The organism is Pantoea sp. sgz302252, assembly GCF_047713085.1.
Taxonomy (GTDB): Bacteria; Pseudomonadota; Gammaproteobacteria; order Enterobacterales; family Enterobacteriaceae; genus Scandinavium.
The window spans coordinates 228477-284940 of the sequence record NZ_JBLFJW010000001.1; the positions used below are offsets into that span (position 1 = coordinate 228477).

Below are 56464 nucleotides of genomic sequence, written 5' to 3' on the forward strand. Positions count from 1 at the left end.
GGCACCGCTGGCAAAAGTTATCAACGACAACTTCGGCATCATCGAAGGTCTGATGACCACTGTTCACGCGACCACCGCAACTCAGAAAACCGTTGATGGCCCGTCTCACAAAGACTGGCGCGGCGGCCGCGGCGCAGCTCAGAACATCATCCCATCTTCTACCGGTGCTGCTAAAGCAGTAGGTAAAGTGCTGCCAGAACTGAATGGCAAACTGACGGGTATGGCGTTCCGCGTTCCAACTCCAAACGTTTCTGTTGTTGACCTGACCGTTCGTCTGGAAAAAGCAGCGTCTTACGAAACCATCAAGAAAGCTATCAAAGCGGCTTCCGAAGGCCCAATGAAAGGCGTTCTGGGTTACACCGAAGACGACGTTGTTTCTACCGATTTCAACGGTGAAGTTTGCACTTCCGTGTTCGATGCTAAAGCAGGTATCGCGCTGAACGACAACTTCGTGAAACTGGTTTCCTGGTACGACAACGAAACCGGTTACTCCAACAAAGTTCTGGACCTGATCGCTCACATCTCCAAATAAGTTGAGATGAGAACCTGATCCAAAAAGGCGACTTCGGTCGCCTTTTTTTATGCTTCTCGATTACGGTTGAATCAAGGATTGCATCATGATGACTAAAATTTTCGCTCTCCCTGTTGTTGAACAACTTACCCCTGTTCTCTCCCGCCGTCAGTTGGACGACCTGGAACTGATCGTTGTTGACCACCCACAAGCTAAAGCGTCTTTCGCTTTGCAAGGCGCACATCTGCTTTCGTGGAAACCCGCTGGTGAAGAAGAAGTCTTGTGGCTCAGCAACAACACGCCGTTCAAAACTGGTGTAGCGCTGCGTGGCGGCGTGCCAATCTGCTGGCCATGGTTTGGCCCGGCGGCACAACAAGGCCTGCCAGCGCATGGCTTTGCGCGTAATCAAGCGTGGACGTTGAAAGCACACAATGAAGACGACAACGGTGTGGTGCTGACGTTTGAACTGCAGAGCAACGAAGAAACCAAAGCGCTGTGGTCACACGATTTCACGCTGTACGCTCGCTTTAAAGTCGGCAAAACCTGCGAAATCGAACTGGAAGCCCACGGTGAATTTGAAACCACTTCCGCCCTGCACACCTACTTCAACGTGGGTGACATCAGCAAGGTGAAAGTCAGCGGCTTTGGCGATCGCTTCATTGATAAAGTGAAAAATGCCGAAGAAGGCGTTCTGAGCGATGGCGTACAAACCTTCCCGGATCGTACTGACCGCGTTTACCTGAATGCTGAAGCCTGCAGCGTGATCCACGACGACGCGTTAGCGCGTAATATCGATGTGATTCACGGGCATCACAGCAACGTGGTTGGCTGGAACCCAGGCCCCGCGCTGTCTGTCAGCATGGGCGACATGCCGGACGACGGATACAAAACCTTCGTCTGCGTTGAGACAGCTTGTGTGACCAAACCGCAGAAAGCGTCTGAAGAGAAACCGTCCCGTCTTTCTCAGTCCATCCGTGTGGCTAAGCGTTAAGTCAGACCATATCCAGCGGCGTTTTCCGGCCCGGTGCCGGGAACGCCCTGTTCAGCTCTGCCCTTTCCTCTTCACTCAGTTTGATTTCCAGCGCCTGCGCATTTTGCTTCACATGCTCAACAGAAGACGCTTTCGGAATGGCCAGCACACCAGGCTGGGAGAGCAACCACGCCAGCATAATTTGTGCCGGAGTCGCACTGTGCGCGTGGGCAATCTGCTGAATAACAGGCTGAGTGAACACGCCGTTACGCAAACGGCCAGCTTGCGCAAGCGGTGAATAAGCCATCACCGGCATCTGTTGCTGCTGACACCATGGCAGCAAATCATACTCAATACCGCGTGACGCCAGATGGTAAAGCACCTGATTGGTAGCGCAGGCTTGTCCTCCTGAGAGCGAATGGAGTTCCCTCATGTCGTCCAGATCCAGGTTTGAGACACCCCACTGGCGAATCTTGCCTTCTCGCTGCAGCGACTCCATGGCATCGACGGTTTCAGACAGCGCAAATTCCCCACGCCAGTGCAGCAAATAGAGATCCAGCGTGTCGGTGCCTAACCGGCGCAAGCTGGCTTCACACGCAGCCTTAGCGCGTTGCCCTCCTGCATTCCAGGGATAGACTTTTGATACCAGATAGACCCTATCACGCTGGCCGTGAATGGCTTCGCAGACGACCTCTTCCGCGCCGCCCTCGGCGTACATTTCTGCCGTGTCGATAAGCGTAAGTCCGTGATCGATGCCCGCTCGCAGTGCAGTGATTTCTTCGGTTCGGTGGGATGCTTTTTCGCCCATAAACCAGGTGCCCTGGCCAATGCGTGGCACGCTAATCAATTCATGGGTGTGATGTGTGCTCTGAGACATAACAACCTCCGTTTGCATGAGTGCCCTACCATAATGCAAAACAGGGCATTGCTGCCCTGTGAAATTGCACGGATTGCACTCATCTGGTGCAAATCAGAAAGTATAGGTAATACCGGTAGAAAGCAGCCCTGTCCAGGTCTTATCGACCATTGGGCTGTCGGTGATTTCATCCGACAGACGCAGATAGCGACCGGTTCCGTAGACACTCCAGCTGTCCGTCAGTTTGTAGCTCATCGACAGTTCGATATACGGGTTGAAGCCGTTGTCCGCATCATAGCTGCGCAGGCCACTCTTCGAGGATTCTTTCTTCGACACACCGTAGTAGTACTCGTTCTGGTTGTCGCTATCCCAGCGCACACCGATGCCAGGCGTGACCGTCAGTGCACCGTTGGTGTAGCGATAAAGCCATGCGGCATCCCAGACGATACCGTTGCTCTTGTCGAGCGTATCGCCCGCAAGCGTGGTGCGCAGGAAACCGTACTGGGTAAAGTGCATATAAGACAGGCCCGCCATCATCGTCGACTGGCGACGATCGAGCTTACGTAGCTGATTGTTGTCACTGTCGCCCGGCTTAAAATACTGCGGCGACCAGTAAGCGGTGATGGAGAGCTTATCGGCCGTATCATTCCAGAGGTAGTAACCGCCCCCGAGGCCATGGAACCAGAAGTTATTGCTTTCAAAATCAATAGCCGGCACCGGATAGACGTCAGTGTGATACTGTTTGTACGGATGTCCTATCACGCCAACACCGGCGCCCAACGTTAATTTGCTGTCTTCAGCATGGACAACGGACGCTGCTGTTGCGAGGAGCAGGCCCGTTGTCAGAAGTTTCAATGAGTTCACGTTGCATATCCCTTAAAAAATACAAGCGGTTGAAGTTTACCCGCCCGTACCGCTTACCTCAAATTCTTTACTTCCACTGACAGTAATTAACCGACCAGGCTGCCATTAGCCGATGACACTCCGCTTGCAGTGAGATGACAGCCCGATGAAGTCTTGAAATTTCTTCATCTTTAAGTGGCGGTATTTTTTGATGAGTTATTGATATGTCATTGAAATTGATATTTGCCAGCATGCAAGTTTTGAAAATGCCATCTACGCTTAAATTCAGAAGGTGCAAACGCGGGGCACGTTATGCCTTTCACCCAGGCAACCTGGCACAAGGGTTGCTGAATCAGAGGTGAGAATGTCGGTGAGCGTCGTTCAGCTTACGCCTTCCGGGAGCCTCCATTATTCATACGAACGGCTCTCATCCTGTGCTAAAAAACGAAAGGACGGCATGCCATGAATATATTCGATCACTATCGCCAGCGTTATGAAGCTGCCAAGGACGAAGAGTTCACACTGCAGGAATTTCTTGCGACCTGTAAACAAGATCGCAGTGCCTATGCCAACGCGGCAGAACGACTGTTAATGGCTATTGGTGAGCCAGTGATGGTTGATACTGCCCATGAGCCACGGCTGTCCCGTCTGTTTTCGAACCGCGTAGTCGCACGCTACCCGGCGTTTGAAGAGTTCTATGGTATGGAAGATGCTATCGAACAGATCGTCGCCTACCTGAAACATGCCGCTCAGGGTCTGGAAGAGAAGAAACAGATCCTCTATCTGCTGGGGCCCGTCGGCGGCGGTAAATCTTCTCTGGCTGAACGACTGAAAGCCCTGATGCAGCGCGTACCGATTTACGTGCTCAGTGCGAACGGTGAACGTAGCCCGGTTAACGATCACCCGCTGTGCCTTTTCAACCCTCAGGAAGATGCACAGATTCTGGAAAAAGAGTACGGCATTCCTAACCGCTACCTCGGCACCATTATGTCGCCGTGGGCGGCGAAACGCCTGAACGAGTTTGGTGGCGATATCACCAAATTCCGCGTGGTGAAAGTGTGGCCGTCCATTCTGGCGCAGATTGCTATCGCCAAAACCGAACCGGGCGATGAGAACAACCAGGACATCTCGGCGCTGGTTGGTAAAGTGGATATCCGTAAGCTGGAAAACCACGCGCAGAACGATCCGGATGCTTATGGTTACTCCGGCGCGCTGTGCCGTGCTAACCAGGGGGTCATGGAATTCGTTGAGATGTTTAAAGCACCGATTAAAGTGCTGCATCCTCTGCTGACTGCGACCCAGGAAGGTAACTACAACGGGACAGAAGGTATCTCTGCCCTGCCGTTCAACGGGATTATCCTCGCGCACTCGAACGAATCTGAGTGGGTGACGTTCCGTAATAACAAAAACAATGAGGCGTTCCTTGACCGTGTGTACATCGTCAAAGTGCCTTATTGCCTGCGGATCTCCGAAGAGATCAAGATTTACGAAAAACTGCTTAATCACAGTGAGCTGACCCATGCGCCATGCGCCCCGGGCACCCTGGAAACGCTGGCTCGGTTCTCGATTCTGTCGCGTCTGAAAGAGCCGGAAAACTCCAGCATCTACTCCAAAATGCGCGTGTATGACGGTGAAAGCCTGAAAGACACCGACCCGAAAGCGAAATCCTATCAGGAGTATCGCGACTACTCGGGCGTGGACGAAGGCATGAACGGTCTGTCGACTCGCTTTGCGTTCAAAATTCTCTCTCGCGTCTTCAACTTTGACCATATCGAAGTCGCGGCGAACCCGGTGCATTTGTTCTATGTGCTGGAACAGCAGATTGAACGTGAGCAGTTCCCACAGGAGCAGGCTGAGCGCTACCTTGAGTTCCTCAAAGGCTATCTGATCCCGAAATACGCTGAATTCATCGGCAAAGAGATCCAGACCGCCTATCTGGAATCCTACTCCGAGTACGGGCAGAACATTTTCGACCGTTATGTTACCTACGCGGACTTCTGGATTCAGGATCAGGAATACCGCGACCCGGATACTGGCCAGCTGTTTGACCGTGAATCCCTGAACGCGGAGCTGGAAAAAATTGAGAAGCCTGCCGGGATCAGTAACCCGAAAGACTTCCGTAACGAAATCGTCAACTTCGTGCTGCGCGCCAGAGCGAACAACAGCGGACGTAATCCGAACTGGACCAGCTACGAAAAACTGCGCACGGTTATCGAGAAGAAAATGTTCTCCAATACCGAAGAGCTGTTGCCGGTGATTTCGTTCAATGCCAAAACCTCAACCGACGAGCAGAAAAAGCACGACGATTTTGTCGACCGCATGATGGAGAAAGGCTATACCCGCAAACAGGTTCGCCTGCTTTGCGAATGGTATCTGCGCGTGCGTAAGTCGTCTTAACAACAGTGCCCGGCGGCGCATGCGCTTGCCGGGCCTACAACGACAAGATTCCGTAGGCCGGATAAGCGGCAGCGCCATCCGGCACTTACTGGCACTGAAGTTGGCAGTACGGGAGGGGCATATGACCTGGTTCATAGACCGACGCCTGAACGGTAAGAATAAAAGCGCGGTAAACCGCCAGCGCTTTTTGCGCCGCTATAAGGCGCAGATAAAACAGTCGATCTCCGAGGCCATCAATAAACGCTCGGTCACGGATATCGACAGCGGCGAATCTGTTTCCATACCCACGGACGACATCAGCGAACCGATGTTCCACCAGGGGCGCGGCGGCCTGCGCCATCGCGTCCATCCCGGTAATGACCATTTCGTCCAGAACGATCGCATCGAGCGTCCACAAGGCGGCGGTGGCGGCGGCGGAAGTGGTCAGGGCCAGGCAAGCCCTGACGGAGAAGGTCAGGATGAGTTTGTGTTTAACATCTCCAAAGACGAATATCTCGATCTGCTGTTTGAAGATTTGGCCCTGCCAAATCTGAAAAAGAATCAGCATCGTCAGTTGACGGAATACAAAACGCACCGCGCGGGCTTCACCGCCAACGGTGTTCCGGCCAATATCAGCGTGGTGCGCTCGTTGCAAAATTCACTGGCGCGACGCACCGCAATGACAGCAGGAAAACGGCGAGAACTGCGTGAACTGGAGGCGAGCCTGGATACTGTCGCCAAAAGCGAACCGGCGCAATTGCTGGAAGAGGAACGCCTGCGCCGTGAAATCGCGGAACTGCGGGCGAAAATCGAGAAGGTGCCGTTTATCGACACCTTCGACCTGCGTTACAAAAACTACGAGAAGCGCCCTGAGCCCTCCAGCCAGGCAGTGATGTTCTGCCTGATGGACGTGTCGGGTTCGATGGATCAGGCCACTAAGGATATGGCGAAACGCTTTTACATCCTGCTCTATCTGTTCCTGAGCCGCACCTATAAAAACGTGGAAGTGGTGTATATCCGCCACCATACGCAGGCGAAAGAAGTGGATGAGCATGAGTTCTTCTACTCGCAGGAAACGGGCGGCACCATTGTGTCGAGCGCGCTGAAACTGATGGATGAAGTGGTGAAAGAACGCTACGACCCTGCACAGTGGAATATCTATGCCGCGCAGGCCTCCGATGGCGATAACTGGGCCGATGACTCACCGCTGTGTCATGAAATTCTGGCGAAGAAAATTCTGCCCGTAGTGCGTTATTACAGCTATATCGAGATTACTCGCCGCGCACATCAAACCCTGTGGCGTGAGTATGAGCATTTGCAATCGATGTTTGAGAACTTTGCCATGCAGCATATTCGCGACCAGGAAGATATCTACCCTGTCTTCCGCGAACTGTTCCATAAGCAAGGTTCATCGGTCAGTTAATCGCTCCCCGGCCAGTCTTTCTCTGGCCGGATTTTCATTGAATCCTAAGCCCGACGGTGCATAGCGCTTGCCTGTAAAGTGAAAGGCAACATCGTTTCACTCATCAGGATGATCGTGCATTTTCTGGTCCTCGAAACCCACGCTCATTTTGTCCTACAGTTCCCTTTCTAAGTGATCGGATAATGACGCCTGCGCTGAGCGCGATCATTTTTCCCCTCGCCGGTAAAAAAAGCCTGTTTACTCACGACGATATGCGTAAAGTAAACGGGTTTACTTTTTTTACCTTTTGGCAAGGACTCCCTATGATTGATCCGACTCTGCTTATCCTGCTCGGGCTGGCGGCACTCGGCATTATTAGTCATAACACCGCCGTGACCGTCTCCATTCTGGTTTTGATTATCGTGCGCGTCACCCCGCTTAACGGATTGTTCCCCTGGATTGAAAAACAGGGGCTGAGCATCGGGATTATCATCCTGACTATCGGCGTGATGGCCCCTATCGCCAGCGGCACGCTGCCTGCTTCGACGCTGCTGCACTCATTTGTTAACTGGAAATCTCTGGTGGCGATTGCCGTCGGCGTTTTTGTGTCATGGCTGGGTGGGCGTGGCGTGCAGTTGATGGGCATTCAACCGCAGCTGGTTGCCGGTTTGCTGGTGGGAACGGTTCTGGGTGTCGCACTCTTTCGCGGCGTGCCTGTCGGGCCACTTATCGCCGCCGGTATTGTCTCGCTGTTTATTGGGAAGGCGTAGTCAGCGCGTTGAGATACCGCCCCGGCGTTTGGCCTAACCCTTTGCGGAACATGGTGATAAACGCCGTGGTGGATTCATAGCCTAACGACAGCGCCGTCTGTTGCACCGTTTGCCCCCCAATCAGCATTTGCAACGCCAGAATCAGCTGCAACTGGTGCCGCCAGCGACGAAAACTCAGCCCTGTTTCCTTCACCACCAGCCGCGCCAGGTTGCGTTCGCTCATCGCAAACCGACTCGCCCACTGCCCCAGCGTTTGCCACTCGGCAGGCTCAGCCGCCATCGTTTCCACCATCATACGAATTTTGGGGTGTAACGAGACAGGGAGCTGTAACTGCTCCTGCGGCTGTTGCGGAAGTTCATCAAAAAGCACCCGCGTCAGGCGCTGCGTGGCCTCTGTCTTTAGTTCATTTCCGAGGCGTGCCGAAAGCGAAAGGATCAGTTCGCGAACCAACGGAGATATCTTCAGCGTACAGCAATGCTCAGGCATTGCCGCCGCGCCGGGTTCGATAAATAAAAAGCAAAGCTGCGCCCCCGGCGTGGCGCGATTGCTGTGCGGCACAAGCCCTGGGATCCACACGGCAAACTGCGGCGGCACCATCCACATCGCATTCTCGACTTCACAGGTGATAGCCCCGTGCAGCGCCAGGATCAGCTGCCCTTTACGGTGCCGATGGCTGGGAATGAACTGCTCATCTTCAGCAACCTGAATACGAAACGCCACCGCGAGGTCACGCTGGCTGTCAGGTTCATAGCCGCCAAGTCCTAACCCTTTCATCTTCAGTTTGTCCGATATTAGCGATTATTTGTCATTCTGGCTTGATTCTATCATGAACAGAAAAGCGTATCGTAGCCCCTCCTGTGGATGACCGAGAAAGCCATGAGTATGACGACCCTCTCTTCACGTCGGCAAAATCTGTTACTGATTGCCGGCATTCTGCTGATTGCCACCTCGTTGCGTGTGACGTTTACCGGCGCCGCCCCTCTGCTTGACAGCATTCGTGCCGATTATGGCCTGACGACTGCCCAAACCGGGCTGCTGACCACGTTACCGCTGCTGGCTTTTGGCTTAGTTTCCCCTCTGGCCGCAGGTTTTGCGCGCCGATTTGGTATGGAGCGCAGCCTGACGGGCGCGCTTCTCCTGATTTGCGCCGGTATCGCCGTGCGTTCTCTGCCTTCGCCAACGCTGTTGTACGTCGGCACCGCCATTATTGGCTGCGGTATCGCCCTCGGAAACGTGCTGTTGCCGGGGCTTATCAAGCGTGATTTTTCCGGGCATGTGGCAAAAATGGTCGGCGCATATTCATTGACCATGGGCGGTGCTGCGGCATTAGGATCGGCGCTGGTCGTGCCTTTGGCGTTAAGTGGATTAGGCTGGCAGGGTGCGTTACTGGCATTGATGGCTTTCCCTCTACTGGGATTCCTGGTGTGGTTGCCACAATGGCGTAATCACACGCCTGCCGCCGTGACAACGTCGCGTAGCCTGCACGATAAAGGCATCTGGCGTTCCGCTCTCGCCTGGCAGGTGACGCTGTTTCTGGGCATCAACTCGCTGGTTTACTATGTCATCATCGGCTGGCTGCCCGCCATTCTGATTAGCCATGGTTACAGTGAAGCGCAAGCCGGTTCCCTGCACGGGCTTCTTCAGCTTGCGACAGCAGCGCCAGGCCTGCTTATCCCGCTGGTGTTACACAAACTCAAAGATCAGAAAGGCATCGCAATTGGCGTGGCGCTGATGTGTGCTGTTAGCGCCGTCGGTTACTGGCTGATGCCGCAACAGGCGGTGCTGTGGACGCTGATTTTCGGCTTCGGTTCCGGTGCCACGATGATCCTCGGCCTGACGTTTATCGGTTTACGCGCAGGCTCTGCACATCAGGCGGCTGCCCTTTCTGGCATGGCGCAATCGGTGGGTTATCTGCTGGCCGCTTGTGGGCCTCCGGTGATGGGGAAAATTCACGATGCGAGCGGCGACTGGCATATTCCGCTGATCGCTGTCGCTGTGATTTCACTGATTATGGCGGTGTTTGGCGGTCTCGCCGGGCGTGATAAAGAAATCACAAAACCATAATGAACGTGTAGGTCGGGTAAGGCACCAGCCGCCACCCGACAACATTCCTCGATATTGCCCGGCGGCACGTTGTTTGCCGGGCCTACGACATCCAATCAAGCTTAGTTAGCCGCAGCACGTAAAAACGCATGAACCAGCGGAGCAGGACGCCCGGCCAGCGCGTTACGTTCATGCTGGAACAGCGTCGCAACAAAGAACGGATGCGTGATGAGCTCGACTGCGCGAATCTCCCCTTCTTCATCCCAGCCCGTCACCCGTAATGCGCCCTCTTCCAGTTCAGAAGCAAAGTCCGGGGAAATACCGTAGTTGCAGTGGTAACCCTCTTCGATGCTCAGACGACCGTACGCTTTAGCAATCAGGGTATTCGCACGCAGCTCGATCACATCTGACTTTTCCACCAGCGAACAACTTAGCGGGGCAATAACCATGCGCCCTTCGCTGTCGGTTTCGGCGTGCGCCGCGTCGCGCCAGCCCAATACGTTACGGGCATATTCGATGATCGCGTGCTGAAAACCACCGCAGGTGCCAAGGAAAGGAATACTGTTTTCACGCGCATAGCGAATAGCCGTCAATGCGCCTTCTGCGTTCTTATAAGGACTTGCCGGAACAACCCAGATTGCATCATAGCCAACCAGGTCTTCTGCACTGCCTACCTCAGTGGTGGCAATCCAGTCGTAATCAGCCGTCAGTTCCTGTACGGCGGCGGCATCATCAATGGCCAGCGGGATCGCCTGATGGGCAATCACATCCGGATTGAAGTCGCCCACAAGGGCAATGCGCAACGTTTTTTTAGCGGGAGTGTGTTCCATGAGGGGTTCCTTATGAGCAGCAGTTTTTGGACTTCATAAGGAACCTCAGATTACCGGGATTTTGCTCAGGCCACAATCCCCTTAAAGGGCAGGTGGCGAGAGTTTCTTCTTCCCGCGCAACGTATTACCCTTGGGTAAAGCAGCAGGAGGAGGAAAAGGAATGATCCAGTGTAAGCGTGTCTATGACCCTGTTTCTACGGATGACGGCTATCGGGTTCTCGTCGACCGACTTTGGCCTCGCGGCATCAAGAAAGAGGCATTGGTTCACGACGAATGGTGTAAAACACTGACGCCCTCAAATGAGCTTCGTAAAGCCTTCCACAGCGAGGTGATTGACTTCCCGACGTTCTGCCAGCATTACCGGGCTGAACTGGATAAAAACGTGGAGGACGGCAAACGACTTGCCGCCCTTGCACAGAAACAAACGGTGACGTTGCTGTACGCTGCCACCAACACCCAGCGTAACCATGCGCGAGTGCTGGCAGACTGGCTATCCAGCCTTACTCCATAATTTTTGCGAGTTCGTCCGCAGGCAGTGCGTCCGGCGTTAACGGCATCAAATGCTCCGGGCGCACAAACGCAAAACCGGCCTGACCATCGACAGAAAGAATATCGCCCGTCACCAGCCATAACGCCCGCTGTGATTCTCTCGGCAATTCTGTCACGACACCGTTGATAGGATTAAGCAGACGCTCGCCAGGCTGGCACAGCGCGAACAAAGAAACGGATTTGCCGATGTTAACTCGGCCAGCGGAAGTACGAGCCCCGATAATCATTGCCACGGTGCCCGGTTTAAGCTGAATCATGTTGCTCTCGTCAGGATTGATATTAGGATAAATCTTAATACGAATTGTACCCTGGAGAGCAACGCAATGTCACGATTGCGGATGGTCGCGGCGGTAAAGCGTCCATTCATCGATCACATCGCCATTCGGCAGTTTACAGTCGCTGCGAACGCCTTGTGGAGTTTCCACCGGCACGCTTGTCCCGCCTTTCTGTTGGCAATAAACGGCAGCAGGATTTGCCATACCCATGGCGGGCGGTGGGGGCGCATCGTTCTGCTGACTGGCGCATCCCGCCAGCAGCAGGGGCAACATCATTCCGGCGTATTTGTTCACGGTGAATTCCTTACAATGGGTTGATTTCGCTTTAATCTTCACTATTTCTTCATTTTAACTGCACTTTTGCAAATTAAATTAGGACTGTTCTCGCACTGACCAGAGAACAGATCATTCCATAATCAATGAGTTTTCCCCGCCGCCCCCGGCGGGGCTTTTTAAGCGGAAATTTGTCGCATTCCCCTGCTTTCGATGTATAAAATTTGATGTATTCATGGTTTACTATGATGGATAGTCGATTTATTCAGCATAGCGTGCCGTCTTCGCTGTTGAAGTGCACGGGAGTTTCCAGAAAATGTCAGATATTATTCTCGCCCGCGTTTCGCAAACCCTTGCAACGGAACAATCCCTTGAGAGCCTCGTCCGGCAACTGCTGGAGATGCTTGAGATGGTGACGCATATGGAATCGACCTATCTGACACGTGTCGACAACAGCACTCGCTTGCAGCACGTGGTTTATGCGCGTAACAGCAGCGATATGCAAATCCCCGAAGGCCACTCTCTGCCCTGGGATGAGTCACTGTGCAAACGCGCAGTCGATGAAGAATGCTATTTCAGCAACGATGTCCGCCACCGCTGGAGTGACTGCGAAGCCGCCCAGGCGCTCGGTATCAACACCTTTTTCACCACGCCGGTCCATCTCGCCGACGGTTCCCTGTACGGAACACTGTGCGCCTCCAGCCGGGACCAACATAATTTCAGCATCAACAGCGAACACGTGCTACACCTGTTTGCGAGCCTGATTGCCCGTTATATCGAAAAAGAGTCGCTGGTCGAGCAACTGCGTGAAGCGAACGCCGCGTTGATTGCACACTCTTATACTGATGCGCTGACAGGTCTCTCTAACCGCCGTGCGGTGTATGAGCAACTTGATGCCCTGTTTAACAACGCGCGTAAAAATGACTCACGCGTGCTGGTGGCCTTTATCGATTTGGATGATTTCAAAGAGATAAATGATATCCACGGCCATCAGGCTGGCGATGAGTTCCTGATTCAGGTCGGACAGCGCCTCAGTTCTATGATGAGCCACGAAGATATTGTCGGCCGTCTCGGGGGCGATGAGTTCCTGGTGGCTTGCGAAATCACGACCAACGTCAAAAAAACGGCCTTTGTCGAATTATTGCGTCGACAAATTCAGGGCGGTTATCAGTTGGGCGATCACCGGATTCAGTATCCCGGCGCGAGCATTGGCACCATTGAGGTCTGCCCGCAGGAAATGGACGCAGAAAGCGCGATTCAGGCCGCAGACGCGGCGATGTATCTCGACAAGAAAGCTCGTCAGCGGGTCAGCGTCGCGTCCTGACGCGCCTGTTTCATTCGGTACATATCGGCATCCACCTGCTGGATGGTGGCGTCGAGATCGTCATGAAACTCCATCCATTCCCATGAAACCGACACCGGACAGCTCACCGCATTCGCTGGTGCCACGAATCTGCGATCAAGTTGCCGGTATGTTCGGTGGAAGGTCAGCGATCAGCAGGATTTACTCTCAGGAGGGCCCGGCTTGCTGAAAGGAAAATTATTTAGCTGAAATTCAGATACAAAAAAACCGCCCAATTGGGCGGTTAAAAGGACAATCAAACATTAGAGATATTTTTCAGCGGCTTTAAGAATTTCTTCTGCGGCTAATTCTCTGTCTGTGGCGACATGAACCACGTGATGATCACCCGTCAATGAGGCGAAACTGGCAGACATTATTTTTAAACTTGCCGTTTCGCCATTAGGATATTCACGTGATATTGACGTTTCATCCGGATTTACCGAGACAACAACGAGCGGTTCTGCGTTAAAAAACACGAGGACTTTTTTCATTTGTTCTCCGGCGCGGGATAAATGTCGGTCACCGTCCTGAAATATTTATCTGACAGCTCGTTATCTATTTTCTGTATTCAACAGAAGCCGAAGCCGGTCGATGCCAGGTATAAATATTATCGAAGGTCACCATTGCCGATTTGCAAAATATACATTTTGCACCATGCGGATTTTTTTCCGACACATCAAACGAAGAGGTACGGTATTGCGATCCGTGGCAGCAAGGACAGCGAAAGTGGATTGAATCAGTAATTTTCAGGCCCTCAACGCGGGACCACGTTGACAGCGGATGGACCTTTAGGACCGGCTTCAACGGAGAATTCGACTTCCTGATTTTCGTAGAGAGTACGGAAATCATTGCTCTGGATAGCGGAGAAGTGGACAAACACATCTTTACTACCGTCTTTAGGGGTAATAAAACCGAAACCTTTCTCGGCATTAAACCATTTAACAATACCAGTCATTTGAGAAGACATATATTTTTACCTTTAATTATATTTCGCCCGCAGGCAGTGCTGGTCTGAAGAAACTATCGGGTACTGAGAAAACTGAAGAAGAGACATCAAAGGAAGAGAAAATGATGAGAACGACTTAAGAGAACTGTTTCAGATAACGTTTTTGTTCAAACCGATGGGCCATTAACGCATGTTCAACATGACTTAGCAAGGTTTATCTCAAAAAGATTTGTCAGTGCGGTTCGGTTTCCTCTTAATCTGCGTATTTCTAAAATGAGTTAGCGCTTTTTGTTTTTGCTTAAGGTATTGTTTCGCGCCAACCAAAAAAGGAAACCACATGGCTGAACGTAAAAATCGTCAACTTCGCCCTTCCCAGCCTGCCGGATGTACCTGTCCGAAATGCGAAAAACAATCGATGCACAGTCCATCCCGAATCAAAAAAAATAGTCCCCTCCTGTGCCCTTACTGCGGAACGTTATTTTCTGCCGCTGAATTAACCACCAGATAACCGACATCGCTATGTTTCTGTCTGCTGCACCTGTTTTATTGTTCAGGCAAAGAAGAAAATATGTGACAAAAAAACGGGAACCTTTCGGCTCCCGCTTTTATTGCAATCAGCAAACAGATTACATGTTCGCGATAATCGCGTCACCAAACTCTGAACATTTCAGCAGCTTAGCGCCTTCCATCAGACGTTCGAAGTCATAAGTCACGGTCTTAGCGGCGATTGCGCCTTCCATGCCTTTAACAATCAGGTCTGCGGCTTCGAACCATTCCATGTGGCGCAGCATCATTTCTGCGGACAGGATCACGGAACCTGGGTTCACTTTGTCCTGACCAGCATACTTAGGCGCGGTACCGTGGGTGGCTTCGAACAGGGCGCACTCGTCACCGATGTTCGCGCCTGGCGCAATACCGATACCACCGACCTGTGCGGCCAGGGCATCAGAGATGTAGTCGCCGTTCAGGTTCATACAGGCGATAACGTCGTACTCTGCCGGACGCAGCAGGATCTGCTGCAGGAACGCATCGGCGATAACGTCTTTGATGATGATTTCTTTGCCGGTTTTCGGGTTCTTGATCTTCTGCCACGGGCCGCCGTCGATCAGCTCACCGCCGAATTCTTCTTTCGCCAACTGGTAACCCCAGTCTTTGAAGGCGCCTTCGGTGAATTTCATGATGTTGCCTTTGTGAACCAGCGTCACAGAGTCGCGATCGTTAGTGATAGCGTAGTCAATCGCGGCACGCACCAGACGTTTGGTGCCTTCTTCTGAACATGGCTTGATGCCGATACCGCAGTGCTCAGGGAAGCGAATTTTCTTCACGCCCATCTCTTCACGCAGGAACTTGATCACTTTTTCTGCATCAGCAGAGTCCGCTTTCCATTCGATGCCCGCATAGATGTCTTCGGAGTTTTCACGGAAGATAACCATGTCAGTCAGTTCCGGGTGTTTCACCGGGCTTGGCGTACCCTGGTAGTAACGTACCGGGCGCAGGCAGACGTAAAGGTCCAGCTCCTGACGCAGAGCAACGTTCAGAGAACGAATACCGCCGCCGACTGGCGTGGTCAGTGGGCCTTTGATGGCAACGCGATATTCACGAATCAGATCCAGCGTTTCGGCTGGCAGCCAGACATCCTGACCATAGACATGAGTCGATTTTTCGCCGGTGTAAATTTCCATCCAGGAAATTTTACGCTCGCCTTTGTAGGCTTTCTCTACGGCAGCATTCACGACTTTGATCATCGGCGGAGTCACGTCAACACCGATGCCATCCCCTTCGATGAAAGGGATGATTGGGTTGTGAGGTACGTTGAGTTTGCCGTTTTGCAGGGTGATTTTTTGGCCTTCCGCCGGAACAACTACTTTGCTTTCCATCAACTTCTCCTTCGAGCGCTTCTGGTGATTGCCCGTTCTCTTCGCGTCCTGGGTGCGAAGCTTTTTTACCGCAACGCGAACAAGTGTGAGCAATATTTTTTGTTAATGATTTGTAATGAGCTGGTTGATACTACCTGATTGTTGGGTCCCATGAAAGGTCTTCGTTATTAGGCTATAATGCGGCAATTGACCCAGCCTGAAAATACCATGACGAAAACTTCTTTTAGAAATCACCGGGTTGAGCGATTCAGCTCACGCCTTGCCACCAGACAACGTAAAGAAAGCCAACCAAAAAGGGTGATTTTGTTCAATAAACCCTACGATGTTTTGCCCCAGTTTACCGACGAGGCCGGGCGCAGCACGCTGAAGGACTATATCGACGTGCAGGGTGTGTATGCGGCAGGTCGTCTGGACCGCGACAGCGAAGGATTGTTGGTGCTGACCAACGACGGCGCGTTACAGGCCAGGCTGACTCAGCCGGGCAAGCGCACGGGGAAAATCTATTTCGTTCAGGTGGAGGGCGCGCCGGATGAAGCCGCACTGAATGCCTTACGTACCGGTGTGACGCTGAACGATGGCCCAACATTGCCTGCAGGTATTGAACGGGTCGAAGAACCTGAGTGGCTCTGGCCGCGCAATCCGCCTATTCGCGAGCGTAAAGCCATCCCGACCAGTTGGTTGAAAGTGACATTATATGAAGGGCGGAATCGTCAGGTTCGTCGTATGACAGCGCATGTCGGCTACCCTACCCTGCGCCTGATTCGCTACGCGATGGGCGATTACACCCTGGATAATCTCGCTAACGGCGAGTGGCGGGATGTGACGTCAGAGTAAAACTTTCAGGTCTGCACCGTCCTGAGTGACGTGTGAGACCCGGCTATTCAGGAAAGCATCGCCATCAGGGACCACAATCTCTAACGCCTCTTTGAATCGCGCGGAGTGCAGTAAAAAGTCGGCGCTGGTTGGATTGCTGGCGATGGGGATATTCCACACGGTTGCCAGTCGCATCAGCGCTTTGACATCGGAATGATGAGGCACGGCGCTGAGCGGGTCCCAGAAGAAAATGAGAATGTCGATTTGCCCGGTGGCAATCAAATACCCCAATTGCTGATCGCCGCCAATCGAGCCGCTCATCAGGCTGAGCACCGACAAACAGGTCTGGCTTTGTAACAATCGGCCTGTTGTTCCGGTGGCATAAATGACATGATCGCTGAGAGACTGTTGATTCGCCGTCGCCCAGTTCAGCAGCGACGCTTTGCAGGGATCGTGTGCTACCAGCGCAACACGTTTACGAACGGGCATGGTGCGAGTGGTCAGTTGCATGATTCAACCCTCTGAACGCGTGTTCGGTCGAACACCCGACTGAAGTATAGTGGTCAGATTAAAATGTGATCCATATCAAATAAATATACTCACCCACTGTTACCAGGAGCCACCATGTTTACACCCCACGTTACCGTCGCTTGCGTTGTTCACGCCAAAGGCAAGTTCCTGATTGTTGAAGAAACCGTGAACGGAAAAGTCACCTGGAATCAGCCTGCCGGGCACCTTGAAGTAGATGAAACGCTGGTGCAGGCCGCTGAACGAGAACTGTGGGAAGAAACCGGCATCCGCGCCACACCCCAGCACCTGGTTCGCATGCATCAATGGATTGCCCCTGATCAAACGCCCTTCCTGCGCTTTTTATTCTCGATAGAACTTAACGATACGTGCGCTACTGAACCCCACGACGACGACATCGATCGGTGTTTGTGGCTGAGCGCGGAAGAAATCCTTACCGCCTCTCACCTGCGTTCGCCGTTAGTGGCTGAAAGTATTCGCTGCTGGCAAAGCGGGCAGCGTCTGCCGCTGGAGATTATCGGCGAATTTAACTGGCCTTTCACAAAGGGTGATCACACCGGGGCTGCGTGATAGAATACGCCGCCTTGAAGTTCAATGTCGTGAGTATTCCAATGTCAGAAAGCCCAAAAAAAGTGATCGTCGGGATGTCCGGCGGTGTCGATTCCTCCGTTTCTGCTTACCTGCTGCAACAGCAGGGCTATAAAGTAGAAGGCCTGTTCATGAAGAACTGGGAAGAGGACGACGGCGAGGAATATTGTACTGCTGCCGCGGATCTGGCAGATGCCCAGGCCGTGTGCGACAAGCTCGGCATTGAGCTGCACACCGTTAACTTTGCCGCAGAGTACTGGGATAACGTCTTTGAGCTCTTCCTCGAAGAATACAAAGCGGGCCGTACGCCCAACCCGGATATTCTGTGCAACAAAGAAATCAAATTTAAAGCCTTCCTGGAATTTGCCGCCGAAGATTTAGGTGCCGATTATATTGCCACCGGCCACTACGTGCGCCGTGCTGACGTTAATGGCAAAAGCCAGCTACTGCGCGGCCTGGATGGCAATAAAGACCAGAGCTATTTCCTCTATACACTCGGTCACGAGCAAATCGCCCAGAGCCTGTTCCCTGTTGGCGAGCTGGAAAAGCCTGAAGTCCGCCGCATTGCCGAAGAGCTCGATCTCATCACTGCCAGGAAAAAAGATTCCACCGGTATCTGCTTCATTGGTGAGCGCAAATTCCGCGAGTTCCTTGGTCGCTATCTGCCAGCCCAGCCGGGCAAAATCGTTACCGTCGACGGTGACGTAATTGGCGAGCATCAGGGTCTGATGTATCACACTCTCGGCCAGCGTAAAGGCCTGGGCATTGGCGGCACCAAAGACGGCAGCGAAGAGCCGTGGTACACCGTTGATAAAGACATTGAGAACAATATTCTGGTAGTGGCGCAAGGTCATGACCATCCTCGCCTGATGTCTGTAGGGCTGATTGCCCAGCAGTTGCACTGGGTCGATCGCGAACCGCTGACCGGCACTGTGCATTGCACCGTGAAAACCCGCTACCGTCAGACAGACATTCCGTGCACGGTCACCGCACTGGATGAAGACAGAATTGAGGTTCGCTTTGACGAACCCGTTTCCGCCGTAACGCCAGGCCAGTCTGCTGTGTTCTACAGCGGTGAAGTGTGCCTCGGTGGCGGCATTATTGAGCAGCGCCTGCCGCTGCCCGTTTAAGACTGACACGGCACACCGAAAGGAGTTTTAGTGGCGAAGAACTATTATGACATCACGCTGGCGCTGGCCGGGATTTGCCAGTCAGCTCGTCTGGTTCAGCAACTGGCGCATCAAGGGCATTGCGATAGCGACGCCCTGCACGTCTCGCTGAACAGCGTTATCGATCTCAACCCGGATTCCACTCTGGGTGTCTTCGGTGGCAGTGAAGCCAATCTTCGCCTCGGTCTGGAAACCCTGCTCGGGGTGCTGAACGCCAGCAGTCGCCAGGGCCTGAACGCTGAACTGACGCGTTATACCTTAAGCCTGATGGTGCTGGAGCGTAAACTGGCTGCCGCCAAAGGTGCGATGGACACGCTCGGCGATCGCATCAACGGTCTGCAGCGCCAGCTGGATCATTTTGATTTACAGTCTGAAACGCTGCTGAGCGCCATGGCGGCTATTTATGTCGATGTGGTTAGTCCACTTGGACCGCGTATTCAGGTCACCGGCTCCCCTGCTGTGCTGCAAAGCCCGCAGGTGCAGGCCAAAGTTCGTGCCAGCCTGCTCGCCGGTATTCGCGCCGCCGTGCTGTGGCACCAGGTCGGCGGTGGCCGTCTGCAACTGATGTTTTCTCGTCATCGCCTGACCACTCAGGCCAAACAAATTCTTGCTCATTTAACTCCGGAGTTGTGATCTATGGAATTATCCTCACTGACCGCCGTTTCCCCTGTCGATGGACGCTACGGCGATAAAGTCAGCGCGCTGCGCGGTATTTTCAGCGAATACGGTTTGCTGAAATTCCGTGTACAAGTTGAAGTACGCTGGCTGCAAAAATTAGCCGCGCACGCAGCGATCAAGGAAGTTCCTGCTTTTGCTGCCGACGCAAACGGTTTCCTCGATAAAATCGTCGCTGACTTTAACGAAGAAGACGCTGCGCGTATTAAAACCATCGAGCGCACCACCAACCACGACGTCAAAGCGGTTGAGTACTTCCTGAAAGAGAAAGTGGCGGAAGTCCCTGCCCTGCATGCCGTGTCTGAATTCATTCACTTTGCCTGCACCTCTGAAGACATCAACAACCTTTCCCACGCGCTGATGCTGAAAACCGCGCGTGATGAAGTGGTGCTGCCTTACTGGCGCAAACTGATTGATGCGGTTAAAGATCTCGCCGTGCAGTACCGCGATATCCCTCTGCTTTCCCGTACGCACGGCCAGCCAGCCACGCCGTCCACCATGGGCAAAGAAATGGCTAACGTGGCTTATCGTCTGGAACGCCAGTATCGCCAGCTGAACCAGGTGGAGATCCTCGGCAAAATCAACGGTGCGGTGGGTAACTATAACGCCCACATCGCCGCGTACCCGGAAGTGGACTGGCACCAGTTCAGCGAAGAGTTTGTCACTTCGCTGGGTATTCAGTGGAACCCGTACACCACGCAGATTGAACCGCACGACTACATCGCCGAGCTGTTTGACTGCATGGCGCGCTTTAACACCATCATTATCGATTTCGATCGTGATGTGTGGGGTTACATCGCCCTGAACCACTTCAAACAAAAAACTATCGCCGGTGAAATTGGCTCGTCCACCATGCCGCACAAAGTGAACCCAATTGACTTCGAAAACTCCGAAGGCAACCTGGGGCTCTCTAACGCCATGCTGCAACACCTGGCGAGCAAACTGCCGGTTTCCCGCTGGCAGCGTGATCTGACCGATTCCACCGTGCTGCGTAACCTCGGCGTGGGTATTGGCTACGCACTGATTGCTTATCAGTCCACCCTGAAGGGCGTGAGCAAACTGGAAGTGAACCGCGATCGTCTGCTCGCGGAACTGGATAGCAACTGGGAAGTGCTGGCTGAGCCTATTCAGACCGTGATGCGCCGCTACGGCATCGAAAAGCCGTACGAGAAGCTGAAAGAGCTGACCCGCGGCAAACGCGTTGATGCCGAAGGTATGAAGCAGTTTATCGACAGCCTGGCCGTGCCAGAGCACGAAAAAACTCGCCTGAAAGAAATGACTCCAGCCAACTACATTGGCCGCGCGATCACCCTGGTCGACGAACTGAAGTAAGTTGTCTCGCCTCTCTTTCCTGCTCAGGTGGGAAAGAGAGGCCCTGCCTCCCCTGTTTATCTGATGTTTATCCCCGCCCCCGCATAATCGCGTTAAACTATTCAAATCGAAAATGAAAGGGAGCCCCCCTATGCGCGTACTCGTTGTGGAAGACAATGCTCTTTTGCGTCACCACTTGAAGGTTCAGCTTCAGGAACTCGGCCATCAGGTGGATGCGGCGGAAGATGCTAAGGAAGCGGATTACTATCTGGGTGAACATGTGCCGGATATCGCGATTGTCGATCTCGGTTTGCCGGACGAAGACGGTCTGACTATGATTCGCCGCTGGCGCAGTCACGACATTTCAGTGCCGGTGCTGGTGCTGACGGCTCGTGAAGGCTGGCAGGATAAAGTCGAAGTCTTAAGCGCGGGTGCAGATGATTACGTCACCAAGCCCTTCCATATTGAAGAAGTGGCGGCGCGTATGCAGGCATTGCTGCGCCGCAACAGCGGCCTGGCCTCTCAGGTTATTACGCTGCCACCGTTTCAGGTTGATCTCTCTCGCCGCGAACTGTCGGTGAATAACGAGGTTATCAAGCTGACCGCGTTTGAATACACCATCATGGAAATGCTGATTCGCAACAACGGCAAAGTCGTCAGCAAAGATTCCCTGATGCTGCAACTCTACCCGGATGCTGAATTGCGCGAGAGCCATACCATTGACGTGCTGATGGGTCGCTTACGGAAGAAAATCCAGGCGCAGTATCCTCAGGATGTGATAACCACCGTGCGAGGCCAGGGCTACCTGTTCGAACTTCGCGGATGAAAAAAATGCTCAGGCACGTGTTACCGCTCTCTCTGCGCGTCCGATTTTTGCTGGCGACAGCCGCCGTTGTGCTGGTGCTGTCACTGGCGTATGGCATGGTCGCGCTGGTGGGTTACAGCGTCAGCTTTGATAAAACCACCTTCCGCTTATTGCGCGGCGAGAGCAACCTCTTCTACACCCTCGCCCGTTGGGAGGATAACAAGCTCAGTGTCAAAATCCCGGATAACCTGAATCTGCAAAGCCCGACGATGGCGTTAATCTACGACAAAGAGGGGCATTTGATGTGGGCCCAACGCGATCTTCCCTGGCTGCAAAAACGCATCAATCCTGACTGGCTTAAAAGCAACGGTTTCCACGAAATCGAGGCCGACGTAGGCTCATCCAGCATGCTTTTGCGTAACGATCACGAAGTGATGCGCCAACTGGATGAGATTCGCCAGCAGGACGACAGTTCAGAGATGACCCACTCTGTGGCGGTCAATATCTACCCGGCCACCGCGCGAATGCCGCAGTTGACGATTGTGGTGGTGGATACCATCCCTATCGAACTTAAGCGTTCGTATATGGTGTGGAGCTGGTTTATCTACGTGCTGGCTGCCAACCTGCTGTTGGTCATTCCTTTGCTTTGGGTCGCGGCCTGGTGGAGTTTGCGGCCTATCGAGTCTCTGGCGAAAGAAGTGCGTGAGCTTGAAGAACATAACCGAGAAACGTTGAACCCTGAAACCACACGCGAGCTGACGCATCTGGTGATGAACCTCAACCGCCTGCTGAAAAGCGAGCGTGAACGTTACGATAAATACCGCACCACGCTCACCGACCTGACTCACAGCCTGAAAACGCCGCTCGCCGTGCTGCAAAGCACCCTGCGTTCACTGCGCGGCAATAAGCTGAGCGTCGAAGAGGCTGAACCGGTGATGCTGGAGCAAATTAGTCGTATTTCCCAGCAAATTGGCTATTACCTGCATCGCGCCAGCATGCGCAGCGGCAATATGCTGTTAAGCCGTGAACTGCATCCGGTCGCGCCGTTGCTTGATAACCTGACATCTGCTTTGAACAAGGTCTATCAGCGCAAAGGGGTCAATATCACGCTGGATATTTCGCCGGAGATTAGCTTCGTTGGCGAGCGCAATGACTTTATGGAAGTGCTGGGCAATGTGCTCGACAACGCCTGTAAATATTGTCTGGAATTTGTCGAAGTCTCAGCCCGCCAGACCGATGAACATCTGCACATTATCGTGGAAGACGACGGCCCGGGCATTCCCAACAGCAAACGGGATATGGTGTTTGACCGTGGACAAAGGGCTGACACGTTGCGTCCTGGTCAGGGCGTTGGGCTTTCTGTCGCCAGGGAAATAGTCGAACAATACGACGGCAAAATTCTGCCTGGAGACAGTCCTCTCGGCGGGGCGAAAATGGAAGTCCTCTTCGGTCGTCAGCATCCGGAAACCAAAGAGTCATAAGTCACTTATTTTACCGCCGCCTGCATCGCCTGGCGGCGGTATCCGTTATAATCCGAACAGAAACCTGCCTGTGGAATAAAACATCATGGATTATCACTTATCGCTTGACTGGCCTGACTTCATCGAACGCTACTGGCAAAAACGCCCGGTGGTGCTGAAGCGCGGCTTTACTAACTTCGTTGATCCGATTTCCCCGGATGAACTGGCTGGCCTTGCCATGGAAGACGAAGTGGACAGCCGACTCGTCAGCCATCACGAAGGCAAATGGCAGGTCAGCCACGGTCCTTTCCAGAGCTACGATCACCTCAACGAGAATAACTGGTCGCTGCTGGTGCAGGCCGTTAACCACTGGCATGAGCCCACCGCCGCGCTGATGCGTCCTTTCCGCGCCCTACCTGACTGGCGCATTGACGATTTGATGATTTCCTTCTCCGTCCCTGGCGGCGGCGTAGGCCCGCATCTCGATCAGTATGACGTGTTCATTATTCAGGGCACTGGCCGCCGTCGCTGGCGCGTGGGTGACAAAGTGCCAATGAAACAGCACTGCCCGCACCCGGATTTACTGCAGGTCGATCCTTTCGAGGCCATCATCGACGAAGAAATGGAACCGGGCGATATCCTCTATATTCCGCCAGGATTCCCGCATGAAGGCTACTCGCTGGAAAACTCGCTGAATTACTCCGTCGGCTTCCGCGCGCCAAGCGGCAAAGAGCTTATCAGCGGCTTCGCCGATTACGTTCTACAGCGCGAGTTGGGTACACATCGTTATACCGACCCTGATGTCGCGACACGCGTCCATCCGGCCGATATTCTGCCGCAGGAGCTGGATAAACTGCGCGAGATGATGCTTGGCCTTATCAACCAGCCGGAGCACTTCAAACAGTGGTTTGGTGAGTTTGTCAGTCAGTCTCGTCATGAGCTGGATGTCTCCCCGCCGGAGCCGCCGTATCAGGCCGATGAGATCTATGATGCGCTGCAACAAGGTGACAAACTGGTTCGCCTCGGCGGTCTGCGCGTACTGCGCATTGATGGCGAAGTGTTCGTCAATGGCGAGAAAATTGACTCTCCGCACCGCCCGGCACTGGATGCACTCGCCAGCCACATTGTGCTGACAGCAGAACAGTTTGGCGATGCGCTGGAAGATCCATCCTTCCTGGCAATGTTGGCCGCGCTGGTCAACAGCGGGTATTGGTTCTTTGAAGATTAATTTCTGCAGGATTGCCGGGCGACACTGCGTTTGCCCGGCCGACCAAAGAAAGGTTTCATAGTCCCGGCAAGCACGAGCGCCACCAGGAATACGAACGGTAGATTTGGTAGGCCCGGTAAGCGTAAGCGCCACCGGGCAACTGGGAGGATTTACTTCGCTTTCGCGGTTAATTCCGCAATTCGCACGATCACCTGAACCGCTTTTTCCATCCCTTCCAGCGTCACGAACTCATGCTTGCCGTGGTAGTTATAGCCGCCGGTGAAGATGTTCGGGCACGGTAATCCCATGAAGGACAACTGGGAACCGTCGGTGCCGCCGCGAATTGGCTTCATGTCCGGTTCGATATCGCAATCACGCATCGCCTGTTGGGCAATCTCGATAATATGCGGATGCTCCATCACCTTCTCATGCATGTTGTAGTAGCTGTCTTCAATGATGAGTTCGATGTAGCAGTCCGGGTGTAACCCCTTCCCGACTTTCTTGGCGATTTCCATCATCTTGCGCTTGCGGGCTTCGAACTGCTTGCGGTCGAAGTCACGGATGATGTAGTGCATCTGCGCGGTATCGACAGTGCCTTTAATGCTGGTGAGATGGAAGAAGCCTTCGTAGCCGTCTGTCTGTTCAGGGCTCTCTTCGGCAGGGACTTCTGCATGAATGCGGGTCGCCAGCGACAGCGCATTCACCATCACGCCTTTTGCGGTGCCAGGATGCACATTGTTGCCCACAATTTTAATGGTCACTGACGCGGCATTGAAGTTTTCATACTCCAGTTCGCCCACGCCACCGCCATCAACGGTATAAGCCCACTGAGCATCAAAAGCTGGCACATCAAAATGCTTCGCGCCTTTGCCCACTTCTTCATCCGGTGTAAAAGCCACACGAAGATCACCGTGCGGAATATTTTTCGATTTCAGCACGGCGAGCGCCGTCATAATTTCCGCCACTCCGGCTTTGTCGTCTGCGCCAAGCAGCGTTTTGCCATCCGTGGTGATAAGCGTCTGCCCAAGCAACTGATGCAACACCGGGAACATCACCGGGGAAAGCACCTCATCGCCAATCCCAAGGGCAATATCACCGCCACGGTAGTTTTCAACGATTTGCGGGTTCACGTTTTTACCGCTGAAATCCGGGGACGTGTCCACGTGCGAGATAAACCCAATGGCTGGTATGTCGCCTTGCACATTCGCTGGCAGCGTGGCCATTACGGTGCCCTTCTCGCTCAGGCTGACGTTAACCAGCCCCATGTCTTCGAGCTGTTCTTTGAGCAAACGCAGCAGCTTCCATTGCCCTTCAGTGCTCGGCACCTGACGCACGCCAGGCTTCGACTGTGTGTCCAGAGATACGTACTGCAAAAACCGCTCAAGTAATTTATCCATGTCGTCGCCCTCGTTTTTTGTGACAACATTATCAGTAAGCCCCGATCGATAACTCTTGCGTCAGATCACTTTTGTCCCGGCAAACGAGATTTTTTTTCAATCGCAGTGACGATGGGTTTAAAGGTAGCCCACAAGGGCGCAGAATGATTGGCGATTTCAGGGGATTGCCGTAGAATGCCAGCCCTTAATGATGTGTCAGACCTCTAAGGTGGTTAACCACAAACCCCGTAACGACAGCCTTTCGTTACGCCTACATGGGACAGAGTAAAAAATTGAATACACAATCGCGTTCGCTTTCACCGCTGGTAGAGTTAGCGGGGATTCGCAAAGGCTTTGAAGGTAAAACAGTCATTTCAGATCTCAACCTCACCATCAATAACGGTGAATTCCTTACCCTGCTTGGCCCCTCTGGCTGCGGTAAAACAACCGTATTGCGTCTTATCGCCGGGCTTGAGAACGTCGATACAGGCCGCATTCATCTTGAAGGCCAGGATATCACCGATGTCCCCGCCGAAAACCGCCACGTCAATACCGTTTTCCAGAGCTACGCCCTGTTCCCGCACATGAGCGTGTTCGAGAACGTCGCGTTTGGCTTACGAATGCAAAAAACCCCCGCCGACCAGATAACACCGCGCGTGACAGAAGCCTTGCGAATGGTGCAACTGGAAGCGTTCGCCCAACGCAAACCGCATCAGCTCTCTGGCGGTCAACAGCAGCGAGTCGCCATCGCGCGCGCCGTGGTGAACAAACCCCGCTTGCTCCTGCTGGATGAATCCCTCTCCGCGCTGGATTACAAACTGCGTAAGCAGATGCAAAACGAACTGAAAGCGCTGCAACGTAAGCTCGGTATCACCTTCGTTTTTGTGACACACGATCAGGAAGAAGCGCTGACGATGTCAGACCGCATTGTGGTGATGCGCGATGGCAAAATCGAGCAGGACGGCACCCCTCGTGAAATTTACGAAGAGCCTGAGAATTTGTTCGTCGCCAGTTTCATCGGTGAAATCAATCAGTTTACCGCCACGGTGATTGAACGTCTGGACGAACAGCGAGTTCGCGCTAACGTGGAAGGCCGCGAGTGCAATATCTACGTAAACTTTGCCGTCGAGCCCGGCCAGAAGCTGAACGTGCTGCTGCGCCCGGAAGATTTGCGCGTCGATGAAATCAATGACGATAACCACATCGAAGGCCTGATTGGCTATGTGCGTGAACGCAACTACAAAGGCATGACCCTGGAATCCGTGGTTGAGCTGGAAAACGGCAAAATGGTGCTGGTCAACGAATTCTTCAACGAAGACGATCCGGATTTTGACCATTCGCTGGATCAGAAAATGGCCATCAATTGGGTTGAAAGCTGGGAAGTGGTGCTGGCTGATGAAGAACACAAGTAAATTCCAGAAGGTGGTGATCGCCACCATCGTCGGTTGGCTTGTGGTGTTTGTGTTCCTGCCCAACCTGATGATTATTGCGACCAGTTTCCTGACCCGCGATGACGCCAACTTCGTCAAGCTGGTCTTTACGCTGGACAACTACTCACGCCTGCTTGACCCCCTCTATTTCGATGTCCTGCTGCATTCGCTGAACATGGCATTGCTGGCGACTCTGGCCTGCCTGATCCTCGGGTATCCCTTCGCCTGGTTCCTTGCACGGCTGCCGCAAAAAGTGCGCCCGCTGCTGCTGTTCCTGCTGATTGTGCCGTTCTGGACTAACTCGCTGATTCGTATTTACGGGCTGAAGATTTTCCTCAGCACCAAAGGCTATCTCAACGAGTTCCTGCTGTGGCTCGGGGTTATCGACACGCCGATTCGTATTATGTTCACGCCCGGCGCGGTGATCATCGGGCTGGTCTATATCCTGCTGCCGTTTATGGTGATGCCGCTGTATTCCAGCATCGAAAAGCTGGATAAACCGCTGCTGGAAGCAGCCAAAGATTTAGGCGCAGGTAAACTGCAGACCTTCATTCGCATTATTCTTCCGTTGACCATGCCGGGTATTGTCGCCGGATGTTTGCTGGTGATGCTCCCTGCGATGGGCTTGTTCTATGTGTCGGATCTGATGGGCGGCGCGAAGAACTTGCTTATCGGTAACGTCATCAAGAGTCAGTTCCTGAATATTCGTGACTGGCCGTTTGGCGCAGCCACCAGCATCACCCTGACGGTGGTGATGGGCCTGATGCTACTCGTTTACTGGCGTGCTTCGCGTTTGCTGAACAAGAAGGTGGAACTCGAATGATCGGTCGACTGCTTCGCGGCGGTTTTATGACTGCCATTTATGCTTACCTTTATATCCCGATCATTATTTTGATCGTGAACTCATTCAACAGCTCTCGCTTTGGCATTAACTGGCAAGGCTTTACCACCAAATGGTATGGGCTGCTGATGAACAACGACAGCCTGCTTCAAGCCGCGCAACACTCGCTGACCATGGCAGTGCTGTCAGCCACCTTTGCCACGCTGATTGGCTCACTGACGGCTGTCGCGCTGTATCGCTACCGTTTCCGTGGCAAACCTTTTGTCAGTGGCATGCTGTTTGTGGTGATGATGTCGCCGGATATCGTGATGGCGATTTCCCTGCTGGTGCTGTTTATGCTGATTGGCATTCAGCTCGGCTTCTGGTCCCTGCTGTTTTCCCACATCACGTTCTGCCTGCCTTTTGTGGTGGTCACCGTCTATTCACGCCTGAAAGGCTTTGATGTGCGAATGCTGGAAGCGGCGAAGGATTTAGGTGCCAGTGAAATGACCATTCTGCGCAAAATCATTCTGCCGCTGGCGATGCCTGCTGTCGCGGCGGGCTGGTTGCTAAGCTTTACGTTGTCGATGGATGATGTGGTGGTGTCTTCCTTCGTCACCGGGCCGGGATACGAAATTTTACCGCTTAAGATTTACTCTATGGTTAAAGTCGGCGTGTCACCGGAAGTGAACGCACTGGCCACTATTCTGTTAGTGCTTTCTCTGGTCATGGTCATTGCCAGCCAGATTGTTGCTCGTGATAAAACGAAATCTCAGGGGACCTCGAAATGAAAAAAATGCTTGCCGCAGCAGCGCTGGTGCTCGGTATGAGTGCCGCGCATGCCGATGACAGCAAAACGCTTTATTTCTACAACTGGACGGAATACGTACCGCCAGGCCTGCTGGAACAGTTCACCAAAGAGACCGGGATCAAGGTGATTTATTCGACCTACGAGTCGAATGAAACCATGTACGCCAAGCTGAAAACCTACAAACAAGGCGCATACGATTTGGTCGTGCCGTCGACTTACTTTGTCGACAAGATGCGCAAAGAAGGCATGATCCAGAAGATTGATAAGAGCAAGCTGACTAACTTCAGTAACCTCGACCCGGACATGCTGAACAAACCGTTTGACCCGAACAACGACTACTCTATTCCGTACATCTGGGGTGCAACGGCGATTGGCGTCAACAGCGATGCCATCGACCCAAAAACTGTCACCAGCTGGGCAGATTTGTGGAAGCCTGAGTACAAAGGCAGCCTGTTGCTGACGGACGATGCGCGCGAAGTATTCCAGATAGCGCTGCGCAAACTGGGCCTTTCCGGCAACACCACCGACCCGAAAGAAATTGAAGCGGCGTATAAAGAGCTGCAAAAGCTGATGCCAAACGTGGCGGCCTTCAACTCCGACAACCCGGCAAATCCGTATATGGAAGGCGAAGTGAACCTGGGGATGGTCTGGAATGGGTCTGCATGGGTCGCTCGTCAGGCCGGTACACCGCTGGAAGTGGTGTGGCCGAAAGAAGGCGGCATCTTCTGGATGGATAGCCTGGCGATCCCGTCTAATGCAAAAAATGTCGACGGCGCGTTAAAGCTGATTAACTTCCTGCTGCGCCCGGATGTGGCAAAACAGGTCGCAGAAACCATTGGCTATCCAACCCCAAACCTTGCCGCACGCAAGCTTTTGGACCCGAAAGTCGCCAATGACAAAACGCTCTACCCGGATGCGGACACCATCAAAAAAGGCGAATGGCAGAACGACGTCGGCGATGCCAGCCGTCTTTATGAAGATTATTACCAGAAGTTAAAAGCGGGACGGTAAAATTACCGGTGCCCTCTCCTCTCTTAGGCTGAGACAGCCCCAGAAATAAGTGTATATAGAACAGCAGTGGAATCGTTCCGTTCACTATAAGTCCACTGCTACTCTGTAATCCCTTCTGCGGTGAACGTGCTAAGGGAATTCACCGCCATTCCCTTACATTATTCGGCCCATCCATGGGCCTCACCCCTTCGGGGCCAGCGCAAGCGCTGTTCAAATTTGTTCCTGACAAATTTGTCCCGGCTCCCGGCAAAAGAAAATCGCCGCTTCACGGAACCTCAACCTCCAGCAACTGGCTAATCGGGTCGGGCGAGATGCAACGTCCCTGTAAGTCACGCCCTCAGCCCGCATCCATGCGGGCTGCCCCGGCCAGTCGCTGAAGGTTGAGGCGATTTTCAGCCGGACCAAAACCCACCACATCGGCTTCAGTGGGCGCTGGTGTTGCCCCCCCGCTGAAACCGCCGAGCTGACGACCAGATGACAAGGTCAGGCCGCCATGGATGGCGGACTGAGGCGAAATGAGACAGGGACGTCGAGTCGAGCCGGCCGCAGGCAGCTGGTTGGCAGGGAGGTTTAGTGCAAAGCACCGGTTTCATTCGCGGGGTCGCCGGGATTGTTAAGGGAGCCGCGAAAGGCTCCCTTAACCCGTTCACGTGCAGGGGAAGTTAAGGTGGCTGCAAGTCATAAAGTGAACGGAACTGTACTCTGTACAGCATTCGACAAAAACCAGTGGCGATTCCTCAGCATTTAGGAAGAAGGCCTGGGTGAGTAGCCAGACTCAAAGCCCCTTCAGCAGTCGCTCAATAAACTCCGGCACGACAGCACTGGCCAGACCGTAGTGCTTTTCTTCAAACTCACTGCCGACCTGGCTCGGTTCGAGGTTCAGTTCTACGGTATGTGCGCCCTGCAGTTTGGCTTCGTGAACAAAACCCGCTGCGGGGTAGACGTGGCCTGACGTGCCGATAGCGATAAAAACATCAGCCGTAGCAAGCGCTTCGTAGATTTCGTCCATTCCCAATGGCATTTCACCAAACCATACCACGTGTGGGCGCAGAGGTTGTGGGAACTGGCAGCAGTGGCATTTGTCGTCAACGGTCACATCGCCTGTCCATTCCAGCACCTGCCCGCTCCACGCACAGCGCACTTTGAGCAGTTCGCCGTGCATATGGACGACACGCTGGCTTCCAGCCCTTTCATGCAGGTTATCGATGTTCTGCGTCACAAGCAGGAAACGATCGCCCAGCGCTGCTTCCAGCTTCGCTAACGCCAGATGCGCCGCGTTGGGCTGGATTTCAGGTTGCTGCAATTGCTGACGACGAGCGTTGTAAAAAGCCTGCACCAGGGCCGGGTCTCGGGCGAAACCTTCTGGCGTCGCCACGTCTTCTACCCGATGTTCTTCCCATAAACCGTCCGCTGCACGAAATGTGCGGATCCCGGACTCAGCCGAGATCCCCGCGCCGGTCAATACGACAACCCTCGGTTTGGCCATTTCTTCAGGCGCAATACGGTCTCTGAAGAACACCCGTTGGCGCAGACGATCGTGCAACCGACGTTTGGTAAGGCGAAAACGACTGAGTCGATGAAAGCGACGCGACTGCATAAAAGCCCCTGTAATTAGTCTTTGAGATGCAGGAATGCGGCACCGCGCATTCCTCCAGCATCACCATGGCGAGCACGTTCGATACGAGGAACGCGTGCCACCGGTAGCAGATGACGCGGCAAACGTGCTGCCAGCCCTTCTGTTATCGCAGTAAAGTTAGACAATCCACCGCCAATCACCACTAAATTCGGGTCGACAATGGTCAGAATATTGCCCAGACAGACGGCAAGCAAGTCGAGATAACGCTCAACATGCTCGCGGGCAGCAGTGTCACCCTTTTCCCATAGTGCAACGATATCAGGGGAAGAAAGCGACTGCTGGTTGAAATGGTTGTACAGCCACGCAAAACCCCGCCCGGAAAGGTAATTTTCGATGCAGCCTGATTGACCGCAGCCACAGCGGGTTAGCGGGAAATCACGCCCAACGACCTCAAGCGCATCAACAGGCAGACGGATATGCCCAAATTCACCGGTGATGTAGCTGTGACCGGTTATCGATTTGCCGTTCAACACCAGTCCGCCGCCCACGCCGGTACCGAGGATAAGCCCCATCACCAGCGGATAGTGGGTGAACTCATCGTCCCAGGCTTCAGAAAGCGCAAAACAGTTGGCGTCGTTATCGAAGCGGACATCGCGGTCAAGGAGGGTGGAAAGGTCGCGGCGCAGTGGTTTGCCGCTGGCGGCTGGGACGTTGGCGGCATAGAGCGTGCCGTCTTCGGTTTCCGGCATCCCCGGGATACCAATCCCGACGCTGCCTTTTAGGCCAAAGCGCTCGTCGGCTTCAGCAACCAGCCCACAAACAGCCTGAAGGAAGGCGTCATAACTGTCTCGCGGCGTGGCGATGCGCTTTTCCCACTGCAAGCACCGCTGGCTGTCGAAGACGCCAAGGGCAATTTTGCTGCCGCCAATGTCAAATCCGTAGTACATAGTAATTCCTCTTTACTGACCCAACAGGTCAGGACATAAAGAGTGGATTACTGGCAGGAATTGCACGCTCTGTAGGTCGGGTAAGGCGCAGCCGCACCCGACATTATTGCCCGGCGGCGCTGCGCTTGCACGGGCCTACACTCAGCGACAAAAGCACTCCCCGCAATCCACTGAATTACTGGCCACTTAACACTCTTGCAGGATCAATCCGGCTGGCGCGACGGGCAGGATACCAGCTCGCCAGCAAACTCAGCACCAGTGCCGTGACCAGCACATAAAAGACATCCAGCCAGTGCAATTCAGACGGCAGGAAGTCGATAAAATAGATATCGCCAGACAGGAACTGATGGCCAATCAGGGTTTCAATCCCCTTGATGATGGTCGTCAGATTCAGGGCACACAGCACGCCAATCACAACGCCACTGAGGCTGCCCAGCAGCCCAGCCAGCAGACCGTACCAGACGAAAATAGCGCGGATCAGGCCATCTTTTGCACCCAGCGTGCGCAACACCGCGATGTCGCTGCTCTTATCTTTGACGGCCATCACCAGTGTGGAAACGATGTTAAAGCAGGCGACGCCAATCACCAGAATCATCGCCAGATACATGATCGCGCGGATCATCTGGATGTCGCGGTACATATAACCATACGTGCCAATCCAGCTCTTGATGTACACGTAGCTGTTCGTCACTTCGCCTGCGTCGCGCACCAATTTGTTGGCATTGAAGACGTCGTTTACTTTGATGGCAATGCCGGTCACGCTGCTGCCCATGTCCAGATACTGCTGGGCGTCGGGCATTGGGAGCATCGCAAAGCTGTGGTCAAGCTGGCCGCTCAGTTGCAGAATGCCGGTCACGTGTAAACGGACACGTTTGGGTTGCAGGAGCTGATGCTCTTTGTCGGAGTTAGGGATCATGATTGACACCCAATCGCCCTGCTTCACCTTCAGCGCATTGGCCACGCCTTTACCCAGAATGATTTGCTGGCTGCCCGCTTTGAAATCAGCCCAGGCGTTGTTCTGCACATAAGCAGGCAGCGCGCTTAACTTACTTTCTTGTTGCGGATCCACGCCTTTAATTTGAATCGCGCGCAAGTTACTGCCGCTCTCGATCAGGCCCGTGAAATTGATATACGGCGCAGCTGCGGCAATCCCCTTCACTTTTTCGACCTTGTTCAGCGCGTCGTTCCAGTTATTCCACGGTTGATTAACCGGCTCGATTTCACCGTGTGGAACGACAGCCAGAATGCGGTTATTCAGCTCACGTTCGAAACCGTTCATGGCGCTCAGGCCAACGATCAACACCGCCACACCCAGTGCAATACCCACTGTAGAAATGACCGAAATCAGCGACACCATGCCGCCACGACGGCGACCACGGCTGAAGCGTAAACCAATAAGCAGGGATAACGGAGAAGCCATTTACTGCGCTCCCATCAGGGTCAGCTCGGCATTCAGGTGACCGTCACGCATCTCCAGTTGGCGACTCATTCGCTTCGCCAGTTGCAGATCGTGCGTGACAACCAGAAACGCCGTGCCCTGCTGTTTGTTCAGATCGCCAAGGAGCTGGAAAATGCTGTCTGCATTACGCGCATCCAGGTTACCGGTGGGTTCATCGGCCATCACCAGACGCGGGTTATTCACCAGCGCACGGGCAATCGCCACCCGTTGACGTTCGCCACCGGAAAGCTCAGACGGACGATGGCTGCGACGATGATCGAGGCCCACGGCCGCCAGCATAGCGCGCGCGCGTTCCTGGATTTCAGCAGGCTTCTTCTTCCCAATCAGCAGCGGCATCGCCACGTTTTCCTGCGCGGTGAAATCTGGCAGCAGATGGTGGAACTGGTAGATAAAGCCCAGTTCGCGGTTACGCAGTTCGGCTTTGGCCGCTAAAGACATGTTGGAAAGTGGCTTTCCGCTAAAAATCACGTCACCGGAGGTGGGCGTATCAAGGCCACCCAGCAGGTGCAGCAGCGTACTTTTGCCGGAGCCGGAGCTGCCGACGATCGCCATCATTTCGCCTTCCTCAATGCTGAAACTGACATTGTGCAGCACGTCGGTCTGCACGGTGCCTTCCTGATAGCGTTTGCACAGGTTGTCGCATTGCAACAGGATTTTATTCATAACGTAATGCCTCAGCGGGTTGAGTGGCGGCAGCGCGCCAGGAAGGATACAGCGTAGAAAGCAGCGCCAGCAGCATCGCCACCAGCGCGATAACAATCACCTGCAGCGGTTCAATCGCCACCGGTAACGCGCCGCCATCGACAAACGCGCCGATGATTGGCATCAGGTTATTCAGTTGGCTTGCAAGCAACAAACCGAGCAGCGCACCTAACAGTGCGCCTATCACCCCTGCGCTTGCGCCCTGCACCATGAACACTGCCATAATCTGGCGCGGCGTCAGGCCCTGGGTTTGCAGGATTGCCACTTCGCCTTGTTTCTCCATCACCATCAGGCCAAGCGAAGTAATAATGTTAAACGCGGCAACGGCGACAATCAGGCTCAACAGTAAGCCCATCATGTTTTTTTCCATCCGCACGGCCTGGAACAGTTCGCCCTTACGCTCGCGCCAGTCCTGCCATTTAGTGCCTTCTGGTAATTTTTGCGCGCTCAGGGTGTCGACTTCCAGCGGCTTATCCAGCCATAAACGCCAGCCGGTGATGTTGCCAGGGGGATAACGCATCAGACGTGAGGCATCCTGAATGTTGGTCAGCATCTGGTAGCCGTCGACTTCGCTGTTGGCCGCAAACGTGCCAATGACGTTAAACAGTCGCTGGCTTGGCACACGGCCCATCGGTGTGAACTGGCTTGCCGAGGGCACCATAATGCGAATCTGGTCGCCTCGTTTGACGCCAAGCTGCCCGGCCAGTTGTTCGCCAAGAATGACGTTATATTGCCCGGCTTCCAGCGCGGTTTGTTTCACGTTGACGAGATACGGGGTGAGCGGATCATTCTGCGTGGGATCAATACCCAACATGACGCCCACCGCTACGCTACGCGGGCTTTGGATAACCACATCACCCGTGGTTAACGGCGCGACACGCGTGACGCCCTGCAGTTTGGCTTTGCTTTCAGGAAGCTGTTGAGGATTAACCGAACCTTGTTCAGAACTGAGTACCGCCTGCGGCATCAGCCCCAGGATGTTGTTTTGCAGCTCACGCTCGAAGCCGTTCATGACCGACAACACGGTCACCAGCGCCATCACGCCAAGCGTGATGCCGATGGTCGAAAGCCAGGAGACAAAGCGACCGAAGCGGTCTGCTGCGCGCCCACGCATGTAACGCAGGCCAATGAATAGTGCGACAGGTTGGTACATGTAATCCGTCTGGTTGCTGTTAGCTAGAGCCCGAGTATATAAGCGAAAGCCGGGAGCGTAAATGCGAGAAGTCAGATACGGCCTGCCGTAAGAGCATTTTAAAATGAAAAAATACAGTCTGTTACTGATTATGGCTGCGCAGCCGTGAAACAGGGGGACAAAAGTCCGAAAGCATAGCCTTTCGCCACCAGGCGTGTAGCCGGAGTGCATGCTTAACCTTCTTCGATCAAAATAAACCTGACGGACGAAGGGGAAAATTCAGCATGCTGATTTAGGGCCACTAAGACCATCGGCGGTTTGCTAAACCCTGATGATCAAGGATAATAAGCCTCATTGAAGAAAGGCGGTTTGCCCCCACCATCAGAGGTAAACCCACGAGGGACCTGATATTACCTATGCCTGAATTAGCTGAAAACCAACGCTATACCCTGCCTGTCAAAGCAGGTGAACAACGTCTTCTGGGTGAACTGACCGGTGCCGCCTGTGCGACCGAAGTTGCTCAGATTGTGGAACGCCACAACGGGCCCGTGGTGCTGATTGCGCCCGATATGCAAAATGCGTTGCGCCTGCATGACGAAATCAGCCAGTTCACCAATCAGATGGTGATGAATCTGGCGGACTGGGAAACCTTGCCGTATGACAGTTTCTCTCCCCATCAGGAAATTATTTCCTCGCGCCTTTCGACGCTCTATCAGCTTCCCACCATGCAGCGCGGCGTGTTGATTGTTCCCGTTAATACTCTGATGCAACGAGTCTGCCCGCACAGCTATCTGCACGGGCATGCGCTGGTGATGAAAAAAGGTCAGCAGCTTTCGCGTGATGCGCTTCGCGCGCAGCTCGATAGCGCGGGTTATCGCCATGTGGACCAGGTCATGGAACACGGTGAATATGCTACTCGTGGTGCGTTGTTAGATTTGTTCCCGATGGGGAGTAGTCAGCCTTATCGTCTGGACTTTTTCGATGATGAAATCGACAGCCTGCGTCTGTTTGATACCGACACTCAACGCACGCTGGAAGAAGTCGAAGCGATCAATTTATTGCCCGCTCACGAGTTCCCCACGGACAAAACCGCTATCGAGCTGTTCCGCAGCCAGTGGCGAGATAAGTTCGACGTTAAACGCGATGCCGAACATATCTACCAGCAGGTCAGCAAAGGCACGCTGCCTGCGGGTATTGAATACTGGCAGCCCCTTTTCTTTAGCGAACCTTTGCCACCGCTGTTTAGCTATTTCCCTGCTAACACGCTGCTCGTCAGTACCGGCGATCCTGAAGCCAGCGCACAGCGTTTTGAAATCGATACGCAAGCACGTTTCGAAAATCGTGGCGTTGACCCGATGCGCCCTCTCCTGCCACCTGCCCAGCTGTGGCTTCGTGTCGATGAGTTGTTTAGCGAGCTGAAAAAATGGCCGCGTGTGCAGCTCAAAACAGAGCAGCTCGCAGACAAAGCTGCCAACGTCAATCTTGGCTATCAAAAACTGCCAGACCTGGCGGTGCAGGCGCAGAACAAATCACCGCTCGATAACCTTCGTCGCTTCCTTGAGTCTTTTGAAGGCCCGGTAATTTTCTCGGTCGAAAGTGAAGGCCGCCGTGAGGCGCTGGGTGAACTGCTGTCACGCATTAAGCTGGCGCCTAAACGGGTTCAGCGCCTTGACGAAGCCACGGGGAATGGTCGTTTTCTGATTACCGGCTCCGCCGAGCACGGCTATATTGATACGCTGCGCAATCGGGCGTTAATTTGCGAAAGCGATTTACTCGGCGAGCGCGTGGCTCGCAGGCGTCAGGATTCGCGTCGCACGATCAACCCGGACACGCTGATTCGCAATCTTGCCGAATTGCATGAAGGACAACCCGTTGTCCATCTGGAACATGGTGTTGGCCGGTATGCCGGCATGACGACGCTGGAAGCTGGCGGCATCACCGCTGAATATCTGATGCTCATCTATGCCAATGACGCGAAACTGTATGTTCCGGTGTCGTCGCTGCATCTGATCAGCCGTTACGCCGGTGGCGCGGAAGATAATGCTCCGCTGCACAAACTGGGTGGCGATGCATGGGCAAGAGCGCGTCAAAAAGCGGCCGAAAAAGTTCGTGATGTCGCGGCTGAACTGCTTGATATCTACGCGCAACGGGCGGCCAAATCAGGTTATGCCTTTAAGCACGATCGCGAGCAGTATCAACTCTTCTGCGACACCTTCCCGTTTGAAACCACGCCTGATCAGGCGCAGGCGATCAATGCGGTGCTGAGCGATATGTGCCAGCCGCTGGCGATGGACAGACTGGTGTGCGGCGACGTGGGCTTTGGTAAAACCGAAGTTGCCATGCGCGCCGCGTTCCTGGCGGCAGAAAACAACAAACAGGTTGCCGTGCTGGTGCCGACCACCCTGCTTGCTCAGCAGCATTTCGATAACTTCCGCGATCGCTTTGCCAACTGGCCAGTGCGCATTGAGATGCTCTCACGCTTCCGCAGTGCCAAAGAGCAGACGCAGATTCTGGAACAAGCCAGTGAAGGTAAAATCGATATCCTGATTGGCACACATAAATTGCTGCAAAGCGACGTGAAATGGCGCGATCTCGGCTTGTTGATTGTTGATGAAGAGCACCGTTTCGGCGTGCGTCATAAAGAACGCATTAAAGCGATGCGTGCCGATGTCGACATTCTGACCCTGACGGCAACGCCGATTCCGCGTACGCTGAACATGGCGATGAGCGGCATGCGTGACCTGTCTATTATCGCCACACCACCTGCTCGCCGTCTGGCAGTCAAAACCTTCGTGCGCGAGTATGACAATCTGGTTGTGCGCGAAGCGATTCTGCGTGAGGTGCTGCGCGGCGGTCAGGTTTATTACCTCTATAACGATGTCGAAAATATCCAGAAAGCCGCAGACCGCCTGGCAGAACTGGTGCCCGAAGCCCGTATTGCTATCGGCCATGGGCAGATGCGCGAACGCGAATTGGAACGGGTGATGAATGATTTTCACCACCAGCGTTTCAACGTGCTGGTGTGTACCACGATAATCGAAACCGGGATCGACATTCCGACGGCCAACACCATCATCATTGAACGCGCTGACCACTTCGGCCTTGCTCAGTTGCATCAGTTACGTGGTCGCGTTGGGCGTTCTCATCACCAGGCCTACGCATGGCTGCTGACGCCGCATCCAAAAGCCATGACCACCGACGCGCAAAAACGTCTGGAAGCCATCGCCTCTCTGGAAGATTTAGGCGCAGGCTTTGCGCTCGCAACCCATGACCTCGAAATTCGTGGCGCGGGTGAGTTGCTGGGTGAAGATCAGAGCGGTTCGATGGAAACCATTGGCTTCTCGCTGTACATGGAACTGCTGGAAAATGCGGTGGATGCGCTGAAAGCGGGCCGTGAGCCGTCGCTGGAAGATCTCACCAGCCAGCAGACCGAAGTTGAGCTGCGTATGCCGTCATTGCTGCCGGACGATTTTATTCCGGACGTTAACACCCGCCTCTCTTTCTACAAGCGTATCGCCAGTGCCAAAGGCGAGCAGGAGCTCGATGAGCTGAAAGTTGAGCTTATCGACCGCTTCGGCCTGCTGCCGGATGCCGCACGTAACCTACTGGATATTGCTCGTCTTCGCCAGCAGGCGCAGAAACTGGGCATTCGCAAGCTTGAAGGGAATGAGAAAGGCGGCGTGATTGAATTCAATGAAAAGAATCACGTGAATCCTGCCTGGCTTATTGGCCTGTTGCAGAAGCAGCCTCAGCACTATCGTCTTGATGGGCCGACTCGCCTGAAGTTCTTCCAGGAACTGGCCGAGCGTAAAGCCCGAATGGAGTGGGTGCGCAACTTTATGCAGCAGCTTGAAGAGAACGCTGTTGCCTGATTCCCTTCCCGGCGGCGTCTGTCGCCGGGACTGCTCCCCCCGCGTCTTTACACACTCTTTGCAATTCACTGAAACGTCCAGACACAGCCTGATGCCATAATGAGGGTCTCTCCTGCTTAATCACCATTATGGATGTGCTGTGATGATGATTCAATCGCGTTTCCTGCGGCTGATGGCGCTGTTTGCCCTCGCTGCAACTGTGGCTGTGACTTTACCCGCACGCGCCAATACCTGGCCTCTTCCACCTGCTGGCAGCCGTCTGGTCGGTGAAAACCGTTTTCACGTTGTCGCTAACGATGGCGGCTCTCTGGAAGCTATCGCGAAAAAATACAATGTCGGTTTTTTGGCTTTGCTTCAGGCGAACCCCGGCGTTGATCCGTATGTTCCACGCGCCGGCAGCGTGCTGACCATTCCGCTGCAAACTCTGCTGCCTGATGCGCCACGAGAAGGCATGGTGATTAACCTTGCCGAGCTGCGTCTCTATTATTACCCGCCGGGCAAAAACAGCGTCACGGTTTACCCGATTGGCATCGGCCAGTTGGGAGGCGACACACTGACGCCAACCATGGTGACCACGGTATCCGATAAGCGCGCTAATCCTACGTGGACGCCAACGGCCAACATCCGCGCCCGATACAAGGCCAACGGGATTAATTTACCTGCCGTAGTGCCTGCCGGGCCAGATAACCCGATGGGCCATCACGCTATTCGCTTGTCGGCCTATGGCGGTGTGTATCTGCTGCACGGGACTAACGCTGACTTCGGTATTGGCATGCGTGTGAGCTCCGGCTGTATCCGTCTGCGTGATGGCGACATCGAAACGCTGTTCAGGCAAGTGACGCCAGGCACCAAAGTGAACATCATCAATACGCCAATCAAGGCGTCCGTTGAGCCAAACGGTGTACACCTTGTGGAAGTGCATCAGCCGCTGTCCAGACATATCAATGATGATCCGCAGGTGTTGCCCATCACGCTCAGCAGCACAATGCAGGCCTTCAAAAATTCCGCACAGACAGATGCATCGGTGATGGAACATGTGATGGAAGTGCGTTCGGGTATACCTGTGGATGTCACCACTCACGGTGAAGCAACGGCACAAACGCTATAAACCGCCCCTTTCTGAGAACAAAAAAAAGACCACGACAAATGTCGTGGTCTCAGACTGCTGACAAAGAAGGAAAAAGCGTGGTTTTTCCTTCTTTGTGGTGAGCAGCCGAAAATCAATAAATTGATTTTCCTTGTTTTTTTATTCGGTACCCTATGACAAATCTCATTCGTTAGAGGTTTGTCATCACTCTCGTCTTTTTTATGGCAGTGGCATTGCCAAGGGTTAAATAAGGAGGGCCTTATTTATAAATTACCGCAGTCCCGTGCAGGGAATTTGGACCGGTAACTGAGGTAATACGGAATGATTTGGCGCCCATGGCGTCTGCTTTCTGTGCCAACTGGTCTTCCAGAGAACCCAGGTTGGTGCCTGCGTCAGCAGAGATAACGCCGACTTTGTGTTGGTCAACCGGTGTGGACTGAACTTCTACCGCTGCGAAGCTTGCGAATGACAGTGAACTCAGGACGGCAGCAACAGCGAAAGTTTTGATGCTTTTCATGATTTTTTACCTTTGCAGATGAATTTTGCCGGGTCGTTATTATTAACTTAACGATCGATAGGGAAATAATAGTGTGATCTGAATCACGCGTCAACGGATTTTTATAATGATGATTATATAAATAATTTATCTCTTATTTTTCATATCGATATGAGAATTTTATTTTGTCTCATCCGGCGCTGGTTATGCTGAGGGTTTATTTTTATAATGAACGTTCAACACATCCATAGAGGTACAACGGCACCATGACAACTGACGTTGCAAGTTGCGTAAAAAAAAGCCGTGGCCGACCAAAAGTGTTCGACAGGGAAGCGGCGCTCGATAAGGCCATGACACTCTTCTGGCAGCACGGCTATGAAGCAACATCACTCGCGGATTTAGTGGAAGCGACAGGTGCGAAAGCCCCGACGCTGTACGCAGAATTCGTCAACAAAGAAGGCCTGTTCCGGGCTGTTCTGGATCGCTATATCTCACGCTTTGCCGATAAGCACGAAGCTCAACTTTTTTGTGAAGAGAAGCCGGTAGAACAAGCGCTACGTGATTATTTCAGCGCTGTGGCCACTTGCTTTACCAGCAAAGACACCCCGGCTGGTTGCTTCATGATTAACACCTCGGCGACGCTTGCGGCCTCGTCGAAGGACATTGCGCGAACGATAAAATCTCGCCACGCAATGCAGGAAAAAACACTCTGCGAGTTTCTGACCCAACGTCAGGCCCGCGGTGAAATCCCTGCCGATAAGCCCGTTTGCGAACTGGCCCTGTTCCTGAGCTGCATTCTGCAAGGGATGTCCATCAGCGCGCGTGAAGGCGCAAGCTACGAATCGCTGATGAAGATAACGGACACCACGTTACGACTGTGGCCACAGATGCTGAAAATCTGATTGCGACAACAGCTGCCATGCCGGGTGGCGGCTTCGCCTTACGCCGGCCTACGACACGCACCAGGCCTGGCAAGCGCAGCGTCGCAGGGCAATGAGCCATAAAAAAGGCCCCTCAGCCTGAGCGAATGAGGGGCCAATTAACAGATAAACTGCTTTTTTAGGCTTTGTTAGTCAAAACCAGCTGACCATTGCTGTCGAGTGGGATCTGAGTACCAGGATCTTTATCCATACGGATTTTCCCCTGCTGATCGCCAATTTTGTAGGTCACATCGTAACCCAACATCTTATCTGACTTGTCGTACACGGTTTTACAGCGCTGCTGCGTGGTGGTGTACGTATCGTTATCCTGCATCGAACCCTGAATCTGGTTACCCGCATAACCGCCGCCTAACGCCCCAGCGATGGTGGCAACATCTTTACCACGTCCACCCCCAAACTGATGGCCAATCACGCCACCCGCTACGGCACCGAGCACTGAACCGGCGATACGGTTTTCATCCTGAACCGGACGGCGATGCGTCACCGCAACGTTCCGACATTCCTGACGAGGTGTTTTCACTGACTCTTTAATGGGCGTTGCAGAGATAACCTGCGCATATTGTGGGCCACGATCAAGCACGTTAAGACTGGCCACCGCCGCCACACCCAGCGCAGCAGCTACGCCAATCCCTATACCCGCTAACATTGATTTATTCACGGGAGTTCCTCCTTTGTTGCTGTTGGTAACAATTTTGCAACCAGAAGGTGAAGTTGGATATAAGAAAACCCCTGAAAAAATCGCCGGGAAACGGCGGATTCGAGCGATTCAGAGCATTCTGAAGGAGAGAAACTGGATTTTAAAGAGGTAGAAAAGATGCCGGTGGCGCAGCGCCACCGGGCATTAGGCAATCAGTGCAGTTTAAGGCGAGGACGGATCACGCGGTTGATGCTACCCACCAGCATCATCAACCCGGTTTTGAAGTAACCGTGCAGTGCAATCTGGTGCATACGGTACAGGGAAATGTACACGAAGCGGGCAATGCGCCCTTCTACCATCATTGAGCCGCGCATCAGGTTACCCATCAGGCTGCCGACGGTCGAGTAGTTCGACAATGAAACCAGCGAGCCGTGATCTTTATAGGTGTACGCCTTCAGCGGCTTGCCTTTGCTCTGTGCCAGGATGTTGTTCAGCGCGCAGGTCGCCATCTGGTGAGCAGCCTGAGCACGCGGTGGCACGAAGCCGCCTTCTGGGCGAGCACAAGAGGCGCAGTCACCAATCGCGTAGATATCAGCATCACGGGTGGTTTGCAGCGTTGGCTCGACCACCAGCTGGTTGATGCGGTTGGTTTCCAGACCGCCGATGTCTTTCATGAAATCAGGCGCTTTGATGCCCGCCGCCCACACCATCAGATCGGCATTGATGTACTCACCTTCTTTGGTGTGCAAACCGCCTGCATCGGCGCTGGTGACCATGGTCTGCGTCAGTACGCGTACGCCCATTTTGGTCAGTTCGCTGTGCGCTGCACCGGAAATACGTGGCGGCAGTGCAGGCAGAATACGTTCCCCTGCTTCCACCAGCGTGACGTTCAGCGCTTCGTTGGTCAGCCCTTTGTAACCGTAGCTGTGAAGCTGCTTCACCGCGTTATGCAGCTCTGCGGAAAGCTCGACGCCCGTGGCACCACCGCCAACAATGGCGATATTTACCTTACCGTTGGCGCCCAGGTTACTGGAGTGCTTGAGGAACAGGTTGAGCATTTCCTGATGGAAACGGCGCGCCTGATGCGGGTTATCGAGGAAAATGCAGTTCTCTTTCACGCCCGGCGTATTGAAGTCATTAGAGGTACTGCCCAGCGCCATCACCAGCGTGTCGTACGGCAGCTTGCGCTCGGGTACCAGCAGCTCGCCTTTTTCGTCACGCAGTTCAGCCAGCGTCAGGGTTTTGGTCTCACGGTTGATATCCACCACGGAGCCCAGCTGGAACTGGAAATGGTGGTTACGCGCATGGGCCAGGTAGCTCAGCGCATCCACGCCCTCATCCAGAGAACCGGTGGCAACTTCGTGCAGCAGCGGTTTCCACAGATGGCTGTGATTACGATCGACCAGCGTGATTTTCGCTTTTTTGCCACGGCCAAGCTTCCGACCCAACTGAGTCGCCAGCTCAAGCCCGCCAGCACCACCGCCCACAATCACAATCTTTTTCAATGGTGTAGTCAACGTGACCCCCTCAAATTATTAACCAATTGTTAATTAAAAGTTATTAAAATAACCTTTAATTAACAACAGGTTACTGCGCCTGAAAACGTAACTTCAGCGAAGAATACCATGGGAGGTGCATTGGTCATACCAAAATTGATATGAATCAAGTTTTGCCGATGAAATGTTGAGCAAGTGTAGTGGATAAGCGGGAGTTTAGGTGCCCGGTGAACAGGATGCCACCGGGCAAAAGCGGGATTAGCCGAGAGTTTTAAAAGCTTTGATACGCTGCAGGTGCGGAGAGATATTCTTGAACTTATGCGTCTGCACGTCATCCCAAATTATCTCGTAGTAATGATGCAAAAACTCAGCCGAACGCTGGCTATTCAGGGCCTCATCCTGACGGGAGAGGATCACCAGGCAACGATCGCGGTTTTTCTCGCGGAAGTTGCTTACGCATTTGGTTGCGATATCCGCGTACTCTTCTGGCCGGTCAATCTTTCCTTCCATGTTCTCATTCGGGAACAGATTAGGATTGAAAATCACCTGACGGATATCACACAGAAAACCGATGCGTTCGGCCCAGTAGCCACCGAGCCCCACCCCACAAATCAGAGGTCTGTCGTCAGCGTTAAGCTGCAACATTTTGTCTACTTCTTTCAGCAAGTGCTGCATGTCGTGCTTTGGATGCAACGTGCTGTAGCTAATCAGGCGAACGTCTGGGTCGATAAACTGCAATTGCAGGACTTTCTCGTGATTCCCCGGACTGTTTGAATCGAAACCGTGCAAATAAATTATCATTACATCCTCGCAACACTGCTAATCCCGATGAGGGGAAGATTAAGAAGTGGCTTTATGCGCCTGCCAGCGTTCATGCAGTTCGTTGAGCTGCGCGCTGACCGTCTTCCAGCGAGCTGAATCCCTCAGCTCCTGACGGGTAAATGAACCTTCATGATACAATTTCGCAACACGCTCCGCTTTGATCGGCGACAGGTTATCCAGCACGCTAACGGCACCTTTACGATTATTGCAGACGAGGATCATATCGCAACCTGCATCCAGCGATGCCTGGCCACGTTCCGCGTAGCTGCCCATGATTGCCGCGCCTTCCATCGATAAATCATCAGAGAAAATAACGCCGTCGAAGCCCAGTTCACCGCGAAGCACGGTTTTCAGCCAATGCGGGGAACCGCTAGCCGGACGCGGGTCGACTTCACTGTAAATCACGTGGGCGGGCATGATGGCATCCAGGCGATTTTCAGTGATCAGCGTGCGGAACACCGACATATCTTTTTCACGAATTTCAGCTTCATCGCGCGGGTCTTGCGGAGTTTCTTTGTGCGAGTCCGCGGTCACCGCGCCATGCCCCGGGAAGTGTTTACCGGTGGTTTTCATTCCGGCGTTGTGCATGCCATCGATAAAGTGGCGAGCCATCGCCAGCGCTTTATGCGGATCGGCATGGTAAGAACGCTCACCGATGGCGGCGCTGATATGCCCGACATCCAGCACGGGCGCGAAGCTGATATCGATGTCCATGGCGATCATCTCTGATGCCATCAACCAACCCGCTTCCTGCGCCATGCGCCCGCCCTCTTCCATCCCGAGCAATTCAGCAAAAGACTGAGCCGCTGGCAGACGCGTAAAACCTTCACGGAAACGCTGTACGCGCCCGCCTTCCTGATCCACAGCCACCACAAGGTGATTTTTGGATGCGCTGCGAATCTGGCGTACCAGCTCACGAAGCTGGGCCGGATCATGGTAGTTGCGGGTAAACAGAATCAGCCCGCCGACCAGGGGATGCGCCAGAATTTCTCGTTCCTCAGCATCCAGCTCGAATCCTTCAACATCCAACATCACTGGGCCCACGTTTACCTCTCTTCTCTTTTATTCATCAGACCACGCCAGCCTTCGTCTGCCAGCGCGATAAAGTGTTGGTCGCCGGTCTGCTGCCAGCGATATTCATACCAGGTTGTCATCAGCATGTTTAGCCACGGTTGCCAGCGCTGCACCTGAAGGCCAAGCGCTGTCGAATCCATTTTTGCTACCCGCGCATACTCCGCAATCAGTGCTGCCCGGCTGGTTTCATCGGCTGTCCATACGGCGGCCAGTTCGAGTGCGACATCGCCGTCACCCGCATATTCCCAGTCGATTAACCGCAGCCCTTCTGTGGTCGTGACCAGGTTGCCCGCATGAACATCCATATGCAAGGGAGCCAGCCGCAACGGCTGCGGTTCACCCTGCTTTCTGAGTCTGTGCAACTGCCGAAGCCACTGCGGTGTGCGCCTTAGCGGGCTGCTGTTCTGCCAGTAATGCTGCAACAGCGGAAGCAGCGTCACTCGCCAGCCAAAGCCTTTTTGCTGATGCAAATGATACAACAGCGCCGCCATCGGTTGGCTACTCGGGAGTGTGGCGCAGGTCTCACCCTGGAGATATTCCACCGCCATCCAGCCTGCATAGAATCCAAGCGGCCTCGGAGCCAGTGTCGCGGGAAGGGCTTTTAGCACATGGTATTGACGGCGAAAATGAAAATCAGGCGCTGACGAATCGTGATGCTGACGCAGCACCAGACGCTGCCCCTGATGTTCGATAAGACAGCTCCCGCCGCTCAGCCCTTTAACAGCGGCGTCTTCGACGGGAGTGACATCGGGAAAGTGGCGCAACAGCACTTCGTCACGCGTAAGCTTATTGCTGTGTAACCGCACCTTTACCTGACCAAATGATCTCGCCAGTCTGGACCAGCATCAGTTGTGAGGAAAGCGTTGGCGCGTTTGCATTGCCAGTGGCGTTGGAATACAGCACGTACTGCGCGCCGACGGTCCGGGCCAGGCCCATCGCTTTGTTACGCGATCCCAGGCTGTCCTGCGGTGAAAGACCCAGTTGCTGTTTTGCCACAGCCAACTGTTGCGCAGACACCAATGTAAATTTGCTGTTCCCCTTCAGGGCATTGCTCAGGGCAGCGGTCGCTTCCGTGGTGCTGATGGAGCCGTTGGTACGGTTATTCACGTTATCAACCAGCAGGATGCTGCCCGCAGTGATACCTTCAGACTGAACCATTTTGCTGACCAGCGGCTGCGCAGCGCCGTTCCAGTCATAATGACGAACGCGTGGTGCAGGCTGTTCCGGCTGCTGAGCCCCATTTTCAATCGGACCCGGCTGGGTTGGGATTGTTGGCACGGTAGGCACTGTCGTCGGCGGTGGCGTCTGCGGCTGCTCTGGCGTAGGTTTTGCCTCTTCAACCGGTGCAGGCTGTTCGCGATGGCCCACACACCCGGCAAGAAAGACAGCGACAGCCGCGATAAGCGCATAGCGACTTAATTTACTCATTACTGTTTACCCCTTAAAGATAAAGATAAAGCCGGACTTTATGTGCACCCAGACTGTTGGCGCTGCCGTACAGCGTCACAGAAGATTGAGCCGGGATGGTCACCGTACGCGGAGCTTCCAGCGGATGCATTTCCAGTCCTCTGGCGTCATACCAATAGAAACGATAGTGAACCGTGACCGGCGTCGAGCGCTCGTTATAGAGTTTTGATGAGGCTGTCGCCTGAATTTCAGACGACGTCAGCTCAGGATTTTCGGCGCTGATCCCTGCCGCCAGAACGTTAGCTTCCATGACCAACGTTTGTTGATCGCCCACAGGGATTTCAGGATGAGAACCGCATCCGGCCAAAAGCACGGCCGCCAGCAGGACACCCATTCGGCCACAGTTCATGCCATTATCCTTTGTGCGCAAGCATTGGACCCAGTGGACGACCGCCCAGCAGGTGCATATGAATATGGTAGACTTCCTGCCCGCCGTGACGGTTGCAGTTCATGATCAGACGATAGCCATCCTCAGCAATCCCTTCCGCTTCAGCAATCTTCGCCGCTACCGTCAGCATGCGGCCGAGCGCCTGCTCATGCTCAGCGGTGACATCGTTCACCGTTGGGATAAGGCTATTGGGGATAATCAGAATGTGGGTGGGAGCCTGCGGCGAGATATCACGAAACGCGGTAACCAGTTCATCCTGGTAAACAATATCGGCCGGGATTTCGCGGCGGATAATTTTGCTGAAAATCGTTTCTTCTGCCATGCCATTTTTTCCTTTTTGCTTATTACCGTACGGTAACCAGATCTTCAGATAACAACGTAAGAGTATGAGCGACTTACTCCTGTTCTTTCAACCTGATCCCACTTTTTCTTGGACAGAATCGGATTCGGCGGCTGTTAGATAATCAGTTCCGGACGATTCCCGCGCGCCCCCTCAATCAAAACAAAGTTTCAAATCGATTCTTACCTTTATTTACATTGGTAATATGAATGCGTATATTTCGCATTTGCATTTTCATGCAATAACAGCGCGTCTATAACACTCACAACACAAAGGTTTCGTATGTCTTTCACTTTAGACTCCAGCGCAAGGGAGCGCAGACTCCCGGCCGCTCCGTCGCTGCTCGCCGCCTGCATCGCCCTGGCTCTGCTGCCCTCTTCCACCCTGGCCGACACCAATACTGAAGAAACCGTGGTGGTTGAAGGTACAGCGGATAATACGACCAGTAACGCTCAGGACCAGGATTACAGCGTTAAAACCACCACCACAGGGACGAAACTGCTGCTGGTCCCGCGTGACATCCCGCAATCTGTCAGCGTCATCAGCCAGCAGCGTATGAAGGACCAGAACCTGCAAACCATTGGCCAGGTGCTGACCAACACCACCGGCGTGACCGCTCAGGTACAGGATAGCGATCGCACAGTGTTCTATTCCCGCGGGTTCTTCGTCAGCAACTATGCCTATGACGACCTGCCGACTTCCATCAGCGAAGTGTGGAACTTTGGGGACACCGCCACCGACACCGCCATTTATGACCGTATTGAAGTCGTACGCGGCGCAACAGGATTGATGAGCGGCACCGGCAACCCGGCGGCTTACGTCAATATGGTGCGCAAGCACGCCGACAGCCGCGAGTTCCAGGGCAACGTTTCCGCCAGCTACGGCAGTTGGGATAAGCAGCGCTACGTGCTCGATTTGCAGGCACCCCTGGTGGAATCCGGCAACGTGCGGGGCCGTATGATTGCCGGTTATCAGGACAACGATTCGTGGATGGACAACTATCACTACCGCAAAAAATTCCTCTACGGTGTGGTTGATGCGGATTTGACCGACAGCACCACGCTCTCACTGGGCTACGAATATCAGGAAAGTAACACCGCTGATCCCACCTGGGGTGGCTTGCCAACGTGGTACAGCGATGGCAGCAAAACCCATTACAACCGCAGCGATACCGTCGCGCCGGACTGGGCCTATTCGGACAAAGACAGCACCAAAGTGTTCGCTAATTTCACCCAGCGTTTCGATAACGGCTGGGAAGCGCACATCAACGGAATGCATACCGATACCAACTTCGACACCAAAATGATGTACATGTACGGCTATCCGGACAAAGAAACAGGCAGCGGGATGGTTGGCTATGGCGGCTGGAACCGTGGCGAACGTAAACAGGATGCGGTCGATGCCTTCCTGCGGGGTGATTTCGAGTTGTTCGGTCGTCAGCATGAAATGATGGTCGGCGGCAGCCTGAGCCGTCAGCGCAACCATTATGATAATTCCCTGCCTGACTCGCTGTACGGCATGGTGGATATCGGCAGCTTCAACAACTGGAACAGCAACATCGCCGACCCGCAGTGGACCGCATGGAAGCTGTACAGCAAAGATGATATCCGCCAGTCATCCGCTTACTCTTCAGTTCGCTTCTCACTGGCCGATCCGCTGCACCTGATTGTCGGCGCTCGCTACACCAACTACAACATTAAATACAATCCGGCAGGTGCGCCTGATACGCGTCTGGAAAGCACCAAAGATGATGTGACGCCTTATGCCGGGCTGGTCTATGACATCAATGAAGACTGGTCGGCATATGCCAGCTACACCAACATCTTCCAGCCGCAGGATAAACGCGATGCCAACGGACGTTATCTCGACCCGACGACCGGCAAGAGTTACGAAGCAGGCGTGAAAGCCGACTGGTTTAATACCCGCCTGACCACCTCTCTGGCAGTATTCCGTATCGAGCAGGACAATGTCGCCAACAACACGTATACCTATTTGCCAAGCGGTGAGTCGATTTACGAATCGCTGGATGGCGTGGTCAGTAAAGGTGTTGAATTTGAGCTGAATGGCGCATTAACCGATAACTGGCAGCTCACCTTTGGTGCCACACGTTATGTCGCAGAAGATAAAAGTGGCAATGCGGTCAGTTCAGATCAGCCGCGTACCACCCTGAAGCTGTTCACCCGTTATCAACTGCCGATGATGCCAGAACTGGCCGTAGGTGGTGGCGTTAACTGGCAGAGCAAAATCTGGAGTGACGTCGACGGAGGACCAAACGGGCGCGACTATATTGATCAGGGCAGCTATGGCCTGGTTAACCTGTTTAGCCGCTATCAGGTGACGAAGAACTTTGCCCTGCAGGCCAACGTCAATAACCTGTTCGACAAAGAGTATTACGATTACGTCGGCTCCTATCTCGTGTACGGCGCACCGCTGAACTTCTCAGTTTCAGCAAGTTACGATTTCTGAGTTTTACACCAGCCCCGAGCGGTCTGGTGCCCTCACCCCGCCCCTCTCCCACGTGGCTGTCTCTTATACACAAGTCTGTATCATGTTGTTTTATAAAAAGATTATTTTTTGAGTGTATGTATGTAACTCAAAAAAATTCCTTTAAAAACAACCTGCTGTATTTCTCAGATCGCGGTAATAAAGCCGCAATCTGAGATGTGTATAAGAGACAGCCCACGTGGAGAGGGTGCAAACACTAAAAAACTTCTCTGAAGAGAAGGTTTTGCAGTTTACCTCGCATAAAAAAGGCAGCCTGGTGGCTGCCTTAGTCTCCCCTACCTTTCTGGCTTAGTTGTTGCGGATGTACTCATCCATTTCGGTTTTCAGGTTATCGGATTTAGTCCCGAAAATTGCCTGAACGCCGGAACCTGCAACAACCACACCTGCGGCACCCAGTTTCTTCAGACCAGGCTGATCCACTTTCGCCACATCTGCCACGCTCACACGCAGACGTGTGATACAGGCATCAAGGTTGGTGATGTTTTCTTTACCGCCGAATGCAGCAATCAGGGCCGGAGCCATTTCGCTGGTTGCGCCAGCTTTGCTGTCTTCGGTTGCGTCTTCACGACCCGGAGTCTTCAAATCCAGTGCTTTAATCAGCACGCGGAACACGGTGTAGTACACCGCGGCGTAGCACAGACCCACAATCGGGAACAGCCACAGCTTGCTGCTGTTACCAGACAGAACGATGAAGTCGATCAGACCGTGGGAGAAGGACGTACCGTCACGCATACCCAGCAGAATACAGATCGGGAAGGCCAGGCCTGCCAGAATCGCGTGGATAACGTACAGGATCGGCGCAACGAACATGAAGGAGAACTCGATTGGCTCGGTGATACCGGTCAGGAACGAGGTCAACGCTGCGGAGATCATGATACCGCCCACTTTTGCACGGTTCTCTGGTTTCGCAGAGTGCCAGATAGCGATCGCAGCCGCTGGCAGACCGTACATTTTGAACAGGAAGCCGCCAGACAGTTTACCTGCAGTCGGGTCACCCGCCATGTAACGTGGGATATCACCGTGGAACACCTGGCCTGCAGCGTTGGTGTATTCACCAATCTGCATCTGGAATGGAACGTTCCAGATGTGGTGCAGACCGAATGGCACCAGGCAACGCTCAATGAAGCCGTAGATACCGAACGCCACAACCGGGTTCTGGTACGCTGCCCACTGTGAGAAATCCTGAATGGCGCTACCGATTGGCGGCCAAATGAAGGAGAGGATCACGCCAGTGAAGATAGCGGCGAGACCGGAAATGATCGGCACAAAGCGCTTGCCCGCAAAGAAGCCCAGGTACTCTGGCAGCTTGATGCGGTAGAAACGGTTGAACATGTAGGCCGCGATGGCACCGGCGATGATCCCGCCGAGAACGCCCGTATCCGCCAGATGCTTAGCCGTGATTTCTTCAGCAGGTAAATGCAGAACCAGAGGTGCAACGACCGCCATGGTTTTCACCATGATGCCGTAGGCTACTACCGCCGCCAGTGCAGAAACACCGTCGTTGTTAGTAAAGCCAAGTGCAACACCGATAGCAAAGATCAGCGGCATGTTAGCAAAGACAGAACCGCCCGCTTCCGCCATAACGTGGGAAACGACGGCTGGCAGCCAGCTGAAGTTAGCAGAACCGACGCCCAGCAGGATACCTGCGATAGGCAGTACGGAGACTGGCAGCATCAGCGATTTACCGACCTTCTGCAGGTTAGCAAATGCATTCTTAAACATAATTGAGAGTGCTCCTGAGTATTTGTGCTTTTTTTACGCTTTCACGCATTGGCGAGGGGGGAGAACCTCGCCGTAGACAGGACATCTAAGTGTCCTTTTATTTATTACGCAGAGTAAAATAATTCAGTTTATTTTTATTTGACGGCCATCACGTTTCAACCAGCAATCGCCGAAAACCTTGCACTGATTTACAAAAGTTGTTTCTGAAGGTTACAGGCGAACCGTTCACCACCCCTTTTGCGGCGGTGAACTTTACTCGCTTTGATTATTAATTACGAGCTTTAAAATAAGCAGGCGAATCAGGCAGATTGCAGGCGAGCGGGGTCAATGTGGAACAAGGTGGCGAAGTTTTCGGTGGTCTGCTGCGCCAGTTGCTCAAGCGACACCCCTTTCAACACGGCCATGTACTCTGCGACATCACGAGTCATCGCAGGCTGATTCTCTTTACCACGGTGTGGGACAGGGGCCAGATACGGTGAATCTGTCTCCACCAGAATGCGATCCAGTGGCACGTAACGCGCCGCTTCACGCAGTTGCTCCGCATTACGGAAAGTCAGAATGCCGGAGAAGGAGATGTAAAACCCTACATCCAGCAACTTGCCTGCTGTTTCTGTGTCTTCCGTGAAACAGTGTAGTACGCCACCGCAATCCGTCACTTTTTCATCGCGCAAAATCGCCAGCGTATCTTCACGTGCATCACGTGTATGGACGATGACAGGTTTGTTCAGCTCACGCCCAATGCGGATGTGGTGAGCAAACGAAGCCTGCTGGCGGGCTTTAGTTTCTGGCGTGTAATAATAATCGAGGCCCGTTTCGCCTAGCGCGACCACGCCCTCTTCTGCTGCCCACTGGCGCAGGGTTTCCACTTCGTAGTCTTCGTCCTGATTCAACGGGTGCACACCGCAGGAGAAAACAACATTCTGACGCTCACCAACCAGCTCACGCATACCGCGATAGCCCGGCAGCGTCGTGGCAACAGCCAGACAAAACTTCACATCACGGGCGGCGGCTTTCGCCAGTACATCATCCACATCTTTGTGCAGTGATTGATAATCCAGGCCATCAAGATGGCAGTGCGAGTCGACTAAAAACATAATGTCTCTTCTTACAGGTGAATGTCTTAGAGATGAGGAAGCGGAAGCGTGCTGCCCGGTGTCAGCCAGTGCTCCCAGCGTAACAGACTGTCATTCAGCATCAGTTCGCGGTTCAGCCCGGTCACGCTAAGCAACTGTTCCCGACACAGGCAGGCATCAGTCACCATCGCCTGCAAACGGGCGGCCGGAATACGATTAGTGATGTGCTGGACCAGCATCCAGGCATCAACATTGGTCAGTTGCGTAACGCCCTGCTGCATTTTGATGCCATCGAGCAGAAGCGAAATCAGCCAATAAAGGCGTTCAGCCACCTGGTCATGATTAAGTACCGCAAGCATTGAAAGCCAGTCACCATTTTGCAATGTGGTTTCAAGGGCTGCACAAAGCTGCTGGCGAGGGGCAAAATTGGCTTCCTGCAACAAATCCAGTGCCGCCGCGGGTGCGCCCGCTTTAAGACGCAGTGCGCTTAACAAACTCTCTTGTGACACTGTAACTTCACGGGCAAGCCAGGCCAGCCCGTAGTTTTCTGCCGGAGGAGCAAGATGAAAATGACGGCAACGGCTGCGCAACGTAGCAAGTAACCGGGCAGGTTCTTCGCATTGCAGGAAAAACCAGGTGTTTTGCGGCGGCTCTTCCAGCGTTTTTAACAACGCATTGGCTGCCGCTTCGGTGAGCAGTGCGGCATCACCTATCCATACCACTTTGGCACCACCCAGACGTGCACGCTCGTACAGCTTTTCGCTGACTTCGCGGACCGCATCGATCCCCAGCGTGCTTTTGCCCTTTTCTGGCAGCAGATGGTAATAATCCGGGTGCGTGCCCGCCTGCATCAGCTGGCAGCTATGGCATTTACCACAGCTTTTCTGACCTTCAGGGGAGTGACACATCATAAAACGGGTCAGCGCATACACCAGCGCATCAGCCCCCATTCCCGGCAAAGCCTGAACTAATAGCGCGTGGTGGCCACGTCCGGATTGATAACCGGAAACGAGCTGTTCAAACGGCGGGCGCAACCACGGATACCATTTCATGCGCCCTGCTCCTCGACCCATTCCATGACCGTAGAACGAATATTTTGCATCACGGTTTCCAGAGGCTGGGTCGCATCAACTGTACGGATAGTCTGGTCTTGCGCAGCCAGTTCAAGATACCGAGCGCGAGTACGGTTAAAGAAATTGAAAGACTCCTGCTCGATGCGATCCAGGTCGCCACGGGCGCGGGCGCGTTTCAACCCGACTTCAGGGGTCACGTCCAGGTACAGCGTCAGGTCCGGGCGGAAATCGCCAAGCACGGCATCACGCAGCGTGGCGAGAAGGTGTTGATCGATACCCCGGCCGCCGCCCTGATACGCCTGGGTAGAAAGATCGTGCCTGTCGCCGATCACCCATTTCCCTTCAGCCAGTGCAGGCTTGATAACAGTATCGACAAGCTGGACACGTGCAGCATAGAACATCAGCACTTCGGCTTTATCGGTGATCACTTCATCGCCAACGGATTTGATATCCAGCACCAGACTGCGCAGTTTTTCCGCCAGGATTGTGCCGCCCGGCTCGCGGGTGAACACTAAATCACTGATGCCCACCTCTTTCAGCGTTTCCACCACCACATTACGTGCCGTGGTTTTGCCAGCGCCTTCCAGGCCTTCGATGACGATATACTTACTGCGCATTTTTTTCCTTAAGTGCTTTCAGATAATCCTGTACTGAGCGGTTATGGCTCGCCAGATTAGTATTAAACGTATGGCCGCCTTTACCGTCTGCAACGAAATAGAGATACGGTGTTTTCGCCGGATTCGCCGCTGCTTTCAGTGAGGCTTCGCCTGGCGTGGCGATCGGGCCTGGCGGCATGCCTGCAATCACATAGGTGTTATAGGCTGTGGGTGTTTCCAGATCCTGGCGGCTCAGCTTGCCATTATAGCTCTCTCCCATGCCGTAGATAACCGTTGGATCAGTTTGCAGACGCATGCCGATTCGCAGGCGGTTAATAAACACAGAAGCCACCTGATCGCGTTCGCTGGCGACCGCGGTCTCTTTTTCGATAATTGAGGCCATGGTGACCAGCTGGTTTTTATCCTTGTAAGGAAGATTATCCCTCCGCCCTTCCCACGCCTGATCGACTGCTTTGACCATTTTCTGGTGTGCGCGCTTGAGGATCTGCAAATCTGTGGTGTTGGCGGTGTACATCCAGGTATCTGGCCAGAACCAGCCTTCAACCCAATCCGCATGTTCTAACTTCAGGGCTTCAGCAACAGTGGCATAGCTGTCGTCCTTCAGCGTATGTTTAACATACGGTGCCTCACGCAGTTGCTTGAGATAATCACTGGTACGCATACCTTCAATGAAACGCAGCGGGAACTGTGCTTCTTTGCCGCTGGCAAGCAGTTGCATAACCTCACGAACGCTCATCCCCGGCGTGATGCGATAGGTGCCGGCTTTAAAGTGCGAGAGTTCAGGTTCAACGCGCAGCAGCCACTGGAAAACACGCGGGCGATTGATGACGTGTTCTTCATATAACTGAGTGCCTAACGCCAGGCGACCGGTGCCTGCTTTAAGGGTGAAAATCACCTCATCTTTAAGCAGGACCTTGCTGCTCGCAAGCTCGCGAACCTTCCACATTCCAACCCCTGTCGCTATCGCAAACACAACCAGCAGCAGGAGGACAAACCGAAACATTTTCTTCATGACTTAGTCGACTGCTCACAAAGGGGGGCCAAAAATTCAAACAGCTCGCGCGAAAGATAACGGGCATCGGCAAACTGGTTCACGGGAACCACCGGCATCAGGGCATTACACACAATCACCTCATCAGCCTGACTGACGGCCTCTTCGCGGGCATTCAC

Annotated in this window: 59 protein-coding genes (2 of these 59 only partly in view); 25 read left to right on the plus strand and 34 right to left on the minus strand. The window is 53.7% G+C overall.

Going from position 1 to position 56464, the window contains the following annotated elements:
* Positions 1-532: the 3' portion of a glyceraldehyde-3-phosphate dehydrogenase gene (gene gapA, locus ACLW56_RS01135; RefSeq protein ID WP_330981978.1), read on the plus strand. It extends 464 nt beyond the left edge of the window; 532 of the gene's 996 nt are visible here — the last part of the coding sequence; the start codon falls outside the window, past its left edge; the stop codon is at positions 530-532.
* A gap of 85 nt (positions 533-617) precedes the next feature.
* Positions 618-1502, plus strand: coding sequence for a D-hexose-6-phosphate mutarotase (locus tag ACLW56_RS01140; RefSeq protein ID WP_330981979.1), 885 nt, complete (start codon positions 618-620; stop codon positions 1500-1502).
* A 1-nt stretch (position 1503) separates the two neighbouring features.
* Here ACLW56_RS01140 and ACLW56_RS01145 read toward each other — a convergent pair whose 3' ends face one another.
* Both ACLW56_RS01145 and ACLW56_RS01150 read right to left on the minus strand, forming a co-directional pair.
* Complete coding sequence (locus tag ACLW56_RS01145) at positions 1504-2358, minus strand: aldo/keto reductase (protein ID WP_330981980.1); 855 nt, start codon at positions 2356-2358, stop codon at positions 1504-1506.
* 93 nt (positions 2359-2451) lie between these two features.
* Positions 2452-3201 carry a MipA/OmpV family protein gene (locus ACLW56_RS01150; RefSeq protein ID WP_330981981.1) on the minus strand — a complete coding sequence of 250 codons (750 nt, stop codon included), beginning with the start codon at positions 3199-3201 and terminating at the stop codon, positions 2452-2454.
* Positions 3202-3642: 441 nt separating this feature from the next.
* Here ACLW56_RS01150 and yeaG point away from each other — a divergent pair, with 441 nt between their 5' ends.
* The 3 genes from yeaG (at position 3643) to ACLW56_RS01165 (ending at position 7728) form a co-directional block, all read left to right on the plus strand.
* Positions 3643-5577: a protein kinase YeaG gene (gene yeaG / locus ACLW56_RS01155; RefSeq protein ID WP_330981982.1), complete on the plus strand. Its 1935-nt coding sequence runs from the start codon at positions 3643-3645 to the stop codon at positions 5575-5577.
* 121 nt (positions 5578-5698) lie between these two features.
* Positions 5699-6979: a YeaH/YhbH family protein gene (locus ACLW56_RS01160; RefSeq protein WP_330981983.1), complete on the plus strand. Its 1281-nt coding sequence runs from the start codon at positions 5699-5701 to the stop codon at positions 6977-6979.
* 302 nt (positions 6980-7281) lie between these two features.
* Positions 7282-7728 carry a DUF441 domain-containing protein gene (locus ACLW56_RS01165; RefSeq protein WP_330981984.1) on the plus strand — a complete coding sequence of 149 codons (447 nt, stop codon included), beginning with the start codon at positions 7282-7284 and terminating at the stop codon, positions 7726-7728.
* Here the strand turns inward: ACLW56_RS01165 and ACLW56_RS01170 are convergent.
* Positions 7712-8503 (minus strand): helix-turn-helix transcriptional regulator, encoded by a 792-nt coding sequence (locus tag ACLW56_RS01170; RefSeq protein ID WP_330981985.1) that lies wholly within the window; start codon positions 8501-8503, stop codon positions 7712-7714. The two genes, ACLW56_RS01165 and ACLW56_RS01170, sit on opposite strands and share 17 nt — an antisense overlap.
* Positions 8504-8605: 102 nt before the next feature.
* Here ACLW56_RS01170 and ACLW56_RS01175 point away from each other — a divergent pair, with 102 nt between their 5' ends.
* Positions 8606-9793 carry a CynX/NimT family MFS transporter gene (locus tag ACLW56_RS01175; RefSeq protein ID WP_330981986.1) on the plus strand — a complete coding sequence of 396 codons (1188 nt, stop codon included), beginning with the start codon at positions 8606-8608 and terminating at the stop codon, positions 9791-9793.
* A gap of 101 nt (positions 9794-9894) precedes the next feature.
* Here ACLW56_RS01175 and ACLW56_RS01180 read toward each other — a convergent pair whose 3' ends face one another.
* Complete coding sequence (locus tag ACLW56_RS01180; RefSeq protein WP_330981987.1) at positions 9895-10602, minus strand: CTP synthase; 708 nt, start codon at positions 10600-10602, stop codon at positions 9895-9897.
* 160 nt (positions 10603-10762) lie between these two features.
* On the opposite strand from ACLW56_RS01180, the gene ACLW56_RS01185 reads away from it, so the two are divergent.
* On the plus strand, positions 10763-11113 hold the full coding sequence (locus ACLW56_RS01185; RefSeq protein ID WP_330981988.1) for a DUF488 domain-containing protein: 351 nt from the start codon (positions 10763-10765) through the stop codon (positions 11111-11113).
* On the opposite strand, the gene ACLW56_RS01190 is transcribed toward ACLW56_RS01185, so the two are convergent.
* Both ACLW56_RS01190 and ACLW56_RS01195 read right to left on the minus strand, forming a co-directional pair.
* A complete protein-coding gene (locus ACLW56_RS01190; RefSeq protein WP_330981989.1) occupies positions 11103-11408 on the minus strand; it encodes a hypothetical protein in 306 nt (101 codons plus the stop codon). The genes ACLW56_RS01185 and ACLW56_RS01190 overlap by 11 nt on opposite strands.
* Positions 11409-11477: 69 nt before the next feature.
* Positions 11478-11702: a DUF333 domain-containing protein gene (locus tag ACLW56_RS01195; protein ID WP_330982103.1), complete on the minus strand. Its 225-nt coding sequence runs from the start codon at positions 11700-11702 to the stop codon at positions 11478-11480.
* A gap of 313 nt (positions 11703-12015) precedes the next feature.
* Between ACLW56_RS01195 and ACLW56_RS01200 the strand changes: the two genes are divergently transcribed.
* Positions 12016-13023 carry a sensor domain-containing diguanylate cyclase gene (locus ACLW56_RS01200; RefSeq protein ID WP_330981990.1) on the plus strand — a complete coding sequence of 336 codons (1008 nt, stop codon included), beginning with the start codon at positions 12016-12018 and terminating at the stop codon, positions 13021-13023.
* Here the strand turns inward: ACLW56_RS01200 and ACLW56_RS01205 are convergent.
* The 4 genes from ACLW56_RS01205 to ACLW56_RS01220 all read right to left on the minus strand — a co-directional run bounded on the left by ACLW56_RS01205 (position 12999) and on the right by ACLW56_RS01220 (position 14008).
* Entirely contained in the window at positions 12999-13148 is a 150-nt protein-coding gene (locus tag ACLW56_RS01205; RefSeq protein ID WP_330981991.1) for a hypothetical protein, read from the minus strand. The two genes, ACLW56_RS01200 and ACLW56_RS01205, sit on opposite strands and share 25 nt — an antisense overlap.
* A gap of 156 nt (positions 13149-13304) precedes the next feature.
* Entirely contained in the window at positions 13305-13532 is a 228-nt protein-coding gene (locus ACLW56_RS01210) for a hypothetical protein (protein ID WP_330981992.1), read from the minus strand.
* A 64-nt stretch (positions 13533-13596) separates the two neighbouring features.
* Positions 13597-13785 (minus strand): cold-shock protein, encoded by a 189-nt coding sequence (locus ACLW56_RS01215; RefSeq protein WP_330982104.1) that lies wholly within the window; start codon positions 13783-13785, stop codon positions 13597-13599.
* Positions 13786-13795: 10 nt separating this feature from the next.
* Positions 13796-14008, minus strand: coding sequence for a cold-shock protein (locus tag ACLW56_RS01220; RefSeq protein WP_330981993.1), 213 nt, complete (start codon positions 14006-14008; stop codon positions 13796-13798).
* Between the two features lie 316 nt (positions 14009-14324).
* Here ACLW56_RS01220 and ACLW56_RS01225 point away from each other — a divergent pair, with 316 nt between their 5' ends.
* A complete protein-coding gene (locus tag ACLW56_RS01225; protein WP_404659109.1) occupies positions 14325-14495 on the plus strand; it encodes a YnfU family zinc-binding protein in 171 nt (56 codons plus the stop codon).
* A 118-nt stretch (positions 14496-14613) separates the two neighbouring features.
* Here ACLW56_RS01225 and icd read toward each other — a convergent pair whose 3' ends face one another.
* Complete coding sequence (gene icd, locus ACLW56_RS01230; protein ID WP_330981994.1) at positions 14614-15864, minus strand: NADP-dependent isocitrate dehydrogenase; 1251 nt, start codon at positions 15862-15864, stop codon at positions 14614-14616.
* Between the two features lie 177 nt (positions 15865-16041).
* Between icd and rluE the strand changes: the two genes are divergently transcribed.
* Positions 16042-16698, plus strand: a complete 657-nt coding sequence (gene rluE, locus ACLW56_RS01235; RefSeq protein WP_330981995.1) for a 23S rRNA pseudouridine(2457) synthase RluE — start codon at positions 16042-16044, stop codon at positions 16696-16698.
* On the opposite strand, the gene ACLW56_RS01240 is transcribed toward rluE, so the two are convergent.
* Complete coding sequence (locus ACLW56_RS01240; protein ID WP_330981996.1) at positions 16690-17187, minus strand: methylglyoxal synthase; 498 nt, start codon at positions 17185-17187, stop codon at positions 16690-16692. The two genes, rluE and ACLW56_RS01240, sit on opposite strands and share 9 nt — an antisense overlap.
* Before the next feature lie 114 nt (positions 17188-17301).
* On the opposite strand from ACLW56_RS01240, the gene ACLW56_RS01245 reads away from it, so the two are divergent.
* From ACLW56_RS01245 to ACLW56_RS01275, 7 genes are all read left to right on the plus strand, one after another.
* Positions 17302-17775, plus strand: coding sequence for an NUDIX hydrolase (locus ACLW56_RS01245; protein ID WP_330981997.1), 474 nt, complete (start codon positions 17302-17304; stop codon positions 17773-17775).
* Between the two features lie 41 nt (positions 17776-17816).
* Positions 17817-18923: a tRNA 2-thiouridine(34) synthase MnmA gene (mnmA, locus tag ACLW56_RS01250; protein ID WP_330981998.1), complete on the plus strand. Its 1107-nt coding sequence runs from the start codon at positions 17817-17819 to the stop codon at positions 18921-18923.
* 30 nt (positions 18924-18953) lie between these two features.
* A complete protein-coding gene (hflD, locus tag ACLW56_RS01255) occupies positions 18954-19595 on the plus strand; it encodes a high frequency lysogenization protein HflD (RefSeq protein ID WP_330981999.1) in 642 nt (213 codons plus the stop codon).
* A 3-nt stretch (positions 19596-19598) separates the two neighbouring features.
* Complete coding sequence (purB, locus tag ACLW56_RS01260) at positions 19599-20969, plus strand: adenylosuccinate lyase (protein WP_330982000.1); 1371 nt, start codon at positions 19599-19601, stop codon at positions 20967-20969.
* A gap of 130 nt (positions 20970-21099) precedes the next feature.
* On the plus strand, positions 21100-21774 hold the full coding sequence (gene phoP, locus ACLW56_RS01265) for a two-component system response regulator PhoP (protein WP_330982001.1): 675 nt from the start codon (positions 21100-21102) through the stop codon (positions 21772-21774).
* Positions 21771-23234, plus strand: coding sequence for a two-component system sensor histidine kinase PhoQ (gene phoQ, locus ACLW56_RS01270; RefSeq protein WP_330982002.1), 1464 nt, complete (start codon positions 21771-21773; stop codon positions 23232-23234). The genes phoP and phoQ overlap by 4 nt, the downstream gene beginning before the upstream one ends.
* 85 nt (positions 23235-23319) lie before the next feature.
* Entirely contained in the window at positions 23320-24441 is a 1122-nt protein-coding gene (locus ACLW56_RS01275; protein WP_330982003.1) for a cupin domain-containing protein, read from the plus strand.
* A 149-nt stretch (positions 24442-24590) separates the two neighbouring features.
* Here ACLW56_RS01275 and pepT read toward each other — a convergent pair whose 3' ends face one another.
* Positions 24591-25817: a peptidase T gene (gene pepT, locus ACLW56_RS01280; RefSeq protein WP_330982004.1), complete on the minus strand. Its 1227-nt coding sequence runs from the start codon at positions 25815-25817 to the stop codon at positions 24591-24593.
* Positions 25818-26071: 254 nt separating this feature from the next.
* Here pepT and potA point away from each other — a divergent pair, with 254 nt between their 5' ends.
* Genes potA through potD form a run of 4 tightly spaced genes read left to right on the plus strand, consistent with a single transcriptional unit; the run spans position 26072 to position 29868 of the window.
* Positions 26072-27208 carry a spermidine/putrescine ABC transporter ATP-binding protein PotA gene (potA, locus tag ACLW56_RS01285; RefSeq protein ID WP_330982005.1) on the plus strand — a complete coding sequence of 379 codons (1137 nt, stop codon included), beginning with the start codon at positions 26072-26074 and terminating at the stop codon, positions 27206-27208.
* Positions 27192-28049 (plus strand): spermidine/putrescine ABC transporter permease PotB, encoded by an 858-nt coding sequence (potB, locus tag ACLW56_RS01290; protein WP_330982006.1) that lies wholly within the window; start codon positions 27192-27194, stop codon positions 28047-28049. Before potA ends, potB begins: the two co-directional genes overlap by 17 nt.
* Positions 28046-28837: a spermidine/putrescine ABC transporter permease PotC gene (potC, locus tag ACLW56_RS01295; protein ID WP_330982007.1), complete on the plus strand. Its 792-nt coding sequence runs from the start codon at positions 28046-28048 to the stop codon at positions 28835-28837. Before potB ends, potC begins: the two co-directional genes overlap by 4 nt.
* A complete protein-coding gene (gene potD, locus ACLW56_RS01300) occupies positions 28834-29868 on the plus strand; it encodes a spermidine/putrescine ABC transporter substrate-binding protein PotD (RefSeq protein WP_330982008.1) in 1035 nt (344 codons plus the stop codon). Before potC ends, potD begins: the two co-directional genes overlap by 4 nt.
* A gap of 337 nt (positions 29869-30205) precedes the next feature.
* Here potD and ACLW56_RS01305 read toward each other — a convergent pair whose 3' ends face one another.
* From ACLW56_RS01305 to lolC, 6 genes are all read right to left on the minus strand, one after another.
* Entirely contained in the window at positions 30206-30349 is a 144-nt protein-coding gene (locus ACLW56_RS01305) for a hypothetical protein (protein ID WP_330982009.1), read from the minus strand.
* Between the two features lie 294 nt (positions 30350-30643).
* Positions 30644-31465, minus strand: a complete 822-nt coding sequence (gene cobB / locus ACLW56_RS01310) for a Sir2 family NAD+-dependent deacetylase (protein ID WP_330982010.1) — start codon at positions 31463-31465, stop codon at positions 30644-30646.
* Between the two features lie 14 nt (positions 31466-31479).
* Complete coding sequence (gene nagK / locus ACLW56_RS01315; protein WP_330982011.1) at positions 31480-32391, minus strand: N-acetylglucosamine kinase; 912 nt, start codon at positions 32389-32391, stop codon at positions 31480-31482.
* Positions 32392-32566: 175 nt separating this feature from the next.
* Positions 32567-33811, minus strand: coding sequence for a lipoprotein-releasing ABC transporter permease subunit LolE (lolE, locus tag ACLW56_RS01320; protein WP_330982012.1), 1245 nt, complete (start codon positions 33809-33811; stop codon positions 32567-32569).
* A complete protein-coding gene (lolD, locus tag ACLW56_RS01325; RefSeq protein WP_330982013.1) occupies positions 33812-34513 on the minus strand; it encodes a lipoprotein-releasing ABC transporter ATP-binding protein LolD in 702 nt (233 codons plus the stop codon).
* Positions 34506-35705 carry a lipoprotein-releasing ABC transporter permease subunit LolC gene (gene lolC, locus ACLW56_RS01330; protein WP_330982014.1) on the minus strand — a complete coding sequence of 400 codons (1200 nt, stop codon included), beginning with the start codon at positions 35703-35705 and terminating at the stop codon, positions 34506-34508. The genes lolD and lolC overlap by 8 nt, the downstream gene beginning before the upstream one ends.
* Before the next feature lie 395 nt (positions 35706-36100).
* On the opposite strand from lolC, the gene mfd reads away from it, so the two are divergent.
* Complete coding sequence (gene mfd, locus ACLW56_RS01335) at positions 36101-39556, plus strand: transcription-repair coupling factor (protein WP_330982015.1); 3456 nt, start codon at positions 36101-36103, stop codon at positions 39554-39556.
* Positions 39557-39701: 145 nt separating this feature from the next.
* Positions 39702-40664: a L,D-transpeptidase LdtC gene (gene ldtC, locus ACLW56_RS01340; RefSeq protein WP_330982105.1), complete on the plus strand. Its 963-nt coding sequence runs from the start codon at positions 39702-39704 to the stop codon at positions 40662-40664.
* A gap of 238 nt (positions 40665-40902) precedes the next feature.
* Here ldtC and bhsA read toward each other — a convergent pair whose 3' ends face one another.
* Positions 40903-41160, minus strand: coding sequence for a multiple stress resistance protein BhsA (gene bhsA / locus ACLW56_RS01345; protein WP_330982016.1), 258 nt, complete (start codon positions 41158-41160; stop codon positions 40903-40905).
* Positions 41161-41405: 245 nt separating this feature from the next.
* Here bhsA and ACLW56_RS01350 point away from each other — a divergent pair, with 245 nt between their 5' ends.
* A complete protein-coding gene (locus ACLW56_RS01350) occupies positions 41406-42041 on the plus strand; it encodes a TetR/AcrR family transcriptional regulator (protein WP_330982017.1) in 636 nt (211 codons plus the stop codon).
* A gap of 157 nt (positions 42042-42198) precedes the next feature.
* Here the strand turns inward: ACLW56_RS01350 and ACLW56_RS01355 are convergent, their stop codons facing one another.
* The 8 genes from ACLW56_RS01355 to hinT form a co-directional block, all read right to left on the minus strand.
* Entirely contained in the window at positions 42199-42738 is a 540-nt protein-coding gene (locus ACLW56_RS01355) for a glycine zipper 2TM domain-containing protein (protein ID WP_330982018.1), read from the minus strand.
* Between the two features lie 191 nt (positions 42739-42929).
* On the minus strand, positions 42930-44234 hold the full coding sequence (locus ACLW56_RS01360; RefSeq protein ID WP_330982019.1) for an NAD(P)/FAD-dependent oxidoreductase: 1305 nt from the start codon (positions 44232-44234) through the stop codon (positions 42930-42932).
* Positions 44235-44471: 237 nt separating this feature from the next.
* Entirely contained in the window at positions 44472-45014 is a 543-nt protein-coding gene (ycfP, locus tag ACLW56_RS01365; RefSeq protein WP_330982020.1) for an alpha/beta hydrolase YcfP, read from the minus strand.
* Positions 45015-45053: 39 nt separating this feature from the next.
* On the minus strand, positions 45054-46079 hold the full coding sequence (nagZ, locus tag ACLW56_RS01370) for a beta-N-acetylhexosaminidase (protein WP_330982021.1): 1026 nt from the start codon (positions 46077-46079) through the stop codon (positions 45054-45056).
* Between the two features lie 2 nt (positions 46080-46081).
* Complete coding sequence (gene thiK, locus ACLW56_RS01375; protein ID WP_330982022.1) at positions 46082-46915, minus strand: thiamine kinase; 834 nt, start codon at positions 46913-46915, stop codon at positions 46082-46084.
* A complete protein-coding gene (gene lpoB, locus ACLW56_RS01380; protein WP_330982023.1) occupies positions 46896-47537 on the minus strand; it encodes a penicillin-binding protein activator LpoB in 642 nt (213 codons plus the stop codon). Before lpoB ends, thiK begins: the two co-directional genes overlap by 20 nt.
* A 13-nt stretch (positions 47538-47550) precedes the next feature.
* Positions 47551-47925, minus strand: coding sequence for a YcfL family protein (locus tag ACLW56_RS01385; RefSeq protein ID WP_330982024.1), 375 nt, complete (start codon positions 47923-47925; stop codon positions 47551-47553).
* A gap of 4 nt (positions 47926-47929) precedes the next feature.
* Positions 47930-48286, minus strand: a complete 357-nt coding sequence (gene hinT, locus ACLW56_RS01390; protein WP_330982025.1) for a purine nucleoside phosphoramidase — start codon at positions 48284-48286, stop codon at positions 47930-47932.
* A 300-nt stretch (positions 48287-48586) separates the two neighbouring features.
* Between hinT and fhuE the strand changes: the two genes are divergently transcribed.
* Positions 48587-50770 (plus strand): ferric-rhodotorulic acid/ferric-coprogen receptor FhuE, encoded by a 2184-nt coding sequence (gene fhuE, locus ACLW56_RS01395; protein ID WP_330982026.1) that lies wholly within the window; start codon positions 48587-48589, stop codon positions 50768-50770.
* Between the two features lie 327 nt (positions 50771-51097).
* Here the strand turns inward: fhuE and ptsG are convergent, their stop codons facing one another.
* The 6 genes from ptsG to pabC form a co-directional block, all read right to left on the minus strand.
* On the minus strand, positions 51098-52531 hold the full coding sequence (ptsG, locus tag ACLW56_RS01400) for a PTS glucose transporter subunit IIBC (RefSeq protein WP_330982027.1): 1434 nt from the start codon (positions 52529-52531) through the stop codon (positions 51098-51100).
* Positions 52532-52830: 299 nt separating this feature from the next.
* Positions 52831-53625 (minus strand): metal-dependent hydrolase, encoded by a 795-nt coding sequence (locus ACLW56_RS01405; protein ID WP_330982028.1) that lies wholly within the window; start codon positions 53623-53625, stop codon positions 52831-52833.
* 26 nt (positions 53626-53651) lie between these two features.
* Positions 53652-54656, minus strand: a complete 1005-nt coding sequence (holB, locus tag ACLW56_RS01410; protein ID WP_330982029.1) for a DNA polymerase III subunit delta' — start codon at positions 54654-54656, stop codon at positions 53652-53654.
* The gene (gene tmk / locus ACLW56_RS01415; protein ID WP_330982030.1) at positions 54653-55294 is read right to left on the minus strand and encodes a dTMP kinase; all 642 of its coding nucleotides are present in this window, start codon (positions 55292-55294) and stop codon (positions 54653-54655) included. The genes holB and tmk overlap by 4 nt, the downstream gene beginning before the upstream one ends.
* Positions 55284-56306, minus strand: coding sequence for a cell division protein YceG (gene yceG, locus ACLW56_RS01420; protein ID WP_330982031.1), 1023 nt, complete (start codon positions 56304-56306; stop codon positions 55284-55286). Before yceG ends, tmk begins: the two co-directional genes overlap by 11 nt.
* Positions 56303-56464: the 3' portion of an aminodeoxychorismate lyase gene (pabC, locus tag ACLW56_RS01425; RefSeq protein WP_330982032.1), read on the minus strand. It continues 654 nt past the right edge of the window; the window shows 162 of its 816 coding nt (coding positions 655-816); its start codon lies beyond the right edge, outside the window; it ends in the stop codon at positions 56303-56305. The genes yceG and pabC overlap by 4 nt, the downstream gene beginning before the upstream one ends.

Excerpts from the sequence above, each read along its gene's own strand:
- ACLW56_RS01140 (WP_330981979.1), top strand. The coding sequence starts at position 618 with ATGATGACTAAAATTTTCGCTCTCCCTGTTGTTGAACAACTTACCCCT.
- ACLW56_RS01145 (WP_330981980.1), bottom strand. The coding sequence starts at position 2,358 with ATGTCTCAGAGCACACATCACACCCATGAATTGATTAGCGTGCCACGC.
- yeaG (WP_330981982.1), top strand. The coding sequence starts at position 3,643 with ATGAATATATTCGATCACTATCGCCAGCGTTATGAAGCTGCCAAGGAC.
- ACLW56_RS01160 (WP_330981983.1), top strand. The coding sequence starts at position 5,699 with ATGACCTGGTTCATAGACCGACGCCTGAACGGTAAGAATAAAAGCGCG.
- ACLW56_RS01165 (WP_330981984.1), top strand. The coding sequence starts at position 7,282 with ATGATTGATCCGACTCTGCTTATCCTGCTCGGGCTGGCGGCACTCGGC.
- ACLW56_RS01170 (WP_330981985.1), bottom strand. The coding sequence starts at position 8,503 with ATGAAAGGGTTAGGACTTGGCGGCTATGAACCTGACAGCCAGCGTGAC.
- ACLW56_RS01175 (WP_330981986.1), top strand. The coding sequence starts at position 8,606 with ATGAGTATGACGACCCTCTCTTCACGTCGGCAAAATCTGTTACTGATT.
- ACLW56_RS01180 (WP_330981987.1), bottom strand. The coding sequence starts at position 10,602 with ATGGAACACACTCCCGCTAAAAAAACGTTGCGCATTGCCCTTGTGGGC.
- ACLW56_RS01185 (WP_330981988.1), top strand. The coding sequence starts at position 10,763 with ATGATCCAGTGTAAGCGTGTCTATGACCCTGTTTCTACGGATGACGGC.
- ACLW56_RS01190 (WP_330981989.1), bottom strand. The coding sequence starts at position 11,408 with ATGATTCAGCTTAAACCGGGCACCGTGGCAATGATTATCGGGGCTCGT.
- ACLW56_RS01195 (WP_330982103.1), bottom strand. The coding sequence starts at position 11,702 with ATGATGTTGCCCCTGCTGCTGGCGGGATGCGCCAGTCAGCAGAACGAT.
- ACLW56_RS01200 (WP_330981990.1), top strand. The coding sequence starts at position 12,016 with ATGTCAGATATTATTCTCGCCCGCGTTTCGCAAACCCTTGCAACGGAA.
- ACLW56_RS01210 (WP_330981992.1), bottom strand. The coding sequence starts at position 13,532 with ATGAAAAAAGTCCTCGTGTTTTTTAACGCAGAACCGCTCGTTGTTGTC.
- ACLW56_RS01220 (WP_330981993.1), bottom strand. The coding sequence starts at position 14,008 with ATGTCTTCTCAAATGACTGGTATTGTTAAATGGTTTAATGCCGAGAAA.
- ACLW56_RS01225 (WP_404659109.1), top strand. The coding sequence starts at position 14,325 with ATGGCTGAACGTAAAAATCGTCAACTTCGCCCTTCCCAGCCTGCCGGA.
- icd (WP_330981994.1), bottom strand. The coding sequence starts at position 15,864 with ATGGAAAGCAAAGTAGTTGTTCCGGCGGAAGGCCAAAAAATCACCCTG.
- rluE (WP_330981995.1), top strand. The coding sequence starts at position 16,042 with ATGCGGCAATTGACCCAGCCTGAAAATACCATGACGAAAACTTCTTTT.
- ACLW56_RS01240 (WP_330981996.1), bottom strand. The coding sequence starts at position 17,187 with ATGCAACTGACCACTCGCACCATGCCCGTTCGTAAACGTGTTGCGCTG.
- ACLW56_RS01245 (WP_330981997.1), top strand. The coding sequence starts at position 17,302 with ATGTTTACACCCCACGTTACCGTCGCTTGCGTTGTTCACGCCAAAGGC.
- mnmA (WP_330981998.1), top strand. The coding sequence starts at position 17,817 with ATGTCAGAAAGCCCAAAAAAAGTGATCGTCGGGATGTCCGGCGGTGTC.
- purB (WP_330982000.1), top strand. The coding sequence starts at position 19,599 with ATGGAATTATCCTCACTGACCGCCGTTTCCCCTGTCGATGGACGCTAC.
- phoP (WP_330982001.1), top strand. The coding sequence starts at position 21,100 with ATGCGCGTACTCGTTGTGGAAGACAATGCTCTTTTGCGTCACCACTTG.
- phoQ (WP_330982002.1), top strand. The coding sequence starts at position 21,771 with ATGAAAAAAATGCTCAGGCACGTGTTACCGCTCTCTCTGCGCGTCCGA.
- ACLW56_RS01275 (WP_330982003.1), top strand. The coding sequence starts at position 23,320 with ATGGATTATCACTTATCGCTTGACTGGCCTGACTTCATCGAACGCTAC.
- pepT (WP_330982004.1), bottom strand. The coding sequence starts at position 25,817 with ATGGATAAATTACTTGAGCGGTTTTTGCAGTACGTATCTCTGGACACA.
- potA (WP_330982005.1), top strand. The coding sequence starts at position 26,072 with ATGGGACAGAGTAAAAAATTGAATACACAATCGCGTTCGCTTTCACCG.
- potB (WP_330982006.1), top strand. The coding sequence starts at position 27,192 with ATGAAGAACACAAGTAAATTCCAGAAGGTGGTGATCGCCACCATCGTC.
- potC (WP_330982007.1), top strand. The coding sequence starts at position 28,046 with ATGATCGGTCGACTGCTTCGCGGCGGTTTTATGACTGCCATTTATGCT.
- potD (WP_330982008.1), top strand. The coding sequence starts at position 28,834 with ATGAAAAAAATGCTTGCCGCAGCAGCGCTGGTGCTCGGTATGAGTGCC.
- cobB (WP_330982010.1), bottom strand. The coding sequence starts at position 31,465 with ATGCAGTCGCGTCGCTTTCATCGACTCAGTCGTTTTCGCCTTACCAAA.
- nagK (WP_330982011.1), bottom strand. The coding sequence starts at position 32,391 with ATGTACTACGGATTTGACATTGGCGGCAGCAAAATTGCCCTTGGCGTC.
- lolE (WP_330982012.1), bottom strand. The coding sequence starts at position 33,811 with ATGGCTTCTCCGTTATCCCTGCTTATTGGTTTACGCTTCAGCCGTGGT.
- lolD (WP_330982013.1), bottom strand. The coding sequence starts at position 34,513 with ATGAATAAAATCCTGTTGCAATGCGACAACCTGTGCAAACGCTATCAG.
- lolC (WP_330982014.1), bottom strand. The coding sequence starts at position 35,705 with ATGTACCAACCTGTCGCACTATTCATTGGCCTGCGTTACATGCGTGGG.
- mfd (WP_330982015.1), top strand. The coding sequence starts at position 36,101 with ATGCCTGAATTAGCTGAAAACCAACGCTATACCCTGCCTGTCAAAGCA.
- ldtC (WP_330982105.1), top strand. The coding sequence starts at position 39,702 with ATGATTCAATCGCGTTTCCTGCGGCTGATGGCGCTGTTTGCCCTCGCT.
- bhsA (WP_330982016.1), bottom strand. The coding sequence starts at position 41,160 with ATGAAAAGCATCAAAACTTTCGCTGTTGCTGCCGTCCTGAGTTCACTG.
- ACLW56_RS01350 (WP_330982017.1), top strand. The coding sequence starts at position 41,406 with ATGACAACTGACGTTGCAAGTTGCGTAAAAAAAAGCCGTGGCCGACCA.
- ycfP (WP_330982020.1), bottom strand. The coding sequence starts at position 45,014 with ATGATAATTTATTTGCACGGTTTCGATTCAAACAGTCCGGGGAATCAC.
- lpoB (WP_330982023.1), bottom strand. The coding sequence starts at position 47,537 with ATGAGTAAATTAAGTCGCTATGCGCTTATCGCGGCTGTCGCTGTCTTT.
- ACLW56_RS01385 (WP_330982024.1), bottom strand. The coding sequence starts at position 47,925 with ATGAACTGTGGCCGAATGGGTGTCCTGCTGGCGGCCGTGCTTTTGGCC.
- hinT (WP_330982025.1), bottom strand. The coding sequence starts at position 48,286 with ATGGCAGAAGAAACGATTTTCAGCAAAATTATCCGCCGCGAAATCCCG.
- fhuE (WP_330982026.1), top strand. The coding sequence starts at position 48,587 with ATGTCTTTCACTTTAGACTCCAGCGCAAGGGAGCGCAGACTCCCGGCC.
- ptsG (WP_330982027.1), bottom strand. The coding sequence starts at position 52,531 with ATGTTTAAGAATGCATTTGCTAACCTGCAGAAGGTCGGTAAATCGCTG.
- ACLW56_RS01405 (WP_330982028.1), bottom strand. The coding sequence starts at position 53,625 with ATGTTTTTAGTCGACTCGCACTGCCATCTTGATGGCCTGGATTATCAA.
- holB (WP_330982029.1), bottom strand. The coding sequence starts at position 54,656 with ATGAAATGGTATCCGTGGTTGCGCCCGCCGTTTGAACAGCTCGTTTCC.
- tmk (WP_330982030.1), bottom strand. The coding sequence starts at position 55,294 with ATGCGCAGTAAGTATATCGTCATCGAAGGCCTGGAAGGCGCTGGCAAA.
- yceG (WP_330982031.1), bottom strand. The coding sequence starts at position 56,306 with ATGAAGAAAATGTTTCGGTTTGTCCTCCTGCTGCTGGTTGTGTTTGCG.